Source organism: Pseudomonas sp. HMSC066A08 (genome assembly GCF_001813025.1).
GTDB lineage: Bacteria > Pseudomonadota > Gammaproteobacteria > Pseudomonadales > Pseudomonadaceae > Pseudomonas > Pseudomonas aeruginosa.
Genome location: NZ_KV811305.1, coordinates 399,236 through 449,227 on the forward strand (window position 1 = coordinate 399,236; position 49,992 = coordinate 449,227).

63 protein-coding genes, 1 tRNA gene and 2 pseudogenes are annotated in these 49,992 nt (G+C 65.1%); 33 read left to right on the top strand and 33 right to left on the bottom strand.

The features are described from left to right. On the bottom strand, positions 1 to 566 hold a 566-nt coding region (locus HMPREF2886_RS18150; protein ID WP_070747986.1), incomplete at its 3' end, for a response regulator. 125 nt (positions 567 to 691) lie between these two features. Here HMPREF2886_RS18150 and ptrA point away from each other — a divergent pair. The 3 genes from ptrA (at position 692) to queF (ending at position 2,619) form a co-directional block, all read left to right on the top strand. Beyond that, complete coding sequence (gene ptrA / locus HMPREF2886_RS18155) at positions 692 to 883, top strand: T3SS anti-activator PtrA (protein WP_033970953.1); 192 nt, start codon at positions 692 to 694, stop codon at positions 881 to 883. Positions 884 to 1,053: 170 nt separating this feature from the next. Next, positions 1,054 to 1,671, top strand: a complete 618-nt coding sequence (locus tag HMPREF2886_RS18160; RefSeq protein WP_073648596.1) for a copper-resistant cuproprotein CopI — start codon at positions 1,054 to 1,056, stop codon at positions 1,669 to 1,671. A 117-nt stretch (positions 1,672 to 1,788) separates the two neighbouring features. After that, positions 1,789 to 2,619 (top strand): NADPH-dependent 7-cyano-7-deazaguanine reductase QueF, encoded by an 831-nt coding sequence (gene queF, locus HMPREF2886_RS18165; RefSeq protein ID WP_033970949.1) that lies wholly within the window; start codon positions 1,789 to 1,791, stop codon positions 2,617 to 2,619. A 66-nt stretch (positions 2,620 to 2,685) separates the two neighbouring features. Here queF and HMPREF2886_RS18170 read toward each other — a convergent pair whose 3' ends face one another. The 3 genes from HMPREF2886_RS18170 to HMPREF2886_RS18180 all read right to left on the bottom strand — a co-directional run bounded on the left by HMPREF2886_RS18170 (position 2,686) and on the right by HMPREF2886_RS18180 (position 4,344). After that, positions 2,686 to 2,949, bottom strand: coding sequence for a DUF4404 family protein (locus tag HMPREF2886_RS18170; protein WP_003090878.1), 264 nt, complete (start codon positions 2,947 to 2,949; stop codon positions 2,686 to 2,688). A gap of 73 nt (positions 2,950 to 3,022) precedes the next feature. Further along, positions 3,023 to 3,604, bottom strand: coding sequence for a phosphonate degradation HD-domain oxygenase (locus HMPREF2886_RS18175; RefSeq protein ID WP_003090877.1), 582 nt, complete (start codon positions 3,602 to 3,604; stop codon positions 3,023 to 3,025). Next, the gene (locus tag HMPREF2886_RS18180) at positions 3,601 to 4,344 is read right to left on the bottom strand and encodes an HAD superfamily inactivated hydrolase PcrP (protein WP_042164879.1); all 744 of its coding nucleotides are present in this window, start codon (positions 4,342 to 4,344) and stop codon (positions 3,601 to 3,603) included. Before HMPREF2886_RS18180 ends, HMPREF2886_RS18175 begins: the two co-directional genes overlap by 4 nt. A 133-nt stretch (positions 4,345 to 4,477) precedes the next feature. On the opposite strand from HMPREF2886_RS18180, the gene HMPREF2886_RS18185 reads away from it, so the two are divergent. Beyond that, positions 4,478 to 5,197 (top strand): UTRA domain-containing protein, encoded by a 720-nt coding sequence (locus HMPREF2886_RS18185; protein ID WP_003104061.1) that lies wholly within the window; start codon positions 4,478 to 4,480, stop codon positions 5,195 to 5,197. Between the two features lies 1 nt (position 5,198). On the opposite strand, the gene HMPREF2886_RS18190 is transcribed toward HMPREF2886_RS18185, so the two are convergent. Then, complete coding sequence (locus HMPREF2886_RS18190; RefSeq protein WP_003119889.1) at positions 5,199 to 5,603, bottom strand: acyl-CoA thioesterase; 405 nt, start codon at positions 5,601 to 5,603, stop codon at positions 5,199 to 5,201. Between the two features lie 102 nt (positions 5,604 to 5,705). On the opposite strand from HMPREF2886_RS18190, the gene HMPREF2886_RS18195 reads away from it, so the two are divergent. Then, positions 5,706 to 6,410 (top strand): MlaA family lipoprotein, encoded by a 705-nt coding sequence (locus HMPREF2886_RS18195; protein WP_003114777.1) that lies wholly within the window; start codon positions 5,706 to 5,708, stop codon positions 6,408 to 6,410. Between the two features lie 57 nt (positions 6,411 to 6,467). On the opposite strand, the gene pilZ is transcribed toward HMPREF2886_RS18195, so the two are convergent. Then, complete coding sequence (gene pilZ, locus HMPREF2886_RS18200; protein ID WP_003104055.1) at positions 6,468 to 6,767, bottom strand: cyclic di-GMP-binding protein PilZ; 300 nt, start codon at positions 6,765 to 6,767, stop codon at positions 6,468 to 6,470. Positions 6,768 to 7,013: 246 nt separating this feature from the next. On the opposite strand from pilZ, the gene rssB reads away from it, so the two are divergent. Both rssB and rssC read left to right on the top strand, forming a co-directional pair. After that, positions 7,014 to 8,198 carry a two-component system response regulator RssB gene (gene rssB, locus HMPREF2886_RS18205; protein WP_070747988.1) on the top strand — a complete coding sequence of 395 codons (1,185 nt, stop codon included), beginning with the start codon at positions 7,014 to 7,016 and terminating at the stop codon, positions 8,196 to 8,198. Beyond that, positions 8,195 to 8,677, top strand: coding sequence for an anti-sigma factor antagonist RssC (gene rssC, locus HMPREF2886_RS18210; protein WP_003104052.1), 483 nt, complete (start codon positions 8,195 to 8,197; stop codon positions 8,675 to 8,677). The genes rssB and rssC overlap by 4 nt, the downstream gene beginning before the upstream one ends. Positions 8,678 to 8,764: 87 nt before the next feature. Here the strand turns inward: rssC and tal are convergent, their stop codons facing one another. From tal to HMPREF2886_RS18235, 4 genes are all read right to left on the bottom strand, one after another. Further along, positions 8,765 to 9,688 carry a transaldolase gene (tal, locus tag HMPREF2886_RS18215; RefSeq protein WP_042164877.1) on the bottom strand — a complete coding sequence of 308 codons (924 nt, stop codon included), beginning with the start codon at positions 9,686 to 9,688 and terminating at the stop codon, positions 8,765 to 8,767. A gap of 79 nt (positions 9,689 to 9,767) precedes the next feature. Further along, a complete protein-coding gene (gene dusA, locus HMPREF2886_RS18220) occupies positions 9,768 to 10,766 on the bottom strand; it encodes a tRNA dihydrouridine(20/20a) synthase DusA (RefSeq protein WP_070747990.1) in 999 nt (332 codons plus the stop codon). 590 nt (positions 10,767 to 11,356) lie between these two features. Beyond that, entirely contained in the window at positions 11,357 to 11,950 is a 594-nt protein-coding gene (locus HMPREF2886_RS18230; protein ID WP_070747994.1) for a cysteine hydrolase family protein, read from the bottom strand. Positions 11,951 to 11,977: 27 nt separating this feature from the next. Further along, on the bottom strand, positions 11,978 to 13,192 hold the full coding sequence (locus HMPREF2886_RS18235; protein ID WP_070747996.1) for an MFS transporter: 1,215 nt from the start codon (positions 13,190 to 13,192) through the stop codon (positions 11,978 to 11,980). A gap of 104 nt (positions 13,193 to 13,296) precedes the next feature. Between HMPREF2886_RS18235 and HMPREF2886_RS18240 the strand changes: the two genes are divergently transcribed. The 4 genes from HMPREF2886_RS18240 (at position 13,297) to HMPREF2886_RS18255 (ending at position 16,312) form a co-directional block, all read left to right on the top strand. Continuing rightward, positions 13,297 to 13,953 (top strand): GntR family transcriptional regulator, encoded by a 657-nt coding sequence (locus HMPREF2886_RS18240; RefSeq protein ID WP_057388322.1) that lies wholly within the window; start codon positions 13,297 to 13,299, stop codon positions 13,951 to 13,953. Between the two features lie 266 nt (positions 13,954 to 14,219). Then, positions 14,220 to 15,254, top strand: a complete 1,035-nt coding sequence (locus HMPREF2886_RS18245) for a hypothetical protein (RefSeq protein WP_070747998.1) — start codon at positions 14,220 to 14,222, stop codon at positions 15,252 to 15,254. Between the two features lie 173 nt (positions 15,255 to 15,427). After that, entirely contained in the window at positions 15,428 to 15,928 is a 501-nt protein-coding gene (locus HMPREF2886_RS18250) for a hypothetical protein (protein WP_169878672.1), read from the top strand. Positions 15,929 to 16,021: 93 nt separating this feature from the next. Next, positions 16,022 to 16,312: a hypothetical protein gene (locus HMPREF2886_RS18255; protein ID WP_024916990.1), complete on the top strand. Its 291-nt coding sequence runs from the start codon at positions 16,022 to 16,024 to the stop codon at positions 16,310 to 16,312. 88 nt (positions 16,313 to 16,400) lie between these two features. Here HMPREF2886_RS18255 and HMPREF2886_RS18260 read toward each other — a convergent pair. Together HMPREF2886_RS18260 and HMPREF2886_RS18265 are read right to left on the bottom strand one after the other, a co-directional pair. Continuing rightward, positions 16,401 to 16,885, bottom strand: a pseudogene (locus tag HMPREF2886_RS18260) (hypothetical protein). Between the two features lie 436 nt (positions 16,886 to 17,321). Further along, on the bottom strand, positions 17,322 to 18,401 hold the full coding sequence (locus HMPREF2886_RS18265; protein ID WP_033978881.1) for a hypothetical protein: 1,080 nt from the start codon (positions 18,399 to 18,401) through the stop codon (positions 17,322 to 17,324). Positions 18,402 to 18,644: 243 nt separating this feature from the next. Between HMPREF2886_RS18265 and mcpN the strand changes: the two genes are divergently transcribed. Then, positions 18,645 to 20,240 (top strand): nitrate chemoreceptor McpN, encoded by a 1,596-nt coding sequence (mcpN, locus tag HMPREF2886_RS18270; RefSeq protein ID WP_042164876.1) that lies wholly within the window; start codon positions 18,645 to 18,647, stop codon positions 20,238 to 20,240. A 21-nt stretch (positions 20,241 to 20,261) separates the two neighbouring features. Here the strand turns inward: mcpN and HMPREF2886_RS18275 are convergent, their stop codons facing one another. The 7 genes from HMPREF2886_RS18275 to HMPREF2886_RS18305 all read right to left on the bottom strand — a co-directional run bounded on the left by HMPREF2886_RS18275 (position 20,262) and on the right by HMPREF2886_RS18305 (position 26,738). Next, complete coding sequence (locus HMPREF2886_RS18275; protein ID WP_070748000.1) at positions 20,262 to 21,500, bottom strand: M20/M25/M40 family metallo-hydrolase; 1,239 nt, start codon at positions 21,498 to 21,500, stop codon at positions 20,262 to 20,264. Between the two features lie 66 nt (positions 21,501 to 21,566). Beyond that, positions 21,567 to 22,034: a GAF domain-containing protein gene (locus HMPREF2886_RS18280; protein ID WP_033978883.1), complete on the bottom strand. Its 468-nt coding sequence runs from the start codon at positions 22,032 to 22,034 to the stop codon at positions 21,567 to 21,569. 114 nt (positions 22,035 to 22,148) lie between these two features. Then, positions 22,149 to 22,367, bottom strand: coding sequence for a helix-turn-helix domain-containing protein (locus HMPREF2886_RS18285; protein ID WP_003108924.1), 219 nt, complete (start codon positions 22,365 to 22,367; stop codon positions 22,149 to 22,151). Positions 22,368 to 22,375: 8 nt separating this feature from the next. Further along, entirely contained in the window at positions 22,376 to 22,933 is a 558-nt protein-coding gene (locus HMPREF2886_RS18290; RefSeq protein WP_033974146.1) for a DUF2975 domain-containing protein, read from the bottom strand. Between the two features lie 173 nt (positions 22,934 to 23,106). Further along, positions 23,107 to 24,906, bottom strand: a complete 1,800-nt coding sequence (gene mep72 / locus HMPREF2886_RS18295) for a metalloendopeptidase Mep72 (RefSeq protein WP_033978884.1) — start codon at positions 24,904 to 24,906, stop codon at positions 23,107 to 23,109. A 77-nt stretch (positions 24,907 to 24,983) separates the two neighbouring features. Continuing rightward, positions 24,984 to 25,661, bottom strand: a complete 678-nt coding sequence (locus HMPREF2886_RS18300; RefSeq protein WP_070748003.1) for a biofilm-associated metzincin protease inhibitor BamI — start codon at positions 25,659 to 25,661, stop codon at positions 24,984 to 24,986. 141 nt (positions 25,662 to 25,802) lie between these two features. Next, positions 25,803 to 26,738 (bottom strand): helix-turn-helix transcriptional regulator, encoded by a 936-nt coding sequence (locus HMPREF2886_RS18305; RefSeq protein WP_042165720.1) that lies wholly within the window; start codon positions 26,736 to 26,738, stop codon positions 25,803 to 25,805. A gap of 134 nt (positions 26,739 to 26,872) precedes the next feature. Between HMPREF2886_RS18305 and HMPREF2886_RS18310 the strand changes: the two genes are divergently transcribed. Next, complete coding sequence (locus HMPREF2886_RS18310; RefSeq protein WP_033974141.1) at positions 26,873 to 27,448, top strand: flavodoxin family protein; 576 nt, start codon at positions 26,873 to 26,875, stop codon at positions 27,446 to 27,448. A 46-nt stretch (positions 27,449 to 27,494) separates the two neighbouring features. Then, the gene (locus tag HMPREF2886_RS18315; protein WP_070748005.1) at positions 27,495 to 28,268 is read left to right on the top strand and encodes a coniferyl-alcohol dehydrogenase; all 774 of its coding nucleotides are present in this window, start codon (positions 27,495 to 27,497) and stop codon (positions 28,266 to 28,268) included. A 13-nt stretch (positions 28,269 to 28,281) separates the two neighbouring features. Here the strand turns inward: HMPREF2886_RS18315 and HMPREF2886_RS18320 are convergent, their stop codons facing one another. Then, positions 28,282 to 28,623, bottom strand: a complete 342-nt coding sequence (locus HMPREF2886_RS18320) for a PA2781 family protein (protein WP_003119898.1) — start codon at positions 28,621 to 28,623, stop codon at positions 28,282 to 28,284. After that, positions 28,620 to 28,964: a helix-turn-helix domain-containing protein gene (locus HMPREF2886_RS18325; RefSeq protein WP_003115217.1), complete on the bottom strand. Its 345-nt coding sequence runs from the start codon at positions 28,962 to 28,964 to the stop codon at positions 28,620 to 28,622. The genes HMPREF2886_RS18320 and HMPREF2886_RS18325 overlap by 4 nt, the downstream gene beginning before the upstream one ends. A 406-nt stretch (positions 28,965 to 29,370) precedes the next feature. On the opposite strand from HMPREF2886_RS18325, the gene HMPREF2886_RS18330 reads away from it, so the two are divergent. The 3 genes from HMPREF2886_RS18330 to HMPREF2886_RS18340 all read left to right on the top strand — a co-directional run bounded on the left by HMPREF2886_RS18330 (position 29,371) and on the right by HMPREF2886_RS18340 (position 31,769). Beyond that, a complete protein-coding gene (locus HMPREF2886_RS18330; RefSeq protein WP_039026879.1) occupies positions 29,371 to 29,769 on the top strand; it encodes a PA2779 family protein in 399 nt (132 codons plus the stop codon). Positions 29,770 to 29,801: 32 nt separating this feature from the next. After that, complete coding sequence (locus tag HMPREF2886_RS18335; protein WP_083318571.1) at positions 29,802 to 30,731, top strand: PA2778 family cysteine peptidase; 930 nt, start codon at positions 29,802 to 29,804, stop codon at positions 30,729 to 30,731. Between the two features lie 81 nt (positions 30,732 to 30,812). Beyond that, positions 30,813 to 31,769: a formate/nitrite transporter family protein gene (locus HMPREF2886_RS18340; RefSeq protein ID WP_033974133.1), complete on the top strand. Its 957-nt coding sequence runs from the start codon at positions 30,813 to 30,815 to the stop codon at positions 31,767 to 31,769. Between the two features lie 50 nt (positions 31,770 to 31,819). Here HMPREF2886_RS18340 and HMPREF2886_RS18345 read toward each other — a convergent pair whose 3' ends face one another. Continuing rightward, positions 31,820 to 33,103, bottom strand: a complete 1,284-nt coding sequence (locus HMPREF2886_RS18345) for an NAD(P)/FAD-dependent oxidoreductase (RefSeq protein WP_058173584.1) — start codon at positions 33,101 to 33,103, stop codon at positions 31,820 to 31,822. A 183-nt stretch (positions 33,104 to 33,286) separates the two neighbouring features. Here HMPREF2886_RS18345 and HMPREF2886_RS18350 point away from each other — a divergent pair. The 4 genes and pseudogenes from HMPREF2886_RS18350 (at position 33,287) to HMPREF2886_RS18360 (ending at position 34,787) form a co-directional block, all read left to right on the top strand. Further along, positions 33,287 to 33,363, top strand: a tRNA-Val gene (locus HMPREF2886_RS18350). A gap of 191 nt (positions 33,364 to 33,554) precedes the next feature. Beyond that, positions 33,555 to 33,992: a type VI secretion system immunity protein Tsi4 gene (tsi4, locus tag HMPREF2886_RS18355; protein ID WP_070748009.1), complete on the top strand. Its 438-nt coding sequence runs from the start codon at positions 33,555 to 33,557 to the stop codon at positions 33,990 to 33,992. Positions 33,993 to 33,996: 4 nt separating this feature from the next. Continuing rightward, positions 33,997 to 34,212: pseudogene (locus tag HMPREF2886_RS35035) on the top strand (hypothetical protein); the annotation flags it as partial. 53 nt (positions 34,213 to 34,265) lie between these two features. Next, on the top strand, positions 34,266 to 34,787 hold the full coding sequence (locus HMPREF2886_RS18360) for a hypothetical protein (protein WP_003122551.1): 522 nt from the start codon (positions 34,266 to 34,268) through the stop codon (positions 34,785 to 34,787). Between the two features lie 19 nt (positions 34,788 to 34,806). Here HMPREF2886_RS18360 and HMPREF2886_RS18365 read toward each other — a convergent pair whose 3' ends face one another. Further along, positions 34,807 to 34,977, bottom strand: a complete 171-nt coding sequence (locus tag HMPREF2886_RS18365) for a hypothetical protein (protein ID WP_003090834.1) — start codon at positions 34,975 to 34,977, stop codon at positions 34,807 to 34,809. A 155-nt stretch (positions 34,978 to 35,132) separates the two neighbouring features. On the opposite strand from HMPREF2886_RS18365, the gene HMPREF2886_RS18370 reads away from it, so the two are divergent. Continuing rightward, the gene (locus tag HMPREF2886_RS18370) at positions 35,133 to 35,357 is read left to right on the top strand and encodes a hypothetical protein (RefSeq protein WP_033974125.1); all 225 of its coding nucleotides are present in this window, start codon (positions 35,133 to 35,135) and stop codon (positions 35,355 to 35,357) included. A gap of 33 nt (positions 35,358 to 35,390) precedes the next feature. Here the strand turns inward: HMPREF2886_RS18370 and HMPREF2886_RS18375 are convergent, their stop codons facing one another. Continuing rightward, positions 35,391 to 36,224 carry a 5'-nucleotidase, lipoprotein e(P4) family gene (locus HMPREF2886_RS18375; RefSeq protein ID WP_070748011.1) on the bottom strand — a complete coding sequence of 278 codons (834 nt, stop codon included), beginning with the start codon at positions 36,222 to 36,224 and terminating at the stop codon, positions 35,391 to 35,393. Between the two features lie 370 nt (positions 36,225 to 36,594). Between HMPREF2886_RS18375 and HMPREF2886_RS18380 the strand changes: the two genes are divergently transcribed. The 3 genes from HMPREF2886_RS18380 (at position 36,595) to HMPREF2886_RS18390 (ending at position 38,132) form a co-directional block, all read left to right on the top strand. Then, the gene (locus HMPREF2886_RS18380) at positions 36,595 to 36,834 is read left to right on the top strand and encodes a hypothetical protein (RefSeq protein WP_033974120.1); all 240 of its coding nucleotides are present in this window, start codon (positions 36,595 to 36,597) and stop codon (positions 36,832 to 36,834) included. A gap of 86 nt (positions 36,835 to 36,920) precedes the next feature. Then, on the top strand, positions 36,921 to 37,700 hold the full coding sequence (locus HMPREF2886_RS18385) for a PhzF family phenazine biosynthesis protein (protein WP_033974117.1): 780 nt from the start codon (positions 36,921 to 36,923) through the stop codon (positions 37,698 to 37,700). 21 nt (positions 37,701 to 37,721) lie between these two features. Further along, on the top strand, positions 37,722 to 38,132 hold the full coding sequence (locus HMPREF2886_RS18390; RefSeq protein WP_033974114.1) for a nucleotide triphosphate diphosphatase NUDT15: 411 nt from the start codon (positions 37,722 to 37,724) through the stop codon (positions 38,130 to 38,132). 149 nt (positions 38,133 to 38,281) lie between these two features. On the opposite strand, the gene HMPREF2886_RS18395 is transcribed toward HMPREF2886_RS18390, so the two are convergent. Next, positions 38,282 to 38,764 (bottom strand): DUF6632 domain-containing protein, encoded by a 483-nt coding sequence (locus tag HMPREF2886_RS18395; protein WP_070748013.1) that lies wholly within the window; start codon positions 38,762 to 38,764, stop codon positions 38,282 to 38,284. A gap of 5 nt (positions 38,765 to 38,769) precedes the next feature. Next, positions 38,770 to 39,738 carry an enoyl-CoA hydratase/isomerase family protein gene (locus HMPREF2886_RS18400; RefSeq protein ID WP_033974112.1) on the bottom strand — a complete coding sequence of 323 codons (969 nt, stop codon included), beginning with the start codon at positions 39,736 to 39,738 and terminating at the stop codon, positions 38,770 to 38,772. An 87-nt stretch (positions 39,739 to 39,825) separates the two neighbouring features. Here HMPREF2886_RS18400 and HMPREF2886_RS18405 point away from each other — a divergent pair, with 87 nt between their 5' ends. Further along, entirely contained in the window at positions 39,826 to 40,407 is a 582-nt protein-coding gene (locus HMPREF2886_RS18405; RefSeq protein WP_033974110.1) for a TetR/AcrR family transcriptional regulator, read from the top strand. A gap of 341 nt (positions 40,408 to 40,748) precedes the next feature. Further along, the gene (locus HMPREF2886_RS18410) at positions 40,749 to 41,648 is read left to right on the top strand and encodes a Dyp-type peroxidase (RefSeq protein WP_073648925.1); all 900 of its coding nucleotides are present in this window, start codon (positions 40,749 to 40,751) and stop codon (positions 41,646 to 41,648) included. Positions 41,649 to 41,695: 47 nt separating this feature from the next. Here the strand turns inward: HMPREF2886_RS18410 and HMPREF2886_RS18415 are convergent, their stop codons facing one another. Beyond that, positions 41,696 to 42,391, bottom strand: coding sequence for an alpha/beta hydrolase (locus HMPREF2886_RS18415; protein ID WP_033973330.1), 696 nt, complete (start codon positions 42,389 to 42,391; stop codon positions 41,696 to 41,698). Positions 42,392 to 42,739: 348 nt separating this feature from the next. Here HMPREF2886_RS18415 and HMPREF2886_RS18420 point away from each other — a divergent pair, with 348 nt between their 5' ends. Continuing rightward, on the top strand, positions 42,740 to 42,931 hold the full coding sequence (locus tag HMPREF2886_RS18420) for a hypothetical protein (protein WP_230393106.1): 192 nt from the start codon (positions 42,740 to 42,742) through the stop codon (positions 42,929 to 42,931). Between the two features lie 14 nt (positions 42,932 to 42,945). Here the strand turns inward: HMPREF2886_RS18420 and HMPREF2886_RS18425 are convergent, their stop codons facing one another. After that, on the bottom strand, positions 42,946 to 43,134 hold the full coding sequence (locus HMPREF2886_RS18425; RefSeq protein WP_003090821.1) for a hypothetical protein: 189 nt from the start codon (positions 43,132 to 43,134) through the stop codon (positions 42,946 to 42,948). 269 nt (positions 43,135 to 43,403) lie between these two features. On the opposite strand from HMPREF2886_RS18425, the gene HMPREF2886_RS18430 reads away from it, so the two are divergent. Then, the gene (locus HMPREF2886_RS18430) at positions 43,404 to 43,613 is read left to right on the top strand and encodes a hypothetical protein (protein WP_070748015.1); all 210 of its coding nucleotides are present in this window, start codon (positions 43,404 to 43,406) and stop codon (positions 43,611 to 43,613) included. A 111-nt stretch (positions 43,614 to 43,724) separates the two neighbouring features. Further along, the gene (locus HMPREF2886_RS18435) at positions 43,725 to 44,069 is read left to right on the top strand and encodes a cupin domain-containing protein (RefSeq protein WP_070748017.1); all 345 of its coding nucleotides are present in this window, start codon (positions 43,725 to 43,727) and stop codon (positions 44,067 to 44,069) included. A gap of 42 nt (positions 44,070 to 44,111) precedes the next feature. Here HMPREF2886_RS18435 and HMPREF2886_RS18440 read toward each other — a convergent pair whose 3' ends face one another. Continuing rightward, a complete protein-coding gene (locus tag HMPREF2886_RS18440; RefSeq protein ID WP_033973327.1) occupies positions 44,112 to 44,483 on the bottom strand; it encodes a hypothetical protein in 372 nt (123 codons plus the stop codon). Between the two features lie 156 nt (positions 44,484 to 44,639). Then, positions 44,640 to 45,917, bottom strand: a complete 1,278-nt coding sequence (locus HMPREF2886_RS18445; RefSeq protein ID WP_003099122.1) for an OprD family porin — start codon at positions 45,915 to 45,917, stop codon at positions 44,640 to 44,642. A 364-nt stretch (positions 45,918 to 46,281) separates the two neighbouring features. On the opposite strand from HMPREF2886_RS18445, the gene HMPREF2886_RS18450 reads away from it, so the two are divergent. Continuing rightward, complete coding sequence (locus HMPREF2886_RS18450) at positions 46,282 to 46,596, top strand: hypothetical protein (RefSeq protein WP_039026872.1); 315 nt, start codon at positions 46,282 to 46,284, stop codon at positions 46,594 to 46,596. A 210-nt stretch (positions 46,597 to 46,806) separates the two neighbouring features. Here the strand turns inward: HMPREF2886_RS18450 and HMPREF2886_RS18455 are convergent, their stop codons facing one another. After that, entirely contained in the window at positions 46,807 to 47,694 is an 888-nt protein-coding gene (locus HMPREF2886_RS18455) for a LysR family transcriptional regulator (protein ID WP_003099119.1), read from the bottom strand. Between the two features lie 102 nt (positions 47,695 to 47,796). On the opposite strand from HMPREF2886_RS18455, the gene HMPREF2886_RS18460 reads away from it, so the two are divergent. Both HMPREF2886_RS18460 and HMPREF2886_RS18465 read left to right on the top strand, forming a co-directional pair. Further along, positions 47,797 to 48,240 (top strand): PACE efflux transporter, encoded by a 444-nt coding sequence (locus HMPREF2886_RS18460; RefSeq protein ID WP_033973324.1) that lies wholly within the window; start codon positions 47,797 to 47,799, stop codon positions 48,238 to 48,240. A 186-nt stretch (positions 48,241 to 48,426) separates the two neighbouring features. Further along, positions 48,427 to 48,813 (top strand): 3-isopropylmalate dehydratase large subunit, encoded by a 387-nt coding sequence (locus HMPREF2886_RS18465; RefSeq protein WP_039026871.1) that lies wholly within the window; start codon positions 48,427 to 48,429, stop codon positions 48,811 to 48,813. 51 nt (positions 48,814 to 48,864) lie between these two features. Here the strand turns inward: HMPREF2886_RS18465 and eco are convergent, their stop codons facing one another. Then, positions 48,865 to 49,335, bottom strand: a complete 471-nt coding sequence (gene eco, locus HMPREF2886_RS18470; protein ID WP_039026870.1) for a serine protease inhibitor ecotin — start codon at positions 49,333 to 49,335, stop codon at positions 48,865 to 48,867. Positions 49,336 to 49,684: 349 nt separating this feature from the next. Next, positions 49,685 to 49,915, bottom strand: a complete 231-nt coding sequence (locus HMPREF2886_RS18475; RefSeq protein WP_070748019.1) for a DUF2789 domain-containing protein — start codon at positions 49,913 to 49,915, stop codon at positions 49,685 to 49,687. Between the last annotated feature and the right edge of the window lie 77 nt (positions 49,916 to 49,992).

Genomic DNA, 49,992 nt, shown 5'->3' on the forward strand with positions numbered 1-49,992 from the left:
TTGGTGTCGCTGTCGAAGTTCATGTCCCAGACCTGCGAGGCGATCAGCGACTTGGGCAGCACCTCGCCGCTGCGCCGTAGCAGCAGTTCGAGCAGGGCGAACTCCTTGGCGGTGAGGTCGATCCGCTTGCCCTGGCGTTGCACCCGGCGGCGCAGCAAGTCGAGTTCGAGGTCGGCCAGTTGCAGGGTGGTCTCCTGCAACTGCTGGCTGCCCCGGCGCAGCAGGGTGCGCACCCGGGCGAGCAGTTCGACGAAGGCGAAGGGCTTCACCAGGTAATCGTCGGCGCCTTGTTCGAGACCTCGCACGCGGTCCTCGACGGCATCGCGGGCGGTCAGGAACAACACCGGTACGGTCATCCCGGCGTCGCGCACGCTGCGCAGGATCTGCCAGCCGTCACGGCCGGGCAGCATGACGTCGAGGATCAGCAGGTCGTAGTCGCCGCCCAGGGCCAGTTGCTCGCCCTCGTTGCCATCGTCGCTCAGGTCGACGGCGAAGCCTGCCTCGGCGAGCCCCTGGCGCAGGTACTGGCCGATGCGCGGTTCGTCTTCGACGATCAGCAGTTTCATGTTCATCCCTCGTTACATTTGCCGGCCATGCCGACCTGTTTCTGACAGCATCGTAATCAGTGGGTAACGGGGGCGACAGTGGCCCCCGCGCAGACTACATGGGAACTCATTCGAGGAGACTTCCCATGCGTACCTTCACTGCCTCCACCCTCGCTTTCCTGCTGGTCCTCGCCCCGACCGTTCCAGCCATGGCCGACAGCGGCGGCGACATCGTCTTCGAGCGCATGCAGGCCCAGGCCGCCAAGGCTCGTGCCGCGCACCAGGAGAAACTGGCGAAGCAGGCCGAAGCGATGAAGAAGGACAAGGAAAACTGCTGAGCGCCAGTTCTTCCACCCCGGCTCCACACGGGATGACGGAGGGCTCCGATCCCGTCTTCACCCGCCACCGGTTCCCTGGTTTCCGGTCGGCGGGTTTTTTATGCCCGTCGGTGGCGCTGGGCGATCTTAGCCTTCGCGGTCCGCAACGGCGGCAAGCTGACAAAGATGTAATGCTCCCGACAGCCAGCCGGCAGGCGCAGCGACACAGGATAGGCGACATCAACCCGATGGAGATTCCCCGTATGTTTCCGCGCCGCCTGCTTCCCGCTTCCCTGATCGTTCTCGGCGTGCTTTTCGGCGCCAGCGCCCAGGCTTCGCCGGCCCACGGCCAGGCCTTCGGCAAGCCGGCCCAGGCCGCGCAGGCCAGCCGCAGCATCGAGGTGGTGCTCGGCGACATGTACTTCAAGCCGCGGGCGATCGAGGTCAAGGCCGGCGAGACGGTCCGCTTCGTGCTGAAGAACGAAGGCAAGCTGTTGCACGAGTTCAACCTGGGCGACGCGGCGATGCATGCCGAGCACCAGAAGGAGATGCTGGAGATGCAGCAGTCCGGGATGCTCACCCCGACCGGCATGGCGTCGATGGACCATAGTCAGATGGGCCACGGCATGGGCGGCATGGACCATGGCCGGATGATGAAGCACGACGATCCCAACAGCGTGCTGGTCGAGCCGGGCAAGAGCGCCGAGCTGACCTGGACCTTCGCCAAGGCCACCCGGCTGGAGTTCGCCTGCAACATCCCCGGCCACTACCAGGCCGGAATGGTCGGCCAACTGACCGTGCAGCCCTGAGCCGGCGGACGGCCGGCGTGAAGATGCCGGCCGATCCGTATACACTTGCCGCCGCCCGCCAGTGCGGCGCGGCGCGCGGGGAAGGGCCCTGCGCGATTCATCCAGCAGGTTTCCCACATGCACCATCCCGCCGAACATTCGCCGCTGGGCAAGACCAGCGAATACGTCTCCAGCTACACGCCGTCGCTGCTTTTTCCCATTTCACGCACGGCGAAATGGGCCGAGCTTGGCCTGAGCGCCGAGACCCTGCCTTATCGCGGCGTGGATATCTGGAACTGCTACGAGCTGTCCTGGCTGACCCCGGCCGGCAAGCCGGTGGTGGCGATCGGCGAGTTCTCGATCCCGGCGGGCTCGCCGAACATCATCGAGTCGAAGTCGTTCAAGCTCTACCTCAATTCCCTCAACCAGTCCGCCTTCGATAGTCGCGAGGCGCTTCGCGCGGTACTGGAGAAAGACCTCTCGGCCGCTGCCGGGGCGCCCGTGGGCGTGCGCCTGCGCAGCCTCGACGAGGTTGCCGAGGAGGGCATCGGGCGCCTGCCGGGGCGCTGCATCGACGAGCTGGACATCGCCGTCGACGGCTACGAGCAGCCGCGCCCGGAACTGCTGCGCTGCGACGCCGGGCGGATCGTCGAGGAGCAGCTCTACAGCCATCTGCTCAAGTCCAACTGCCCGGTCACCGGCCAGCCCGACTGGGGCACCCTGGTGGTCGACTACCGGGGCCCGGCGCTGGACCCGGCCAGCCTGCTGGCCTACCTGGTTTCCTTCCGCCAGCACCAGGACTTCCACGAACAGTGCGTCGAACGCATCTTCCTCGACCTGCAGCGCCTGCTGCGTCCCCAGGCGCTCAGCGTCTACGCGCGCTACGTACGCCGTGGCGGCCTGGATATCAATCCCTACCGCAGCCTGGCGGAGGTCGCACCGGACAACCGACGCCTGGTGCGCCAGTAACGCCTCGCAACACGCGGATACGAAAAAGCCCCGGCCGTGCCGGGGCTTTTCATTTCGGCAAGTCGTTCAGATACCCATGTTGGCCAGGCTCTGCACGATGGAGCGGAGCGTGCCGGCGAGGGTTGGGTGGCTGACCTCGAAGCGCTCGACGGCGAGGTTGACCCCATCGACCAGGCTGCCTTCGTTGAGGGCGTCCTCGTTGGCCAGTTTCAGTTCGATATCCCTGATCAGGAGTTCCAGTTCGGCGCGCTGCTCTTCGTTCAGCGGCGGTTGTTGCTCCAGTTGCTCGCGCAGGGCGGACAGTTCGCGCAGCAGACTCTCTTTCGGCATGGTATTTCCCTCGACGTACAAGTCTTCGGTGGACCTCCGGCGGGCGCCGAAAGGTCCGTCCATGCCGAACAGATTAACCTGTCGGGCGCAGATGTGCGCGATCCGGATCAATCCGCAGCAGGCGTTCCAGCAGCGGGAAGAAGTGCGTCAGTTCGGGGGTGCGCATGGCCGGGTCCTTGGCCAGGTCGTCGAGGCGGCGCAGGGTCAGGCCGTCCTGGGCATAGGGCGCCTTGATATAGGCCGCGGCGGCACGCTCGTCGAACGGCCCGCCTTGCAGTACCAGGCTGTGCCGGGAGGCCGGCGACAGGCTGGCGTGATAGCTCGGGTCCACCGCGCAGAGGAAGCGCTTGGCCGATACGTGCAGGCGCACCGGCTGCCAGACCGACTCTGGGAACAGCTCGCGCAGCAGGCGTGCGCCGAACTCCTCGTGGCGCAGGTCCTCCTCGTCGATCTGCGCCGGGTCTTCGTAGAGGTGGCCGATATCGTGCAGCAGGGCGGCGACTACAAGGCTGTCCGAGCAGCCGGCGCGCTCGGCCAGGGTCGCACACTGCAGCGCGTGCTCGGCCTGGCTGACTGCCTCGCCATAGGGCTCGGCGCCATGGCTGGCGAAGCGTTCGGCCAGTTCGTCGAGAAAGCGGTGACGGGCGCGGCTCATGGTTTTTCTCCTTTCAGGCGGCGGACGGCGAGGTCGTGCAGACAGGGTTGCAGCTCGCCCAGGTGATCGATCACGGAATGCACGCCCAGGCGGTACAGTTCCAGGGTGGCGTCGGCGCGCAAGCGGTCGCGCTCGGTGTGCCCGAGAGCGTCCCAGTCGGCCGGCGAGAGGCCGCACGACGGCCCGCTGGCGGCCAGGCCGATGGTCCATAGCCCGGCATTGAGTCCGGCCTGGAGTTGACGCGGTTGGGCGCTGACCAGCACGCAGCCGTCGAGGCGCTCGATGCCCAGCCGGGCGAGGGCCTGCCAGCAGCCATCGGGGGCCGGCCAGGGGCGCGCGCCGGCGAGGGGGATCAGGGCGTCCGCCCGGCCGAGCGGCGCGGCAAGGCGCTGGCAGACCGATTCCGGTAGCTCGTCCTGCCAGGCGTAGGGAATCCGTTGTTCGTCCAGGCTCTCCAGCAGGGCCACGGCACCGGCGATGGCTTCGGCCTGTTCCCCGGCGGCTTCGTCGAGGGCCTGCTCCAGGCGCTGGCGTTCGCTCTTGTTCGGCTTGCGCTGCAACAGGAAGCTTTGTGCCTCGGTGAAAGGCAGCAGACTGGCATCGCGGAGGTGCTCGGCAGGGCTATGCGGATGGCTGCGCAGCAGCGCCAGGGACAGGGTCCGGGCGCCGAAATCCACCAGGCCGCCGGAGAGTCCGAAGAGCAGGGCGGTGAAGCGCGGGAGTTGGTCGGAGCTGGGCATGCGAAAGGCGTCTGGCAAATGGTCTAGGCCAGACTAGAGGGGTTTTGTGACGCCGCCGTGACGTTTTCGTGGCAGTGGCGATAGGCCGACGGGCTACCGTTATAATCGGCCGTTCTGAATCAGCGAGGCCGTCATGCCGGTCGATCAATCTCGTCAGTACCTGCGCATCCGCGACCAGCTCGCCGCGGATATCGCCCAGGGTGTGCTGCAGGTGAAACTTCCCTCCGAGCGGGAGTTGGCCGAGCGCTTCCTGTGTACCCGCATCACCCTTCGCGAAGCCCTGCAGCAATTGGAAACCGAAGGCCTGGTCTATCGCGAGAACCGCCGCGGCTGGTTCGTCGCGCCGCCGCGGATCCGCTACAACCCGACCCGTACCACCGGCTTCATGGAATACGTCAGCGCCCAGGGACGCCAGCCGCGTACCGAGACGCTGCACGCCGAGCGGCGTGCAGCCGGCGCCTGGCTGGCCAAGCGGATGGGGCTGGAGGACAGCGCGCCGGTGTATTTCCTGCAACGGCGCCGCTGGGTGGACGAACGTCCGGTGCTGATCGAGCTGATCGCCCTGGATGCCGGGTGGTGCCCAGGCCTGCTGGACCACGACCTCGATACTTCGCTGATGAGCCTGCTGCGCGAGCGTTTCGGCCTGCAGCCGACGCGCTGCCAACTGGCGATGCACCCGACCGCGCTGAACGCGGCCCAGGCCGAGCCGCTGCAACTGGCTCCGGGTTCGCCGGCGCTGTACCTGGAGCGACTGAGTTACGCGGAGGGGCAGAGGGTGGTCGAGTTCGACCAGGAATTCTGGCGTCCGGACGCCCTGGAGATCGTGCTCGACGCGGCCTATCCGGGCGCCTGAGTCAGGCGATCGCGGCGCGTATGCTGTCCGGCACGGGCGTCGAACGGTTTTCCGCGTGGCGCACCCAGACCAGCTTGCAGTGGCCTTCGCCATAGGTGCCTTGCGGATCTTCCAGGGTGCGCAGGCGATGTTCCAGTACCAGGCTGCTGGTGCCCAGCTTGCCGGCGTACAACTCCACCACCACGGTGGCCGGATGCACCACCGGCTTCAGGTAGGTGTGCAGGCTTTGCAGCACGACCGGCCCCTCGGCAGCGCCTTCCAGGTCGATGCCGAGGGTTTCGAACCAGGCTACCCGGGCTTCTTCCAGGTACTGGAAATAGAGGGTGTTGTTGACGTGCCCGTAGCTGTCCATGTCGCCCCAGCGCACCGGGATATGGGCCGTGTGTAGCAATTGTCTGTCAGCCATCTCGTAACTCTTCTAGTCTCAAAATCGATGCGAGCCTATATACTGCGCGCACGCTGAAGCCGCGCTGGCGGCCAAGACTAGTCATGCAAAGGAGATACAGCAATGCGCGCCCGCGGCGTGAACTGGATCGAACGTAGTGCCCGAATCCTGGCTTGCGCCAGCCTCGCATTGGCACCCACGCTGTCCCTGGCGGCCAGTGAAGAAGACCCTTGGGAAAGCATCAACCGCCCCATCTTCACCTTCAACGACACCCTGGACACCTATGCGCTGAAACCGCTGGCCCAGGGTTACCAGAAGGTCACCCCGAACTTCGTTCAGGACGGCGTGCACAACTTCTTCAACAACCTCGGCGACGTGAAGAACCTGGCCAACAACCTGTTGCAGGCCAAGTTCCACAATGCCGGCGTGGACACCAGCCGCCTGCTGTTCAACAGCACCTTCGGCCTGGCCGGGTTGATCGACGTGGCGACCCCGATGGGCCTGCAGCGCAACGATGAGGACTTCGGCCAGACCCTGGGTTATTGGGGGGTCGGCAGCGGCCCGTACGTGATGCTGCCGTTCCTCGGCCCGAGCACGCTGCGCGATGCCCCGGCGAAGATCCCGGACATCTATGTCAGTCCCTACCACTACATGGACGACGTACGTGCGCGCAACGTGATGTTCGGCATCAACACCGTCGACACCCGTGCCAACCTGCTGAAGTCGGAAAAACTGATCAGCGGCGACAAGTACATCTTCATCCGCAACGCCTACCTGCAGAACCGCGAGTTCAAGGTCAAGGACGGCGAGGTGGAGGACGACTTCTAAGTCGGCCCGCTTCGCGCGACACCTGGAAAGGCGGCCCTTGGGTCGCCTTTCGTCGTTTCAGTGGATCGCGACGATGCTCAGCCCCAGGCTATGCCGCCCCGGGCCGAGGCGTTCGCAGCGCACCACGCGGGCTTCCAGTTCCAGGCCGGTGAGGGTCTCGTGGGTGGAGGGGATGCTCACCCGCAGGTGGTCACCCGGAGCCAGCTCGCTTTGTGCTTCCAGCAGCAGCCCGCTGGCGGACAGGTCCCGGCACAGGGCCACCGACTCGCGGCCTTCGCAGCGGATGGTGACCGGGGTGTCGAGCTTCATGCGGATGAAGTCGCGCTTCTCGCTGTAGTTGTGCTCGATGGGCTGCATGGGCTGATCCTCATGGTCGGGGCGATGGGAGGGCGACTGGCAATCCTGGCGATTATCGTCAAAGTTTATACCGTGCGGACGGGATCGGACGGACAAAGGCGGATTTTCCGGCAAAGGTCAACGGCTTGAACTGCTCAACGGATGGGAGTACCGTCTGCGCCTTGTCGAACCCCGTAGCCGCGCTGTTGTCACTTACAATAAGCGCCTAGGACCCACTGTTTCCGGCGCCGTTTGCCTGGATGACCCATGCATAAAGTCAGTGCCACGCTGCTGATCATCGATGACGACGAGGTGGTGCGCGAAAGCCTCGCCGCCTACTTGGAAGACAGCAACTTCAAGGTGTTGCAGGCCTTCAACGGTCTGCAGGGCCTGCAGATCTTCGAAAGCGAACAGCCGGACCTGGTCATTTGCGATTTGCGCATGCCGCAGATCGACGGCCTCGAACTGATCCGCCGCATCCGCCAGACCGCTTCGGAAACGCCGATCATCGTGCTTTCCGGAGCCGGCGTGATGAGTGATGCGGTGGAAGCCTTGCGCCTGGGCGCCGCCGACTACCTGATCAAGCCCCTGGAAGACCTCGCGGTGCTCGAGCATTCGGTGCGCCGGGCCTTGGATCGCGCCTACCTGCGGGTCGAGAACCAGCGCTACCGCGACAAGCTGGAAGCCGCCAACCGCGAGTTGCAGGCCAGCCTGAACCTGCTCCAGGAAGACCAGAACGCCGGCCGCCAGGTGCAGATGAACATGCTTCCGGTGACGCCGTGGAGCATCGAGGGGCTGGAGTTTTCCCACCGGATCATTCCGTCGCTGTATCTCTCCGGCGATTTCGTCGACTACTTCCGGGTCGACGAGCGGCGCGTGGCGTTCTACCTGGCCGACGTTTCCGGCCATGGCGCTTCCTCGGCCTTCGTCACGGTGCTGCTGAAGTTCATGACCACGCGCCTGCTCTATGAGTCGCGGCGCAACGGCACGCTCCCGGAGTTCAAGCCGTCCGAGGTGCTGGCGCACATCAACCGCGGCCTGATCAACACCAAGTTGGGCAAGCATGTGACCATGCTCGGCGGGGTCATCGACCTGGAGAAGAACAGCCTGACCTACAGCATCGGCGGCCACCTGCCGCTTCCTGTGTTGTTCGTCGAAGGGCAGGCGAGCTACCTGGAGGGCCGTGGCCTGCCGGTGGGCCTGTTCGACGATGCGACCTATGACGACCGGGTCATGGAGTTGCCGCCTTCCTTCAGTCTCTCGCTGTTTTCCGATGGCATCCTCGATGTGTTGCCAGGAGCTACGCTGAAGGAGAAAGAGGCTTCGCTACCGGAACAGGTGGCAGCCGCCGGAGGCACCCTCGACGGGCTGCGCCAGGTCTTCGGGCTGGCCAACCTGGCGGAGATGCCGGATGATATCGCCTTGCTGGTGTTGAGCAGGAACCTTGCATGAGTACCGGTAAAATCCAGTTTGCCGAACAGAACGGCTCCTTCGTTCTGAAATTCGTCGGTGAGGTCCGCCTCACCCTGTGCTCGGCCCTGGATTCCACCATCGAAAAGATCTTCGCTGCGCTGAACTTTTCGGCGATCATCATCGATCTTACGGAAACCCAGAGCATCGATAGCACCACACTCGGCCTGCTGGCCAAGCTGTCCATCCTGTCGCGGCAGAAAATCGGCCTGTTGCCCACGCTGGTGACCACCAATCCGGACATTACCCGTCTGTTGCAGTCGATGGGCTTCGATCAGGTGTTCAATATCGTCGATCGTCCGATTCCGTGCCCGGAATGCCTGTCCGACCTGCCGCCGCAGGACCAGTCGGAAGATGTGGTGCGCGACAAGGTCCTGGAGGCGCACCGCATCCTGATGGGCCTCAACGAATCCAACCGCGAAGCCTTCCACGACCTGGTCAGCGCCCTGGAGCGCCATTAACCGGTCGATCCCTTCCCGAATTCCTGCTGAATCCTCCGCTGCGCCGGAACGGGACGCCCTGCATGCGCGTCCCGCCGGCAGCGGCGATCAGTGGCGGGTCGCCAACTGGTATTCGAGCTTTTCCTGGTCGCGTGCGAACAGGCGGATGCCTTCGGCCAGCTTTTCGGTGGCCATGGCGTCCTCGTTCATCTGCCAACGGAAAGCGCTCTCGTCGAGCACCTGGCGCGGCTCGCCTTCGCCCGGCAGCAGCAGGCGTGGCAGCTCGCCCTGGGCGTCAGCCAGTTGTTGCAGCAGGTCGGGACTGATGGTCAGGCGGTCGCAGCCGGCCAGTTGCTCGATCTGGCCGAGATTGCGGAAGCTGGCGCCCATCACCACCGTCTTGTAGCCGTTGGCCTTGTAGTAGCGATAGATGCGCGAGACCGACTGCACGCCGGGATCCTCGGCGCCGACGTAGTCGCGGTTCTCGCTCTTCCTGTACCAGTCGTAGATGCGCCCGACGAACGGCGAGATGAGGAACACCCCGGCGTCGGCGCAGGCCACCGCCTGGGCGAAGGAGAACAGCAGGGTCAGGTTGGTCTGGATGCCCTCGCGTTCCAGAATCTCGGCGGCGCGGATTCCTTCCCAGGTGGAGGCGATCTTGATCAGCACCCGCTCGCGGTCGATGCCCTGTTCGTCGTACAGCTCGATCAGGCGGTGGGCGCGGGCGAGGGTGGCCTCGCTGTCGAACGACAGGCGCGCGTCGACTTCGGTGGAAATACGTCCGGGAATGACTCCGAGGATGTCCTTGCCGACTGCCACGGCGAAGCGGTCGCAAGCCAGTCCGGCGTCGCCGCCGCTACCCGCGGTAGCCTGTCGAAGGTGCTCGGCGTAGCGCGGCAGGGCGGCGGCCTTGAGCAGCAGCGACGGGTTGGTGGTGGCGTCCACCGGCTTCAGGCGGGCAATGGCATCGAAGTCGCCGGTGTCGGCGACCACCGTGGTGTATTGCTTGAGTTGTTCCAGCTTCGAAGTCATGGCGAGGTCTTGTCAGGTGGGTTCTTGGGAAGAAGAATTCCCCGACCTTACCCGAGCCGCAGGCGCGGCTCAATGGGAGCTATCGCCCCGCCAGAAGTTCCAGCGCCTGGTCGAAAACCCGCAGCGGATCGGCGGCCTTGTGCACGTCCACCGAGAGCAATTGGCGGAATCGCCGGGAGCCCGGGAAGCCCTGGGCCAGGCCGAGGATATGGCGGGTCACGTGATGCATCGCGCCGCCTTCGGCCTGGTGTCGCTCGATGTACGGACGCAGACGGAGCAAGGCCTCGCTGCGACTGAGCGGCGGCGCTTCGCTGCCGAACAACTGGCTGTCCACCGCGGTCAGCAGGTAGGGGTTGTGGTAGGCCTCGCGACCGAGCATCACGCCGTCGAAGGTCTGCAGGTGCTCGCGGCAAGCCTCTAAGGTCTTGATGCCGCCGTTGAGGACGATCTCCAGGTCCGGGAAGTCCTTCTTCAATTGCGCCGCGACCTCGTAGCGCAGCGGTGGCACCTCGCGGTTCTCCTTGGGCGAGAGCCCTTCGAGGATGGCGATCCGTGCATGCACGGTGAAGCTCCGGCAGCCAGCCTCGCGCACCTGGCCGACGAAATCGCAGAGCTCGGCATAACTGTCGCGCCCGTTGATGCCGATGCGATGCTTCACCGTCACCGCTATCTCCACCGCATCCAGCATCGCCTTCACGCAATCCGCCACCAGCGCCGGATGCCCCATCAGGCAGGCGCCGATCATGTTGTGCTGGACCCGGTCGCTGGGGCAACCGACGTTGAGGTTGACCTCGTCGTAGCCGGCCTCTTCCGCCAACCGCGCGCAGGCCGCCAGTTCCGCCGGCACGCTGCCGCCCAGTTGCAGCGCCAGTGGGTGCTCGCATTCGTCGTAGCGGAGGAAGCGCTGGCGATCGCCGTGCAGCAACGCGCCGGTAGTGACCATCTCGGTGTAGAGCAGGGCGTGACGGGACAACTGGCGCAGGAAGAAGCGGCAGTGGCGATCGGTCCAGTCCATCATCGGCGCAACGGAGAAGCGGCGGGAGAGGGTGGCGGGGGTGGTGGTCGGTTCTGGGCGCATCGGGACTTCGATAGGAGGAGCGGAGCAGGGCGGGGATTTTATCAGGGATGGGGCCTTTGCCATATCGTCGGCAATGAGCAGTTCCACCCGCCCAGCGTCGGTGTCCGAGAACCGAGGCCTTCCAACACGGCTCGTAGGCTGTCATCAGTACTTCGATTCGGATGATGTCTCCATCAGCCTCTCGACCTGGGCCGCCACCGTTTTTCAGTCACTGGCCAGAATCTCCACCCCTGCTACATCTTTCGTGGGGATGGACTCGATCGCCATTTTTTGGGGCGCCGCCAGGCAGATGGTTGCCAGGCCCGAGGAGCTAGTCGTTACCCTCCACTGGGCCTCTCTACATGCGTTCGACGATAGTATCGAACTCCCGGATCTTGAAAGCCTTTTGGCAGGGAGGCGGGTTCCAGCCCAAAGGAGCGTTCCCGGTGAGGGGCCTTGACGCTACTGATGGTCAGCTTCGATAGCCCCGAGGAGTCGCCGAGCACATCGCCGATGCTTTTTTATCGGAGTGGGATCGAGCGAGGGAAGTTGCCAAGGATCTGGGCGGCGGTACTCGGGAACGACCGGTGCTTCTGTATGGTTGGCGCACTCTACATGCGTAGAGTTTTCACCACTTCATCGATTTCGGTGATCGCGGCGTGGTCGGAAATGACTCTGGCCATGAGGTAGTCATGCAACTCTGCATCGCCATCGACACAGCCGTCTCTGAGCACAACCAACTGGTAGTCCAGATCGAACGCTTGGCGAACCGTCGTCAGCACTACGCCTGACGTAGTGGCTCCAGCGATGAGCAACGTTTCAATATCATGCGCCCAGAGAAGCTCGTCCAGTTCCGTACCCGTGAAGGCGCCGACGCGACTCTTCGTAATGACCGGTTCGCTTTCGATCGGCTGCAAGGCGGCGGTGATCGCCATCCCGGGGCTTCCCGGTTCGATCAGGCCACTTTCACGTAGCTCGCGGAAGAGCCTGTTGCGCCTGCCCATTGGCGGACCATCGGGCGGGCAGCCCACCGTTACATGAACTACCAGCATATCGGTTTGCCGTACCCTGGAAAGAAATCTGGAGGTGCGGGCCACTACCTCGGCTGCGCGAGGTGCGGGCACGAAGTTGTTCAGCACGAACTCCTGGAAGTCCATCAGCAGCAGGGCGGAATTAAAGGGAGATTCAAACACGGGCTCAGTCATGACGACCTCTGGGTGGTGGAAAACCGTCTAGCGGGTGGAGTGCCCAAGGGTTCGCCAGTTGAATAGCGCTCCTGCCAGCATCAACAGGCTGGTTACCAGGAAAACGCTGCGCATCCCGAACTGGCCACCGACGAACCCTCCGATTACCGGCCCGATTACCTGGCCGGCGAATTGCGCGGAGAGCGACCAGCCCATTGCCGAGCCGACGAATCGCTCCGGGACGCTATGGCGGATTACAGCGGCCATGCACGGAAGCAGGCCGCCAAGCGCCATGCCCATCAGGAAGCGCAGGGCGATGAGTTGCCACCCCGCATATACGAAAGCCTGGGGAATCAGCAGGACGGCCGCGACGCTCAGCGCGGCTATCATGATGACGCCGTAGCCAATCCGGTCGGCCACCTTACCCAGATAGGTCGCGGAGATGATGCTTCCGAGCGCTGCCGCCGACATGGCCAGACCCGCCACAGACGTCACCCGCCTCGAGTCCTCGAGCAGCGTTTCGATATAGACGGTGATAATCGGTTCGACCGACATGTTGGCAATCATCAGCAGCAGGCCTGTCGCCAGCATGGCGAGGATCACCGCCTTGTTGGGCATATTCGACCAACCGACCTTGTGAGGTTCTTCGACGGCGGGGACGGAGGGGCGTGCAGTCTCGCGCAACATGAAGGTCGTGAAGACAAACGCAATGAAGATCAATCCACTGGCGCCCCAGAATGTGGCTCGTATGCCGATCAGAGGAGGCAGGAAGCCGCCTACCAGCGGCCCTAACAGATTGCCGGCCATCACGCCCGAGGAAAGAAGCCCCAATGCCCAGGCCGAACGGGATTTCGGAGCTTGCACCGCGATCAGGATCGTTGCCCCCGACGAGTACCCGCCGGCGATTCCCGCCAACAAGCGCAAGCCGATGAATTGCCAGATATCGGAGGCCAGCCCCATCAGCAACATGGTGATCGCCATTCCCAGGCTGGCTCGGACCAGCATGGGCTTACGACCGTAGCGGTCGCCAAGCATCCCCCAAAGCGGTGCTACCAACCCGGCGGTGACGAAAGTGGCGGCGTAGGCGATACCCGACCACTGCACGATTGCGGCGTGGCCCGATACCCCGAGTTGACCTATGTAGACCGGGAGGAACGGCAGGATAAGTGTCATGGCGAAGACGGTGGTGAAGGCTCCGAACAAGCACACGGCGAGGTTGCGTTGCCAGCATTCGATAGCGGGTTCGTTCATGTTGCCTTGCATCAGCAGACTCCGATCAGAGACACTCGTTACCACACAGTCATTTTGGTATACCAACTTGGTATACATTGACGTTGGCCAATGGATCTGTCAATCGGAGGCACCTAATGACGGTCATTCAGCAGGCTGAAGAGCGGCTGCGCCGCTTGATTCTGGATATGGAGATCGGCCCTGGAGAGCGCCTGACGGAGCGCTGGCTCGAAGGGCAGACAGGGGCCTCGCGAAGCTCTATCCGCACGGCACTGGTTCGCCTCGAGGCTGAAGGTCTCGTTGCGAGGGAGGGCCGGGGATGGCTGGTGCCGCCCATCGATCTTCAGGAAATAGAACAATTGTTCGTTTACCGGGAGATGCTTGAGGTAACGGCGGTTCGCCTCGGTGGAAAAGAGGCGGAAGAAAGCTATCTCCGGGAGGGGGAGGCCATACTGGATGCGGTGCCGACAAATGCCTCGGCAGAAGAGACCGAGTCTGCCGGACGCCAATTCCACCTTTGGATTGCCGGTTTGGCCCGCAATGAATTCATCAGTCGGGGGCTCGGCGAGGCCCTGACGCGCCTCCAGCGTGTCAGATGGTTGGAGAGCCAACCGGAACATCACGGCTGGGCCGAGCATCGCGCCATCATCGCTGCCTTGAGGGCATGCGATATCGAACGCGCCGCGGGGATGGTCGAATCGCACGTTCGGGAAACAAGGGACCGGTTGCTGGAAACTCTCCGAAAAGACCGGCGCAGTCTCAGGGCACGCGGAATCACCATTCTTCCTGAGTGATGCCGGCCGGGCAGGGCGATTCGGTCTCGTATCCCGAGGAGGCGCCTGCCAGGCGGCGCCGATTCCGACGCCTGGAGGTCTGCAGCCGGTTGTGGGGATTCTGATCGGGAGGAGCCGACCCAACGAGGGCCGGCGGGCCGTGGCAGCTCCTGGCCCTGCCGGTGCGCCCCTGCCGACCTAGTTCATTTGAAATATTGCGATCCTGGCATGGGCCAGTAAGATGGGCCGTCCGACGACCCGCACCAGCCTCTATCAAGGATCGATGCATGAGACTGCCCCGCCCGCGTTTCGCCCTTTCCGCCGCCTTGCTGCTTTGCCTTTCCGGTTGCGTGTCGGAACTCGATTCGGGCGCCTATGGCAGCATGGACGATCCGCGCAACGCGCAGATGCTGGACCTGGTGGACCAGGCGTTGAAGGGGAACATGGCCGTGGTGCTGGTGGCCGATGTGATGCCGCACAAGTCCTTGAGCGATGCGCTGACCATGACCCAGTGGACGCCTACGGCGATCTGGGAGTACGAGAAGGATCCGAAGGTGACCTTCGGCCGCAAGTTCCAGACCAACGCGCTGCAGCGGAAGCCCGACGAGACCTATCTGTTCAAGGCCTTCGAGGTGCATATCCTGCCGCCCGGCAAGTATCTGCTGACCGGCGGCGACGACTACCAGATCCATGGCTTGCTCGACCAGGTCGGCGCCCGTAGCGGTCCGCCCGGCTCGGGCCAAGGCGCCAATGGCACCGCGTACCTGTCCCCCGAGCTGTATCGCGAGTACTACCGGGAAGAAGTCTGGAAGGATGCCACCTATGGCAGCGAGATCAAGACCGAGAAGGTCTGCACCGCCGTGCATATGGCCTCGGGCGCCTGCGTGAGCTGGGGCGAGCAGCAATACACGCAGACGACCCAGGGCTCCCAGGCCGGCTATTACCAGCAGACCGACTCCCGCGACGTGCCCTCGATCAAGGTCCAGGCGCGCCTGCCGGTCGACAAGGCGCTGGCCAGCTTCACCGTGCAGGGCGGGCAATTGCTGCTGGCCCCGCGTATGCACCTGAAGACCCCCGGCTACAGGTACCGGCAGTCGAAGTGCCGGGCGATCGATCCGAAGAAGATCGAATGCCCATTGGAAAACCTGACCGTCTACACCTGGCCGGCGCCGATGGACTTCAGCCAGTCCCTGATCGCCCAGCGGGCCCTGAGCGACAAACACCGGCAACTGCTGTCCAGGCTCCAGCCCCTGCAGATCACGCCGCTGCGCAAGCAGGGTATGGAAGACCCGGTCTGGGGCGTGCCGCTGTCATTGAAATAGCGGGTGTTCGCTCAGGGATGCCGGGTGCCGCCCCTATCCACGATCGGCAGGGAAGCGTTTCCCCACAAGGAAGGTGACATGAACGTATATCGCAAGGTTCCCGCAGTGCCGCGACTTGGCTGTGCGCCGCGCTGCTGGCCGCATCCGGCCATGCCTGGGCCGAAGACTGGTGGGTGGTACACAAGGGCGACGACCCTGCCGAGCTTGACGTGTTCCTGGCCGATGCCGATTCGCTGGCACCGGTGCCGGGTATCGAAAACGCCTGGCAGTTGCAGATCGCCATGCTGTTCGACTCCTTCCATCTGCTCAGCGCGCACCAGTACCGCTGCGATACGCGAGAGGTGAAGGTGGTCAACGCCAAGACCTTCTCCGACAACGGGCAACCCACGAACCTCCAGTTCACCTTCGCCAAGGGCTGGACCCCGCTGCCCAACGAAAGCCATGAGGCTGTCCTCCAGTTCATCTGCGCGCCGCAGGAGCGCGAACGCAACGGCATGCGCTCCGCCGGCAGGGGCGTGCCATTGCAGGCGGTGATCACCGCCGTCGGCATGGTCGAGATGGAGCGCGCCCAGGCCAATCTCGCCGAGGCCCGGCGCAAGCTCGAAGAGGCCAAGAGCGATCGCGTCATGGGCGAGCTCGATCGTCTGCTCGGCAACGAGCCCCGGAAGCCCTGAGCCGCTCTGACCGAAGCAGGAGGGGGCGAGGCGGATCGGGCCGTTTTCCGGAGCGATCGGCGTAGGTCCGGAAGGCGCGCCGGGAGGGTATCGATGAAGTGGTATAGCCGCATCAGCCTGGGACTCAGCCTCGCGGTCGCGAGCGCTTTCCTGGTGGCGTACTGGCGATCGCTCGACAGCCATAGCTATCCCAATATGAATGCGCCCGGGCTGTTCGCCTACCTGCTGGTCTTTCCTGCCTGCGCGCTGTTCCTGCATTCCACTGCGTTGGCATTCGTGCTCCAGCATCGAAAGCTGGGGAGCGCTCGCGAAAGAGCGCTGCAATGGACGATCAATCTGGCGCTGTGGATGGCGCCGCTTTGTTTCATATTTTCCAGTCTTTAATCAGGCACTCGCGGGTGTGTAGCTCGAGTAAGCGGACTGCTTTGACATCTCCTGCTGCGGCGGAATACAGGTGCGTCCTTTGAGGCGCTCAGCGCTTCGGCGCAAAGACCATCTTCACCGGCGCATCGTGCTTCAGGCGCGAGCCGTTCGGTTGGTTCCCGGGCTCGAAGCTAGGGTGCCAGGCCCTGAGTTCCGTATCGGACAGCCACTCCAGTTGCAATTCGTCCGTGGATGATGCGCGCAGGTCGAATTGCGCCAGCGACAGCACGACTGAATGGCACTTTTCCGATTTCCCGGTTTCGAGGAGGGAAACCTGTATTTCCTCGCCCCAGGTTATCGAACCTTTCTCGGGGCATTTCCGAACTTCGACGTGGTATTCGCCGTTCGGCGAAGGCAGGTCGGAAATGAGCCTGTCGGGACCGCAGGCGGCGAGGAGTACGCTCAGTATCAGCAGGGGGCTTTTTTTCATCCATGACCTCGATATCTCGGAAAGGAATTCCTCTTCTTTCCTGGCGGAAAATGGGCAGGAAGCGTGCCTGCCCATCCTACGCGCAGACTGCTCGATCTGCCCATGGGCGGTCCACAGCTTCGTGCACGAGCGATATCAGATGGCGCTGAGCGATTTCAGGATCAGATAGGTGCAGATGAGCACCCCTGCCATGGACAACAGGCCCAGGGCGACAATGCTGAGTTTCATTGGGTTTCCTCGTTGAAACTGCAATGGGCTGCTGTATCAAGGAGGGGAGAGGCAGCAGGCGGGGGGAAAGCCCCGGAGGGATGAGCGGCCCCCGGGGCTTTGGTGACCACCATAGGAGAAAGTCACATTGATAAGGCTAGCCCTGTTTCGCTGTGCGGCAAGCGAAGCGGCATCGCTTTTTCCCGCATGATTGGGAAGATGCCTAGCCATACCGCAGTCATTTCCAAGGAGGGTCCATGCGCCTCGTCCATTTCCTGATTGCCCTTCCCGCCGCGCTGCCGGCTGAGCCTCAGATAACCGCGCGGCGCGGGTTCAGCGTTCGTCGCCGATCTCCAGTTCGATGAAGTCGATGACCCCTGCCGCGCGGTTGTCGAGGCGCTCAAGTTCCTGGCCGTCCAGCGTCTGCAACAGCGAGGCGCCGTGTTCCAGGCGCTCGCCGGAGGCATGCGAAGCGGCTTCGCGGGTAGGACTGAACAGCCAGGCGTGCGGATGTTGCGCGCGCCAGGCGGCGCGGGGCGAAAAGCTGACCTCGGTGCCCGCCGGATAGTGCCAGGCGCCCAGTTGCAAGGCCTCGGCGAGGACCGTACCGCCGAGACCGTACAGGCGGCGGTCGCGGTCGAAGGCCAGGGCGCCGCCGCTCAGCGCGATGCCGCGCACCGACACCCGTTGCCCGGTTTCCGGCATTACCCGCCAGCGCTCGGCGTCGCGGTAGCCGTCGGTGTAGACCATGCCGTCGCTGGCGAACAATCGCGCACCGGCGGGGAAGTCGATGTCGTCGGCGCGGTTGCCGGTCGCAAGGCTACAGCCTTCGAAGGCGGCGGGACGCCCGTCGCGCTCGCTGGCGAAGGCGATTTCCTGGCTGGCGTCGCAACGCCAGCCTTCGATCTCGGCGACTCCCTCGCCACGCAGGCGCAGCGAAGTGGGATGGACGCCGGTGGTTTTCCATGGGTTCTGCGGGTCGTCGTGCTCGCTCTGCAGCCAGCGTTGCAGGTGGCGGGTGGCGACGCCGCGGATCGTCACTGGCGTGGGGAATTCGGCTTCGCGGAAGCTTTCCGGCTGGTGCTTGAGTTCCAGCTTCAGCCGGGTGCCGGCAGGCATCTCGATGCCTCCGAGACGGGAGGGGCGTTCGAGCACGGCGCTGTGCGCGGCTTCCTCGCGCGCGCGTTCGCGCGCGTACTGCCAGAGACCGATCTCCAGCCAGGCGCGCAGTCCCAACGGGATCAGCAGGAGCAGCATCAGCAGGCCGCGGCTCGGCCAGCGGCGGCGCAAGCGCTGGCGCGCGCGCGGGCTGAAGGCCAGGAGCGATAGCCAGACCAGCAGCCAGATGCCGGCGATGAACGACGACAGGTAGATGAGCGGGACGATCAGGGGAAGAGGGGCGACGGGGATCACGCGGGCGTCCTTGCGGGTTGGGTTCCATGACGTCTCCGGCGCGGCGTGCCGGGGACCTGCCAGAGTTTACAGGGCGCGTCCCGATGCCGCAGCGGCAAACTGTCTTCAGGCCTTGCCAGCCGGGGGCCACGCCCTGGAGAGGGAGGCGCTCGGGGAGGGGGGCGGCGAAGTGCCGATTCAAGCCCAGGCGCGACGGGCCGATGGGGTGGTTATCGGTTTCTGCAGTCCAGTGGGGAAAAACCAATGAACGAAAGCGTCGCCAGGGTGTTCGATCGGATTCTACGGGGGCTCGGGTTGAAGACCCTGAACGCCCAGTTCCTGCTGTCCTATGCACTGATGTTCGGCCTGGCCGCCTGCGCCTCGGTGGCGTTGTACCTGAGCATGTCGATCTCGCCGGAAACCATCAACGTGGCCGGCGCGCAGCGCATGCTCAGCCAGAAGATGGCCCGCGAGGCGCTGCAATTGCGACTCGGCGCCGGCGACCCAAAGGCCCTGGCCGCGACCATCGCCCAGTACGAACGTTCGGCCGCCGACCTGGATGCGGGCAATGCCGAGCGCAACGTGAGCCGGATGGGCGCGCCGGAGATCGCCGCCCAGCGGCAGAAGGTGGCGCAGATCTGGGGCCGTTACCGGGCCATGCTCGACCAGGTGGCACAGCCTGCCAGCCAGGTCGACTTGCACGGCTTCTCGCAGTATTCCGCCGAGCTGTTGGGCGAGCTGAACAACCTGGTCTCGCTGATGAGCGCGCGCGCCGACAGTGTCCAGCACACCCAGATGTGGATCGCCTTCGGTTGCCTGTTGGCGATCCTGGTGCTGGTGGTGCTCGGCCGGCAGTTCGGCCTGGCGCCGCTGATGCGGCAGTTGCGTGGGTTGGAGGTGGCGCTGACCGAGGTCGGTGCGGCGAACTTCACCCATGTCCTGGCGGCGGGCCATGCGGACAACGAGATCGGCCGCATCGTCGCTGGCTACGAGCGGATGCGCCAGGACGTCAGCGGTTTGCTGGCGAACGTCAAGCGCAGCGCGGCAGAGACCGACAAGGACGTGGCCGAGGCCCTGGAGCAGGCGCTCGGCGCCGGCGACCAGGTGGCGCGCCAGCACCAGGACCTGGACCAGGTGGCCACCGCGATGAACGAGATGAGCGCCACCGTGGCCGAGGTCGCCCGCCACGCCAACCATGCGGCGCATTCCACCCGCGACGCTGCGGCCCTGGCCCACGAGGGACGGCGTCTGGTGGAGCACGCCAGCAGCCAGACCGGTGCGTTGGCGGAGGAACTGGAACAGACCGCCCTGGCGCTGAACACCCTGCACCAGCATGCCGGCAGTGTCGGCCAGGTGCTTACGGTGATCAGCAGCATCGCCGAGCAGACCAACCTGCTGGCACTCAATGCCGCCATCGAGGCGGCACGGGCCGGGGAGGCCGGGCGTGGCTTCGCCGTGGTGGCGGACGAGGTGCGTTCGCTGGCCAACCGTACCCAGCAGTCGACCCAGGAGATCCAGGGGTTGATCGAACAGTTGCAGGACGGCGCCAACGATGCGGTCGCCGCCATGCGCGGTAGCGCCAGCCATGCCCAGAGCAACCTCGTCGAGGCCGACAGCGCGGCCCAGGCGCTGGGGCGCATCGTCGCCACGGTGGAAGAGCTGGACGGCCTCAACCAGCAGATCGCGACCGCCGCCGAGGAACAGAGCCAGGTGGCCCAGGACATCGATCGCAACATCACCAACGTCTCCGGACTCTCCGAGCAGGCCCACGAAGGGACCGCCGCAGTGCTTTCGGCCAACCAGAGGGTCAAGGAGCACATGGCTGGCTTGCGCGTGGTGCTCGGTCGCTTCCGTACCTGAGGTCGGCTGCGGGCGTCGGCGCTAGTCGGCGGACAGCTCGCGGATCAGTGCCACCGTCAGGTACAGGCGCGGGGCGATACTGGACAGTTCGAGGTATTCCGCCTCGCTGTGCAGGCCGGCGCCGACCACGCCGAGGGTTTCCAGCACCGCCGGCTTGTCGCTGCCGGGCACGTAGGCGTAGCCGGCGTCCGTGCCGAAGCGCATGGCGATCGGCTCGATGCGCTTGCCGATTCGGCCATAGAGCGTCTGCGCGGTTTCCGCCAGACGCTGCGAGGCGGGGTTCTTCACCAGAGGCGGACGACCCTTGTCGAGACGCAGACTGACTTCGGTATCGGCGACCAGGCGTTCGCCGGTCAGCTTCCGGGCGTCGGCCAGAACCCGCTCGCTCTCGGCCGGGTCCGAGTAGCGCATGTCGGCTTCCGCCGAAGCCTCGGCGGGAATGATGTTGCGCTTCTCGCCGCCCCTGGCGAGAGTCCAGTTCACCGTGGTGCCTTTCGCCGGATCGCCGAGATCCTTGAGACGCAGCAGCTGGTACGACAGTTCGAGAATGGCGTTGCGGCCTTGCTCGGGTGCCGAGCCGGCATGGGACGAGCGACCCTTCACCTCGAGCAGCAGGCCGTCGATGCCATTGGTGGCTACCGTCACTGCGTCCCGGTCCGGCGGCTCGTAGGAGAAGACGTAGTCCTGCTGCCGGGCCAGCTCGGCGATCAGTTGCTTCGAGCCGGCGGAGCCGGTTTCTTCGTCGGGATTGAACAGCACGGTGATCCGTCCGTAGTCCCTGAAGCCTTGCTGCCTGAGCAGCGCCAGGGCATGCAGCACCATCGCCACGCAGCCTTTGGCGTCGGCTACGCCGGGTCCGTAGGCGCGCTCCGCGTCTTCGCGGAACGGACGCTTCGCCGCGCTGCCGGCGGCGAACACGGTGTCGTAGTGAATCATCAGCAGGAAGCGCTTGCTGCCGGTGCCATCGAGGGTCGCCACCAGGTTGTCGCCGGCCGAGGGCGTCGCCGGTGCGCTGCGGACTTGCGCGCCGAGCGCCTGCAGACGTTCGGCGAGCAGCGCGGACAACCGGCCGAGGCCTTCGGCCTGGCCGGTACCGCTGTCCACCGCGACCAGTTGCCGGAGCGTGTCGAGGTAGGCCGGACGTTCGGCTTCGGCCTGGCGCAGCAGCTCGGCGGCTGGCGTGTCGGCAGCGAAGGCGGCGGGCGAAAGCAGGAAGGCGAGGGCGAACGGCAAGAGGCGGGGCAGGCGGCGGGCGTACACGGAAGGTCCTCGTCTGGCGGGCGGAGGCGGCGCGGTTGTGCGTCGCGTTATCCGATTGACCTTAGGTCATGAGACGGTTTCCGCCAGCAGCGCCTCGACCTTGCGCCGCAATTCTTCCAGCAGGGCCCGTTCCTCGGCCGAATAGTCGCGCGGTCGGCTGTCGAGTACGCAGACGGTGCCGTACGGGGTGCCGTCGGGCGCATGAACCGGATAGCCAAGGTAGTTGCTCAGGCCGAACTCGACTTCATCCTCATTGCCGGCCCATTCCGTCTCCTGGCGCGAGTCGCGCACGTGCAACGGGGCGTCGCGGTCGACCACGCGTTCGCAGTAGAGGGGGGTGGCGCCCTCTTCATGGACGCTCTTGCGGCCTTCCGCGCCGATCGGGTAGGTGTCCTCCAGTCGCCCGGCGGAGGCCTCGACGCGCATGTGCCTGGGGAGCGAGCGCATGATCAGTACCGACGGCACGTCGAGCCGGCGGGCCAGTGCGTCGATATCCCGGCGCAGGGACTCGAATCGTTCGGAGGATTTCGCCATGCCCGGCCTCGCCCATGTCTGGTGGATGAACGGCGACTGTAGCGGCGAAAGGGGGCTTGGCCTAAATACCCTTTGGTGCGCTCCCCCTCGCTCGAGCGCATAAGCGCCCGGCTGTCACTCCTCGGTCGGGCCGGGCAGGTACTCCAGCAGGTCTCCCGGCTGGCACGCCAGGTAGGCGCAGATGGCCTCCAGGGTAGCGAGGCGAATGCCCTTTACCTTGCCCTGCTTGAGCAGCGACAGGTTCTGTTCAGTGATGCCGATGGCCTGGGCCAGGTCCTTGGACCTGGCCTTGCGCAGGGCGAGCATGACATCCAGCCTGATTTCGATGGGCATGGGGGACCTCAGACGAACTGGCGGTTTTCCTCGGCGAGCAGGGCGGCCTTGCGCTGGATGCGCGCGATCACCATCACCGAGGCGGCGGCGAACAGGCTGACCAGTTCCGCCGAACCGAAGCTGAGACTGACGATGCGTTGCCCCTGGGGTTGGAGGAAGGTGACCCAGACCGTCAGCAGCGGTTCCAGCAGGAAGTTCGCCAGCACCCAGCAAGCCAGGCACAGGCCGACCTTGCCGAGCAGCGCCGCGGCGTCTTCGCAGAAATACTCGCCGCGCCCGTAGTGCTGGAACAGCCTTCGCAGCGCTTGCAGTCCGCTGGCCAGGACCAGCAGCGGCAGGCTCGACAGGAGGATGCCGCCGATTGCCTGCCAGAGCGGCATGTCCCGCGCCACAACGCCGAGATTGCCGGCGACACCGGTGGCGGTGAGGGCGAAGCCGAGGCCGTGCTCGCTGGCGAGGTTGGGGAAGATCCAGCACGCGGCGTTGAGCAACAGCATGCCGGCGATCAACAGCAGGGTCAGGGTAGCCATCAGGCGGCTGTAGCCGGCCAGGCGGTCGCTTGTCATCGGGGATACTCCTGGGAAGGTGGGCAGGCCCCTCGAAAACGAGGGAAACTGGAGTGATCATAACTTAATAATAAATTATCGTAAAACGATAATTTAATGCTCACTGCATCCGGGCCTGGAGCATTCCGCAAAATCCCCTCCGTGCCCGCCGGGGGCGCGGAGGGGGAGGCGTCCTAGTTCTGCAGCAACTGGACATTGTCGATGAACATCGACTCCTGCTGGTTACCGCTGAGGATCATCAGTTCAGCACGCTTGATCGGCCCCTTCGGCAATTGCACCTGCCCGCGCAGGCTGGCCCAGCGGCCATTCTCGACCACCTTGTGGCCCAGGGGCAGGTATTCGCCGGGCCGACCCTGGCTTTCCAGGTAGAGGTAGGCATAGGTCATGGCCTGCGAGCCGCGACCGTCGCCGACCCGCACGTCCGCGCTGAACGCGTAGGTCCGGCCTGCTTCCAGGTTGCCCAGCAGGCTGGTGCTCGCGCCGGTGCCGGCGTAGCGCCGCTGGTAGGCTTCCAGGGCCAGCCGTCCGGCGCTGGCGACGCGCGTGGCGCGGGCGCTGGCATGCACGCCGCTCCAGCCGCCGATGCCGCTCTCGAAGTCGTAGGCGATGCGTTTCGGCGCCGGCGGTACGCTCGGCGGCGCGGCCTGCGCTTCCTGCAGGTTCATCTCGTCGACCAGCAGGCTGGCGCCGCTGTCGCTCCAGACCGCCACGTACAGGTTGCGCTGGTCGGCGGCGGGACGGTAGTCGAAGGTCTTCTCCAGACGACTGAACTCATTGCCGCTGACCGATAGTTCGACGCTCTGCGCCGGGTTGTAGGCCAGGGCGCCATCGGCGCGTTCGCTGAGCAGCGCCATGCGCACGGTTTCACGGGTATTGGCGGCCTTGAGCATGACCTTGCCGCTCAGCCGGTAGCCGCTGCCGGCGCGCAGGGGGGCAATGGGGCGGACCAGCAGGTCGAAGCCACGCACGTCGACCAGCAAGGCATTGTCGCGGCAGCCCTTGGCGACGTTCACCAGGCTCAGTTGGGCGTTGCCGGACCATGCGCGCCAACCTTCCATGCTGGTGAACTCGCCATCGCCGAGCAGGCCGCCGAGCTTGGCTTTCGCGCACCATGGCAGGTCCGGCGGGGTCGGCGTGTCGCCGCCGGAGCCCGGGTTGACCGTGCCGGGTACCTTGGTCGGGCGAAAGTCGGCGATCTGCGTGGCCATGCTGTTCAGCGCGCGTACGGCGTCGGCGTGCTCTTCGCGGCCGCAGGGCTGGTTGGCGCATTCGGCTTTGACCAGGCGCGGGTTGGCGAAGAACGGCGCCTGCTTGTTGGTGCCGAAGGCGTGCGGATAGGCCATCACGGTGGCGAAGCGCCCCTGCACGCCGTAGCCGCGGCTCCATTCGTAGGTGCCGCTGTGGGCGTAGCGCGGATCGTAGTAGCTGGACTCCAGGTCCTGCTCGTAGGAGTGGCGCAGGCCCATGTTGTGGCCCGCCTCATGGGCGAAGGTGTTGAGCCCGCAGTCGACCCCGGTGAGGTTGTAGGCGATGTCCTTGGCGTTGCCGTGGAAGCGCCCGCTGTTCTTTTCGCCCGAGCCCATGTAGCCGATGCCGCAGGTGATGTAGCCATTGCCGCTGTTCTGCGAGCGGTTGACCAGGCTGACCAGGTCGGCGCCGTACTGCTCGCGCAGGCGCTGCACCTGCGGGTCACGCATGAAGCGATCGAGGTTGGCGCCGGTCACCGTCGGGTAGTCGGCCCAGTCCAGGCGCTGCTTGTGCACCAGGCGCAGGCGCAGATCGACGCCGCTCTTCTCGTAGGCGGTGTTGGCGAACTCGATGTAGCTGGCGATCCGCGCATCGATGTCGCGTCCGTTTCCGGTCTGGGTCGCCGCGGGGGTGTAGAGGACCATGATGTCGACGGTCTTCGGCGCGGCCTGGGCGGCAGAGGCCACCGCCAGGGCGAGGGTGGAGCAGAGCAGGGATTTCTTCATGGGTTGCCTGTATTCGGACAATAGGAAGCCATGGCGCCCCGAGGGCACCGCTGGGAAAACACGCTGGGAAGGTGGGCTCAGCCCTGGGCGGGCGGCGGCATCGGTGGCAGCTCGGCGAGCGGCGCGTCGACATGATCGCCGTGCGGGTCGCTACGCGCGGCGATGTCGTTCTCGTCGATCACGCGGGTCTTGCCGCTGCGGTTGTCGACGATGATCGAGTAGCTGCCGTCGAGGGTGGCGACATTGATGTGGGTTTCCAGGCTACCGCGCACCACGGTCAGGCTTTCCGCCTCGTCGCCGTCCACCAGGCCGCCGCGCCAGACCGGCAGGCCGGCGCTGTTATGGGTGCTGGCGAGGCGCGCCTGCAAGGGCCGCTCGCGACCCGGCAGGCTCATTTCCAGCACCTGGCCGAGCGCCAGCGTGTCGAGCAGGGCGGGTTCGACCTGCGCCAGGTATTCGGGAATGCCCTGGGCGCCTTCGCGGCTGCGCAGTTCGCCTTGCCAGAGCGTCACCCGCTCGCGTGGTGCGGGCGCCGCGACGGGGGCCGGGGCGAGCATGCGGGTAGCGTCCGCCGCCGTCGCCGTCGCCGTCGCCGTCGCCGCGAGCGCCGCTGCCGGGGCGGCGACGGCCTGGGCGGCGGGGGACTGGCGGACCTGCGGCGGTGCTTCGGGCGGAGCCGGGTCGAGCAGCCAGCCGCCGATCAGCGCACCGCCGATGGCGGCGGCCGAGGCTGCGTAGATCCATGTCTTGGCCACGTTGTTTCTCCTCTGAGTGAACGTGGCGCGGAGTCTAGGAAGAAGCCTCTCCCGGCGTGGCGGCAACCGTTCACATTTGCGCCAGGCCGCGCGCCGGCATAACGAAACTGCGAATCAGGCCGGAGCGCTGCGGGCGCCAGGTCACGTGCGCTCTGTGCGCTGTGGCAAGGCTGGCGTTCGGCCGCCACGCTGTGCGCGGCGGAAGGCTCCGGGCACCTGGCCGACCTCGCGCTTGAAGAACTTGACGAAATTGCTCGGCTCGTCGAAGCCGATGCGCTCGGCGATGGCGGCGACCGTTTCGTCTGTATGCGCGAGCAGGCGCCTGGCCTCCAGCGCGATCCGCGCCGACAGGTAGGCTTTCGCGGTGATCCCGGCGGCCGCCTGGCTGGCCCGGCTCAGGCTGCGTTCGGAAATCCCCAGCAGACGCGCGTACTCGCCGATCCGGTGATGACGCGGGAAGTGCTTCTCCACCGCTTCCCGAAAGCGTGCGAAACGTTGCAGATCGACGCCACTGGCGAGCGAGACCGGCTGTCGGCGGCGGGCGGCCAGTTCCAGGCGCAGGAGCAGTACCTGCAACTGGTGGCGCAGCAGGCTGTGGCGCAGCGCGCGGCTGTGCGGTAGGCGGGCGTCGCGGGCCATCTGCCGGAGCGCCCGCAGGCAACTGCGCTGTTCGTCGATGGCGGGGGTGAGGACGGCGGGCAGGGCTTCGGCGCAGGCGCCGGCCTCCAGGTCGTCGGCCATGCCGGCGCGATCCCGCGGAGCGACGAACTCAGGACGGAACATCAGCAGCCAGCCGGACCAGTCGGAGTCGCCGTCGAAACGATGCACCTGGCCGGGCTGGATGACCAGCCAGGCGCCGGCTTCCGCGGTGTGGGGGCGGAAGTCGATCCAATGGCCGCAGCGTCCGCGGACGACCGCCAGCAGCAGGTGGAAATCGGTGCGTTGCAGGGTTTTCAGGTGCGCCGGGGTGGTGCGCCGGCGCAGTTCGTCGAGGTCGACGATTTCCAGGTCCAGGCCGTACTCGCCCGGCGGCGCATATCGCACCTGCTCGACGGCGGGGGAAAGGGAACGCTGCACGGGGTTGTCCACTTTCGACCATTCAGGGGCCTGAATATACCTCGTTCGCCGCGCGCCGAGACCGGACAATCCCGGCGGACGGCGCGCCCATCCGGGGCTCGCCGGAACCGTCTAGGATATTTCGGGAGATGACCATGAGTGCGATCGCGATCGTGTATTTCAGTGGCTACGGGCATACCGCCCGGCTGGCGGAAGCGGTACGGGAGGGGGCGCAGTCGGTACCCGGCAGCCGCGTCAGCGTGCATGCCATCGATCCGCAGGGCGAATTGCCCGAGTCGGCCTGGAAAGCGCTGGAGGAGGCCGATGCCATCGTCTACGGCAGCCCCACCTACATGGGCGGCCCGGCCTGGCAGTTCAAGAAGTTCGCCGATGCCACCTCCAAGCCCTGGTTCGTCCAGCGCTGGAAGAACAAGGTGGCTGCCGGTTTCACCAATTCCGCCTCGGTGAACGGCGACAAGTACGCCACCATCGCCTATTTCTTTACCCTGTCCCAGCAACACGGCCAGGTCTGGGTCGGCACCGGCCTGTTGCCGGCGAACACCCGCGACAAGGGGCCCGAGGACGTGAACTGGACCGGAGGGTTCGCCGGGGCATTGGCGATCTCTCCGTCCGACGTGGGGGCGGACGAGGCGCCGCGCAATGGCGACCTGGAGACTGCGCGGCTGCTCGGGGCGCGGGTCGCGGAATTCGGCGCGCGCCTGGCGGCCTGACGTACATGGCCGGCGTGCCGGCCCTTCGTTTCGTGGGAGGTATCCGATGTTGCAAGACAAGCGTTTCCTGGTGACCGGCGTCAGCTCCGGGATCGGCGAAGCCACCGCCGTGCAGTTGCGTGCTGCGGGCGCCCAGGTGATCGGGGTGGACGTCCGGCCGCCGAGGGTCGCGCTGGAGGGTTTCTTCAGCGCCGACCTGGGTAGCCGCGACGCCATCGACGCGCTGGTGCGGAAAGTGCCGCAAGGGCTCGACGGGCTGGCCAACATCGCCGGCCTGCCGCCGACACAACCGGTGGAGGCGGTGCTGCGGGTCAACCTGGTGGGATTGAAGTACCTGACGCTGAAGATGCTGCCGCAGCTGGCGGACGGCGCCGCGATCGTCAACCTGGCTTCGCTCGCCGGAGTCGGCTGGGCGGATGCGTTGCCGACGATACGCGCCGCGGACGACCTGGATTTCGACGGTGTCGCCGAGTTCGCCCGTCGCCAGGGGATCGATGCGCAGCGCAGCTATTTCTTCAGCAAGGAAGCCTTGCTGGTGTGGACCTTGCAGAACCGCTGGACCTGGCGCGAGCGGGGGATCCGCATGAACGCGGTGAGTCCGGGACCGGTGGATACGCCGATCCTCGGCGACTTCCTGCGGACCCTGGGCGAGCGCGCCGAAGAAGACATGCGTACCATCGGCCGGCCGGGACGGGCGGAAGATATCGCGCCGGTGGTGAGCTTCCTGCTCGACGACGCCTCGCGCTGGCTATGGGGTGTCAACATCCCGGCCGACGGTGGCATGTTCGCTCATCTCCAGGCAACCCGGTACGGCCTCTAGCCGCGCCGGGGCCTCAGCCTCGCGCCAGTTGCAGGAGACGGGCGCGCTCCTGCATCAGCGGCCGGCAACTGCGGATGCCTTCGACGATGCTGTAGAGGCTTTCGATCTGCTGCTGGCTGAGGCTGTTGTTCTGGGCCCAGCCGAGCAACTGCAGCCAGGTCCAGCGGGCGATGGTCTCGCTCTGCGTCTCGGCCTTCCTGCGGTCGTCCCCGTCGCTCTGTCCGACCAGGGTCTCCACCAGCCCCGAGGCGCACAACGGCAGCAGCTCCCGGTACTGCTCCGGGTGCGTGTCGCGTAGGCGACGCAGGGCCATTATGGCGGTGGTTATCGAGTCTGAATCCAAGCTTTTGTTCACAGTTCACTCCTTGTGCGTACAGGCTGGCGGCTGGTTGATCCCTGGGCCGCGAGCAACTGTTCGATGAAACGCGTCAGCTCTTTCTTGAACTCGGGTGTCAGGCTGGACACCTTGAGGATGAGCTCGGCCAGCTCGTCCTCGGGGCAATAGAGGTAGGCCATGGGGACCTGGAGGACCATGGCCAGCTGTTCGGAAGTCCGCATGTTGGGGGAGTGCCGTTCGCGTTCGTATTGGTTCATCCGTGCGCTGGCGGAAAACTCGTCCATTCCCACCAGCATGCCCAACTGCTTCTGCGAGTATCCCGCTCTGATTCTTGCGGCTTTTAGCCGGGTACCTAGCATCCATACAACTCCCGTCCCGTTGGCCCGCTCGCTCAAGGTTGGGCAAATCTGGACAAGATGGAAGCTCAGGAATCCTTAGTTTTCGCCGTGCCGGAGGCTCTGTCGTCCGGGGCGGCGCGCGGTTTCGACGCCGTGTACGAGGCTGCGGCGGGGATATGCGTCGATGTCGTCGAGATCGCGCATGCTCCGGTTTTCTCGCGGCGAGCCGGAGTATATGCGAATTGCATAAAGGCAGACGCCGTTTCGTCGCCTGGGGGCGCGGGTCGTCGTCTCGCCAGAGGGGCGGGCCTCGGCGCCGAGGCGGCGGAAAACGGCGATCGGGACGATACTCGGGAAAGGTGGGCGTTGCGGAACCAAGCCTCGCCTTCCAGGACTAATAGCCGGGTTTCACGCAGAGGTCATTCCCATGAGAACAACAACAAGCATCCGCCGTGTCGCTGTCGTCCTGGCAGCGCTGCACCTGCTCACCTTCGCCGAGGTTCCGCTCGCCCAGGCAGCGATGATCGGTACTGCGGAAGTCATGCAGCAACAACAGCACAACCTCGATCGCCAGCAACTGCTGAAGATGCTCGACGACCAGGGTGTACAGAAGAAACTGGAGGCCATGGGCGTGCCCCGCGACCAGGTGGCGAGTCGCATCAACAGCCTGACCAACGCCGAGCTGGCGCAGTTCAACCAGCAGCTGGATCAGGCGCCGGCGGGCGGCATCATCGGTATCATCGTGTTGTTCCTGGTGATCTTCATCATCACCGACATGCTTTGCGCCACGGATATCTTCAGCTTCATCAAATGCATCAATCGGTGAGGCGGCTGGCAGGGGCACTGCTGGTCTCCGCAATGCTCGGCGGCTGCGCGCAGCCGCCGAGGCTGCCGCCGGAAAGCGCGGCGCTGCCCGCACGGGTGGAGCTGCGCGAAGTGCCGTTCTTCCCCCAGGAAGCCTACCAATGCGGTCCCGCCGCGCTGGCCACGATGCTCGGCCAGCGCGGCCTGGCGTTGACGCCGGGGCAATTGAAGGACGAGGTGTTCATTCCCGGTCGCGAGGGCAGCCTGCAATTGGAGATGGTCGCCGCGGCGCGCCGCCACGGCATGCTGGTCTATCCGCTGCAAGGCGGACTGGAGAGCGTGCTCGAGGAAGTCGCGGCGGGCAACCCGGTGCTGGTGCTACAGAACCAGGCTTTCTCCTGGTGGCCGCGCTGGCACTTCGCGGTGGTGGTCGGCTTCGATCGGCAGCGCCGCGAACTGGTGCTGCGCTCGGGCATCACCCGGCGCTGGGTTACCGACTTCACCAGCTTCGAATCGACCTGGAGGCGTTCGGGGCGCTGGGCGGTGCTGACCCTGCCGGGTTACCGCCTGCCGGCCACGGCAGCGGCGGTCCCGTGGCTCAAGGCCGCCAGTGACAGCGAGGAAACCGGCCACCCCGAGGTTGCCCGGCGCGCCTACGAAGAAGCCGTGCGACGCTGGCCTGAGGACGCCTTCGCCTGGTTCGCCCTGGGCAATAGTCGCTACGCCGCAGGCGATTCCGCCGCTGCCGAACAGGCCATGCTCACCAGCGTCGAGCGTCGCGCGGATTTCGCCGCGGGTTGGTTCAACCTGTCCCAGTTGCTGGCGGAAGGCGGTTGCGCGGCGCCGGCGCGCCAGGCGCAGGCCTGCGCGCGGGCATTGCAGCCTGGGGAAGCCCGTTTCGCCGCGGCCTTGCCGCAGGCCGTCGCACCCGCGGCTCGGTGCGCCGAGCTGCCGGCCTGTCCCGTTGGCGCGCCGCCCCGCTGAGGCGGCCGAGCCGAAGGTTGTCGGAACCCCGTTCCAGCGAGACGGTTCTATACCTGGAAGGACCCCACTCAGGTGCAGAACATGGCCAACGACAAGCGGACTTCGACCCCCACCCCCCGGCAACCGCCCAAGGGCGGTGCGGCGGGCAAGCGCCAGGGGCATGCGGCGGAGGGCTCGCGCAAGCCGCGTGCGCGCGACGAGGAGCGGAAAGAGAAACCGGCCGACGGACGTTCGGCCACGGCGCTGACCGCCAACGAGCGGCGGGAGATCGACGACAAGCAGCCACCGCGCGCCGCTGTCCTGCACGAGGTGATTCGCGTCCAGGGCGAACACGAGCTGCAGCGCACGGTGGCGGCACTCTGGTGGTCGGCGGTGGCCGCGGGGCTGACCATCGGCCTCTCGTTGATGGGCATGGGCCTGTTCCGCGCTGCCTTGCCCGAGCAGGAATGGGCGATCATCGTCAGCAGCTTCGGCTATCCCATGGGCTTCCTGGCAGTGATCCTCGCCCGCCAGCAACTGTTCACCGAAAACACCCTGACCGCCGTGTTGCCGGTGATGACCGAGCCGACCCTGGAAAAGGCCTGGCAACTGTTGCGTCTCTGGAGCGTGGTGCTGTTCGGCAATATCGTCGGTACGCTGCTGTTCGCCTGGGCGGTGCTGCATCTGCCGATCTTCAATGAAGCGGCCGACGCGGCGTTCCTCGAGATCGGCCGCGAGGTGATGCACAACGACCTGGCGCAGATGTTCGCCAAGGGCATCGTTTCCGGCTGGATGATCGCCACCATGGTCTGGCTGATCCCGGCGGCGGAGGGCGCGAAGATCTGGATCATCGCGATGGTCACCTACCTGATGGCGCTGGGCAGCTTCACCCACATCGTGGTGGGCTCGGCGGAGGTAGGCTACCTGGCGTTCGCCGGGGAAATCGGCTGGTCCGAGTTCCTGCTGAAGTTCGCCCTGCCTACCCTGGGCGGCAACATCGTCGGCGGTAGCCTGATCTTCGCCCTGATCAGCCATGCGCAGATCCGTAGCGAAGGTTGAGGCGCGGATGGAAAAAACGGCACCCCGGGGTGCCGTTCTGTCGACGCCGATTAGACTCCGAGCCTGTCGCGCAGGCTGTAGTACCAGGCGCCGATGGCGGTGAACGGTACGCGGAACAGCTTGCCGCCGGGGAAGGGGTAGTGCGGCAGGCCGGCGAAAGCGTCGAAGCGCTCGGCCTGGCCGCGCAGGGCTTCGGCCAGGACCTTGCCGGCGACGTGGGTGTAGGTCACGCCGTGGCCGCTGCAACCCTGGGAATAGTAGATGTTGTCGCCGATGCGGCCGACCTGGGGCAGGCGCGAGAGGGTCAGCAGGAAGTTGCCGGTCCAGGCGAAGTCGATCTTCACGTCCTTCAGTTGCGGGAAGGTCTTGAGCATCTTCGGCCGGATGATCGCCTCGATGTCCGCCGGATCGCGAGCGCCATAGATCACGCCGCCACCGTAGATCAGGCGTTTGTCGCCGGAGAGGCGATAGTAGTCGAGCAGGTAATTGCAGTCTTCCACGCAGTAGTCCTGCGGCAGCAGGCTGTGGGCCAGCTTCTCGCTCAGCGGCTCGGTGGTGATCACCTGAGTGCCGCAGGGCATCGACTTGGCTGCCAGTTCCGGGACCAGGCCGTTGAGGTAGGCGTTACCGGCGACCACGATGAACTTCGCCTTCACCTTGCCTTGCGGGGTATGCACCACCGGGTTGGCGCCGCGCTCGATGCGGGTCGCCGGGCTCTGCTCGTAGATTTTGCCGCCGAGCGACTCCAGCGCCGCGGCTTCGCCGAGGGCGAGGTTCAGCGGATGGATGTGGCCGCCGCTCATATCGAGCATGCCGCCTATATAGTTGTCGGTCGCCACCACCTCGCGGATGCGCTTGGCGTCCATGATCTCCAGCTGGTTGTGGCCGTAGCGTTCCCACAACTGTTTCTGCGCGCGCAGGTGATCCATCTGCTTCTCGGTGAAGGCGGCGAACACCCCGCCGTCCTTCAGGTCGCATTGGATACCGTAGCGGGCCACGCGCTCGCGGATGATGCGCCCGCCTTCGAAGGCCATCTCGCCGAGCAACTGCGCTTCGCGCTTGCCGACGGTGCGCTCGATCACGTCGATGTCGCGGCTGTAGCTGTTGACGATCTGGCCGCCGTTGCGCCCGGAAGCGCCGAAGCCGACCTTGGCGGCTTCCAGTACGGTGACCTTGAAACCATTCTCCAACAGGAACAGGGCGGTGGAGAGGCCGGTATAGCCGGCACCGATCACGCAGACGTCGGTTTCGACCTCGCCCTGGAGTTCCGGGCGGGGCGGCGCGGGATTGGCCGACGCGGCGTAATAGGAGGAGGGGTAGGGGGTGTGCGGCATCTTGCACCTCTGTTTTTTATTTTTTACGGATGCCCGGATGCTACCCGAGTCGAAATCGGCCGGCTAGCCTCCGTGCAAAATTTTCAACGGACCCCCTGAAAATAAAAATTCCACTTTTTCAGAGAGTTAGCGAAAAAAAAGCTTGACGGTGTTTTTGGGGTCTGTAGAATGCGCGCCATCAGCAGGCACGTAGCTCAGTTGGTTAGAGCACCACCTTGACATGGTGGGGGTCGTTGGTTCGAATCCAATCGTGCCTACCAAACAAATCCCGCACTGCTGGCGGGGCAAGAAAGGCGATCCGAAAGGGTCGCCTTTTTTCGTTTGCGCCCCGAAAAAGGCCGCTCGGCCCGTGCCCGCCTGGGCTCGCGCTTCATCGCATAGCCGGGATTGACAGTGGGGGCGGTCTTTTCCGACCCTAGCGCCTTCACGGATGATTCAGGCGACAAGGCTCATGACGACCTCTTCCGGTTCGCGTATCGGCGGACTTCTTCACGCTTCCCTTTTTTCCCTGCTCGGACTTGGCCTCCTGCTCGCCGGCGGTTTCAAGTCCGTCGAGCGGTACCATTTCCTGCGTACTGCGCAGGAAGCCCAGGGGACGGTCAGCGCCTTGAATGCCGGCGGTTCGCATCCGCAGATCGATTTCACCAGCGTTTCCGGCGAGCGGATTTCCTATCCCCAGGGTGGCTTCATCTTCGGCTACCAGGTGGGCGAGCCGGTTCGCGTCCTCTACGAGGCCGGGCGACCGGCGGCCAGCGCGATAGTCGACGATGCCGGCGCGCTCTGGGGAACCGGCGCTTTCCTCTGCGGCTTCGGCGCACTCTTCGGTATTGTCGGGCTCAGGGGATTGCTGGGCCTGCGTTCTTCCCAACCGACCCCAAAAGGACATTGAAGTCATGTCGCAACTTCCCATTCCCTTACCCCTCAACGAGAGTCGCTGGCGCTACGTGACGGCCAGCGGCTGAGGCGTGACCGTGGCCTTCCTGGCGGGCAGCGGCGGCTCCATCACGTTGCTCTCGCCGGAGGGTGAGAGCGTGTCCTTCCGCTATGGCGGGGTGGGGTGCGGTCGATCGTCCGGAGCGGGGAACGGTCGTCGGAGATTCCGAACCGGTGTGGATCGATTCTTTCCAAACAAGCCCATCCACTCGTTCGAGGTGTCGTGCTTGTGTCCAGGTTGATCATGCCCGGAGGGCCGTTGTCGCAAGAATCCGATGTCCGGATCTTCTGTTCACCCAAGGAGCGGCTGGACTTCTACCGGCGGGAAATCCACTACGAGACGGGCCAGCTATCCAGTCGGACCAACGCCTACCTGACGGCGCAGTCATTCCTGGTCATCGCCTATGCCTCGTCGATGGCCAACCTGAACCCGGCCTGGGGCGAGCTGTTCACCCTGGTGGTGCCGGCGCTCCTGGCCCTGCTCGGGATCGTCAATTCCCTGCATGCCTGGCCGGGCATCCAGGCATCCTCGGAGATCATCTGCCACTGGCAGTTCAAGCAGTCCTGCCTGCTGCACAGCGATCCGGAAATCGGCCTGGCCTATGATGATTCGCCATTGTTCAGTGAACGCGAGGTCAACCGCGGCAGCTTCGAGAAAACCTTGCTGTTTTCGCGACGCGTGCCGTTCCTGTTCGCCGGCTTCTGGTGTGCGCTGGGCGTGTTTTCGCTCTGGCTGCAACTGGCCGGCTAGCGGCGCCGCGCTGCCGGTCTCAGTGGCTGGGCGGTAGGCACAGGTCGATCCCCAGCAGGCGGGCGCCCAGGCCGCGCAACAGATAGGTCTCGATGTGACTGCCGTCCGCGCAGTCGAGCTGGTAGCCGAGGGCCAGACCGGCGGAAAGGAGGACGAAGAAGAACAGGCCGATGTGCTGGAGTTTGCTCATGATGCTTGGGTCGGTGACAGGAGGCAGGGGCGATTCTAGTGCAATTCGACGAGCGCCCGGAGTGGGTGCGTCCTTTTGCCGGCTCGCTGCGAACGTTGACGTGACGGGCGGGCGCATTTATAAGTCCGCCACCTCCAGCGAGACGATGGTCGAACATGCGCGACGAAGACGACATCCACGAGCCCGAGCACGACCACCTGCTGGACAACGAATACCTGGAGGACGAGTTCGACGCGGCGTCCGCCGAAGACTACCCCGATGGCGGCGAGGAGAGCGAAGCCGGGCCAGCCTGGCAACCCTGCGCTTGCTGCGAGGACGTGCTGGTAGCGAGGGACGCGGACGGGCACTACGTTTGCGCGGAGTGCGCGGCGCTCGACTGACGGCGGACCTTCCCTGGTGCTCCGCGTGGGGTTTCAGTCGCCGCCCTTCCAGGCGCCCTGGCTCGCCGCGGCGCGGAAGCGGGCGCGGTTGGCCGGCGTGTCGGCGGGTTCCGATTCACCGAAGATGGCTTTCATCCAATGGCCGTCGGTGGGATTGGGGAAGATCACGTACTTCTCGCCGAATGCCTTGCGGTCCTCGTCGAGCAGCCGGTTGCGCTGCGTCACGTCGTCGACGTAGTAGCGACGCTGGAAGTCGTTCAGGTTGTCGCCGAGCATCAGCAACACGTCGTACTGCGCGGCGATGGCTTTCTGCGCCGGCGCCTTGTTCGAGCTGTCGCGCAGGATGGTCACATGCTCTGCGTCGGCGAACGGCATGCGCAGGGCGCGCATGTTGCCCAGGGCATACTCCAGGGTCTTTTCGCCCTGGTCGCGGCTGGACACGTAGAAGATTTCCACGCCTCGGGACCTGGCGTATTCGAGGAACTCCAGGGCGCCGGGGGTCAGGCTCGGGCCGTTGGCTGCGACCCAGCGGTCCCAGACGGCGTCGTCGAAGAACTCCTTGTCCTGGCTGAGCAAGAAGCTCCAGTAGCTGTTGCTGCCGAGCAGGGTATCGTCGAGGTCGCTGACGATCGCCGGTTTCCTCGCCCCAGGCTGGCGCGCGGCCAGCGCCCGGTCCAGTCGATCGCGGGCAACGTTGAAGCCCTGGTAGTAGAGGGCGCGGTATTCGGCGGCGGTCTGCCGCCAGGCGACTGCGGCGGTGAGCAGGTTCGAGGCTGGCGTTGTGGCGGGCATCTGCTCCTGGGCGTGGAGCAGGGAGCTGGCCAGCAGCAGGGTGGCGGCGATTATTGTTGTTCTGGTTCGTGGCATGGATGGGTCCTGGGTAGTATGTCCGCGCGGGAATGGCGGTGTGTTTTCATACTTCAAGGCGTGCGGTACCACAATCGCGATGGCGCAATGACGTAACCGATTGACGCGTTGTCCGGGAAACGGCTGCGGCGGGCAAAAAAAATCCCGGCCGCGTGGAGCAGGCCGGGAAAGGATCCAGGGATGTACAGCGCCCTCAGCTTATGTCGGCGGCGGTTTCGATGAAGCTGCCGGATCTGGTAGGCGCGATTTTCGCGTCGATGTGTGACCCGCTTCGCCGACTATCCTGGCAAGTGGGGTCGCGAACCAATAGGATTTGCGGGTTTTATTCAATCTGGGTGAATGCGTGCAGGAAATCTACTCTGAAGAACAGATGCGCAAGGCGCTGGGCCTTGCCGAAACGCGACCGAAAAAGGTCCGGACCGAGGCCAGCCAGCCGGTCCGCTACACCATCGTCGAACTGAGCGTGCGCAAGGGCGGGGCGGGATTGCCGCTGCGTTTCGAATATCGCTCGCGCTCCATCAGCAAGGTCACCGCGCAACTGGAAGCGGAGAAGGAAGCCAAGCGCCAGGGTTACCAGGTCTGGGCGCTGCTGGATATCCGTCAGATCTGAGCGAGGCGCCTGCGCGGGGCGCGGCATTGTCCTGGTCTCGGTCCGGCTGCTAAGGTGCGCAGCCCATCGATACAGGAGTCCGGAACATGGAACTGACGATCTTCCAGGTCGACGCATTCGCCGACGGTCCCTTCCAGGGCAATCCGGCCGCGGTCTGCCCCCTCGATGCCTGGCTGGACGACGAGCGCCTGCAGGCCATCGCGGAAGAGAACAATCTTTCGGAAACCGCCTTTGTCGTCGGCCGCGACGGCGACTATCGATTGCGCTGGTTCACGCCGCAGGTCGAGGTGGACCTGTGCGGCCACGCGACCCTGGCGACGGCCTGGGTACTGATCCACAAGCTCGACGACGCTTCCCCGGTACTGCGTTTCGCTACCCGTAGCGGTGAGCTGAGCGTGCGGCGCGAGGGCGACTCGCTGGCGATGGACTTCCCGGCCAAGCGTCCGGAGCCTTGCGCGACACCGGACGGACTGCTGGAGGCGCTGGGTATTGCCGAGGCGGAAGTGCTGAAGACCGACGATTACCTCGTGGTGGTCGACGACGAAAAGACGATCGCCGCCCTGGCGCCTGACTTCGCCCTGCTGAAGGGCTTGCCGTGCCGCGGGGTGGCGGTGACCGCGCGCAGCCAGCGCTTCGATTTCGTCTCGCGCTGGTTCGGGCCCAACGTCGGCGTCAACGAAGACCCGGTGACCGGTTCCGCGCATACTTCCCTGGCGCCGTACTGGGCGCAACGCCTGGGCAAGACCCGGCTGAACGCCGAGCAGGGCGGGGCGCGCAAGGGGCGCCTGGAATGCGAAGTGCGCGGCGAGCGGGTGGTCATCTCCGGCAAGGCGGCGTTGTACATGAGCGGTACGCTCCATCTCTGATCCCGAAGCAGGAGTGCGACGATGCCGGCACCGCAGGTAGGCGTGGGCGTCCTGATCTTGCGGGACGGCAAGGTGTTGCTGGGGCGCCGCAAGGGCAGCCACGGCGCTGGCTGTTGGTCGGCGCCCGGTGGCCATCTCGAGTTCGGCGAGGCGGTAGAGGACTGCGCCCTGCGCGAAGCCCTGGAAGAGACTGGCCTGGTGCTGAGCGAACTACGCCACGGCCCGTTCAGCAATGACGTCTTCGAGGGGCGCCACTACCTCACCGCGTTCATCCTGGCCGGTTGCGCGGAGGATGCCGAGGCGCGCCTCATGGAGCCGGACAAGTGCGACGGCTGGGCCTGGTTCGACTGGGCCGATCTGCCGGAGCCGCTGTTCGCGCCCCTGGCGAGCCTGCGCCGGCGGGGCTATTCGCCCTTCGACCCGAAGCGCTGAGCGACAGGCAAAAAAAATCCCGACCGCGGGGGAGCTGGTCGGGAAATACCCTTGGGGTTCGCACACACCGTGAGCATAGGCCAGTCCGCAACGGCATCAAGAGGAGCCTGTTCGAACTGCTAGGCTCCTTTGAGGCCGTTCCGCCGTCGTCACCTCCGCTCGACAGCGAGCGAAGGGATTGCCCGCTTGCGTTGCGGTATCCAGAACAGCGTCAGCGGCAGCAGCGAGACCCAGCCCAGGAGGACATCGCCGGCCAGGTGGATGTGTTCGCCGGGCATCAACAGTCCCTGCAGGAACATCAGGCCGAAGTGCGCGGCATTGGCCGCCACGGTGAAGTCGATGAACAGCCGGTGGCGGAAGGGCTGGCTGGCGGCGCGCCAGAGGAATGCGCCCCAGACCAGGTAGATCGTCGAGATCATCAGCTCATAGTGCTGTCCGCCGCCTTGCTGGTCGCCCCAGCGAACCAGGCGGAGCAGCAGGCGCCCGGCGTCGGAGTCGAGCAGCGACTGGTCGAGCCGCAGGAGCAGCGTGGCCAGGGCCAGGCCGAAGAACAGCAGGAAGCCGCCGGCCATCAGGCGAATGCTCAGGGTCAGCCAGGGCGTGGCGGAAACCGGGGAAGGGGAGGCCGTCATGCAGATCACCTGTAGGCCATGTCGATGGCGTTGCCTTCGGTCAGATCGTCGAAATCCGCACGGCGGAAAGGGCGCTCTTCCCGGACGATGGTGCGCACCCGTTCGATGTATTCGCGCATGGCGCGGCGGGTATTGCCCTGGGAGGCGGCGGAGAGGAAGCCGGCCTTTTCGCTGGCCATGCCCTCCGTCCAGTCGCGGGACGCCGCCTGGTAGATCGAGCGCTTGATCAAGCGCACCGCTTGCGGTGAGCGCCGGGACAGGCGTTGCGCCAGCGCGTCGGCGGCTTCCAGTAGCTCCTCCGCTGGCGCCAGCCCGTTGACCAGGCCCAGCGCAAGGGCCTGGCGCGGCTCCAGCAGTTGTCCTTCCAGGCACAGCTCCAGGGCCCTGGCCACGCCCAGGCTGCGCGCCAGCATCTGGGTGCCGCCGCCTCCCGGTATCAGGCCGATGAGTACTTCCGGCTGGCCGAGGAAGCGTTCCACCTGGTCGTCCTCGGCCATCAGGCGCAGGTCGCAGGCCAGCGCCAGCTCGCAGCCGCCGCCCAGGGCCAGGCCGTTGATCGCGGCGATGAACACCTTGTCCATGCGGCGCATGTGCGCGGTCACCTCATGGAACAGGTTCATGTCGGCGACGCCTGCCAGCAGGGTGCGCCGCAGCAGCTTCCTCGCCCCAGGCAAGTGGCGCAGGAGGCTTTCGCTTTCCAGCAGCAGGCGTGTCAGCCAGGCCGGCATGGAAAAGGTGATGGGGGCGACGGCGCGCTCGATCTCGTCGACGTCGAAGTGGGTCAGGAAGACCCCGTCCGCCGCTCCGGAAAGGATGACGGCACCGATGTCCTGGCGTTGCTCGAGGTCCTCCAGCAGGTCGGCCAGCTCCTGCATCACCGCCGTGGTGAGGAAGTTCGCCGGGGGATTGTCGAGCAGGACTTGCAGGACGCGTCCTCGTTGTTCTACGCGCAGGTGTCGCGGTGCTAGAGTCATTGCGGCTTCCTCATTGGATAACGAGCGTTATATAACGATCATTATCCAATGTGACGACATCGTCTCCCCAACCAACGGATAGTCGGCATGCGCTACAAACCGGAACAGAAACAGGCCACCCGCGCCCTGCTGTTGAGCAAGGCCGCTCCGCTGGTGAAGCGCCAGGGCTTCGCCAGCACCGGCCTGGACACCTTGATGAAGGCGGCTGGTCTTACCACCGGGGCGTTCTACTCGCAATTCTCCAGCAAGGCGGAGTTGCTCGAAGCGATCCTGCAGCGCGAGCTGAGCGCCCAGCAGGATGCCTTTCCGCTGGACAGCCTGGAGCAACTGGCCGGCGCCACCCGTCTCTATCTCAGTCGCGGTCATGCGCAGCATGCCGACATGGGCTGCCCGATCCCGGCGCTGGCCGCCGAGGTGGGCCGGGCAGGGCCCGAGGTGCGGGAAACCTTCGAACGCGCCCTGGAACAGCGGCAACGGCGGCTGGCCGAACTGATGGGCGACGAGAACCGGGCCTGGGTGCTCACCTGCCTGTCGGTCGGCGCGGTGCTTCTCGCGCGTGCCCAGGCGAGCGAGGTGGCGCGCGACAAGGTCCTGGATGCGGCGCTGGAGCATGCGCTGGGCTTGCTTTCGGCGAGCGGAGCGGCTTCGCCGCAAGCGGACCGGGACTGATTGCACAACTGCAATGTTCGGCGTCTAGCGTCAGGCTCTCCCTCCGACAGGTAAGCCCATGAACGCCCATCATCTCGAACTCGCCAAGGCCCTGCTGGTGTTTGCCCTTGCCGTCGCCGGCCTGGTGGTCGGACTCATGCCAATGGAGTTCTGAGCGACGCAGGTCCGACTTCGCGCTTTTCCCTCGTCTTCGAGTGGTCTCTGGCGTTGCACCGGTTTAGGATGCGCGGGTATTTCGGAGCCGCTTCGCTTGGCGTCGCCCGCCGCTGCGCTCCGAGACCGAGCATTGCTCGAACCAGAACGAGATCGAAGGTGCATCGCCACGAGCGGCGCACGGCCTGATGATAGATGGAGGCAACATGAGTGCGGCTCAGCCAGGCATTCTCACCCCGATTCCGGTGGTGGGTCGCTACCTGTTTTTCAGCATTTCCCAACCCGAGCAGGTGGCCGCGACCTTGGCCCGCCTGGCCGCGGCCACCGATGGTTACCAACTGGTGGTGGGTATCGGCCATTCGCTGATGCTCAGCCTTGGCAAGACCGTCGAGGGCATGAAGGACTATCCGGTGCTCGCCGCGCCCGGCATCGACCTGCCGTCCACGCCCTCCGCGCTGTGGTGCTGGCTGCGCGGCGAGGATCGCGGCGAGGTGACGCTGCGCTCGCACGCGCTGGAACGGTCGCTGGCACCGGCCTTCCAGCGGACCGGCGCGGTGGATGCATTCCTCTACGGCGAGGACCGCGACCTGTCCGGCTACAAGGACGGCACCGAGAATCCCAAGGGCGACGCGGCGCTCGAGGCCGCGCTGGTCTCCGGGCGCGGTGCGGGCCTGGATGGCGGCAGTTTCGTTGCTGTCCAGCAGTGGCTGCATGACTTCGACCGGATGCAGGCGATTCCCGGCGAGGAGATGGACAACATCATCGGCCGTCGCAAGTCCGACGACGAAGAACTGGAAGACGCGCCGGCCTACGCACACGTCAAACGCACCGAGCAGGAAAGCTTCGAGCCCGCCGCGTTCCTCCTGCGGCGCGGCGCGCCCTGGTCCGACGAGCACCGCGCGGGGCTGTTGTTCGCAGCCTTCGGCCACTCGTTCGAGGCCTTCGAGGTCCAGTGGCTGCGGATGATCGGCGTGGAAGACGGGGTGCTCGATGGCCTGTTCCGTTTCACCCGGCCGATCAGCGGCAGCTACTTCTGGTGTCCGCCCATGGCCGACGGCCGCCTCGACCTGTCCGCCCTCGGTCTCTGAGCCCGCCGCGGCAGCAGGCCGGGCCTGCTGCCGCGTCCTGCGCGGCGCTAGTGGGCGGTGGCCACCGCGGCCTCGTCGATCAGCGCCGCTACTTCCTTCGCTCGCGAGGCCAGCGACGCGTGGCTGGCATCGAGGGTGACGATCTTCCTCGGTGCGATCCGCGCGGCCATCCGCTCCTGGTTCTCCGGCGCAATCATGCGATCGGCGCTGGAAATCTGGTACCAGGAGGGCTTGCTCTTCCACGCCGGGCTGCCGATGGCATCGCCGAAAGTGCTGGCCAGCGGAGCCTTCTGGGTGATGCCCATGACCAGTCCTTCGTCCGCAGTGAGATCCTGGCAGAAGCTTTCGTGGAACCTGTCCGCCTTCACCCAGAGATAGCCATCGCTGTCCGGCGCCAGGTTCGCTGCGGCCAGGGGCAAGTGCTCCTGGGTGATGCCACCGGGACTTTCGCCGCTGTCGGGGGCGAAGGCGGCGATATAGACCAGCCCGACCACATTCGGCTGGTTGCCGGCCTCGGTGATCACCGCGCCGCCATAGGAATGTCCGACCAGCAGGACCGGCCCCTGTTGCTGCGCGATCATCTTGCGCGTCCGCTCGGCATCGTCCGCCAGCGAGGTCAACGGTAGTTCGACGGCATGCAGGTTGTCGTGGCCGAGGCGTTTCAGTTCGAGAATGACCTTGCTCCAGTGGGCGGCGCCGCCCCAGAAACCGTGGACAAGGATGATCGCAGGCAGGTTGCTCATCGTGTTGCTCCCTTGTGGGTGAGGGTTGCTGGCATGAGGCATTGCCCGGCGAGCATACGAGGTCGCGATGGGCGGGCGATAGCGGGAGGCGAGGACGTTCGTCGAAAAGAACAACTCCTTGTTCCGGTAGGCGACGTGTTATCGGCGCGGCGGTATGTTGCAAGTCCGGACCCGACCGATCGGGTTGTCGCGACGGGCATGGAGGGGTGATCGGTCGGTCGGGTTCGCGTCTTTTCGGTGCCCCCGAATCTGAAAAAATCTTGCTTCTCGCCATACCGGGGGAGCGGGGCGGGTAGATTTTCCTCCGAATCCTTCACTTTCTACCCGGTCATGGAAAAAGCTCTGAAATTGGCGTCATGCCTCTACGGCCTGCTGATCCTGTTCAGCCTGGCGATGGTCGCCTTCCTCAGCCAGTTTCCGTTTCTCCTCAGCTCGGGAGCGGAAAACCTCTCGATGTCGATCCTGCCGCTGCTGATCCCGCTGATGGTCGGGTTGGTCGTCTGCGAGGCGGTGCGGGCGGTGGTGCCGAAGAAGCGCTAGGCGCGGCGCCGGGATCAGCGGCCGAGAATGCGCTGGCGGCGCAGCCGGTACTGCTCGTAGGGAAGGCCCTGGCGGTTCAGCTCTTCCAACTGGCGTTCGCTGGCGCTGCGGGAAAACGATTCCTCGACTATCGAGTCCGGCGTGACAGGCTGTGCGCAGGCGCTGACCAGCAGCACACCCAGGACCAGGGCAATGCGTGGCATGCGATCTCCATGGACTACGGCAGGAGGGAAAAAAAGGCCATTACCAAGCGGGGGGAGGGTTGGTAATGGCCTGCACAAGGGACATTTGCCAGGCCTTGGGGATCTGGCGAAAAAGACGATATCAAGGGGGAATTTGATTAGCCAGCTAACAAAATGGAATGAAGTTTTGCGGCAGGCGTAACAATTCTGTCCGAATCGTCATTCTTGCGTCACCGCCGGGACAGAGCGGTTTCGGCAGACTGCGGGGGAGTCGCCGAAGGAGATACGTCGTGGACGATACGCTCAGGTTCGCCTCGCGCTTGTGCAAGTTCATCGTCGCCGCCAGCTTCCTGCTCGTGGCGGTCGCCAGCCTTTGCCTGTGGTGGACGGGCCAGGCCTACGAATACGCGGCGCTGGCGTTCTTTCTGTTCGCCGTACCCATGCTGCTGCTGATCATGGTCTGCGACCTGCTGGCAGCGCTGAATGGCAGGCGTCGCTGAGCGCCCGGGCTGCCTAGCGCTTTCAGCTAGGCGGATGTCGAACCCAGACAACCGGCGCCCCGCGCGTGGCCCTATGGTGAGGCATTCATCCACTGCCTTCCTGGAGCGACCATGTCAGATTTCATCACCGTACTGCGCAATACCTGTCCCGTACCCGTGCTGGACGCCACCAAGTGGAAGCGGATCGACGGCGATCCGCATACCGTCAACCTCAACGCATACGCCTCGGCGGATGGCAGCAAGCTGATGGGCACCTGGATCTGCACGCCGGGCAAGTGGGAGGTGAACTACGAACGCTGGGAGTTCTGCCACTTCCTCGACGGCTACTGCATCATCACCCCGGAAGGCGAGCAACCGGTGCACCTGAGGGCGGGCGACGTGTTCGTCATCGAACCGGGCCTGCGTGGTACCTGGGAGGTAGTGGAGACGGTGCGCAAGTACTTCGTCTTCGCCTGACGGCATTGCCGGACGCCCGGCATGCCTGCCGGGCGTCGCGCCTCAGTCCTGGTGGACGATGCGGCGGATGGTGCCGCCGCAGGACTGGTAGCAACTGCGGTACTCGTCCTGGCAGTCGTCGCCGAAATCGAAGTTGCGCTGTGGGTAGGGGCAGGACTTGCGCTTCTTCTTGTCGCTGTTCTGCATGCAGTAGTTGTAGGCCGTGCTCTGCGCCTGGTAGAGCGCGTCGTCCTGGCGCTGCTGCAGCTTGGCGAGGGTCTTGCACTGGCGCTTCTCGGCGTTGCACTGGCTCACGCAGTGCAGGCCGGCATCGCTGGTCGGCGGAATGTAGGAGTAACTGACGCTAGGGCCGCAACCGCCGAGCAGCAGGGCAAGACCGAGGAGGGGGAGCAGAAGGTGTTTCCGGAACGGCATTGTCGATATCGATAAGCAATGGCAAGCGAGAGCGAATGCTATCACCGGCTTTCCGATGCTGTACGGCGCCACCCGATAAGGTTGAACTGGCGCACGAAACGCAAAAAAGAAAACCCCGGGACTGGCCCGGGGTTCTCGTCGCACTCGCGGGTTCGATCAGAACACGCTGAACGGGTACTCGACGAAGGCACGGATTTCGTTGCCGTCGTCGTTGTACGAGCGAGCGTCGTTGGAGACACGCAGGAACGAGCTGCGCAGACGCAGGGTGAGGTCCTTGGCCGGACCGCTCTGCACCACGTACTGGACCTGGTTGAAGATCTCGCGCTCCTTGCCGTTGCTGGTTTCGGCGGTCTTGATGTTGTCGCCGCGCACGTAGGCTACGCGATAGGTCAGGCCGGGCACGCCGTACTTGGCGAAGTCCAGGGCGTAGCTGACCTGCCAGGAACGCTCGTCCTCGGCGTTGAAGTCCGACCAGTAGGAGTTGGCCAGCCAGATGGTGGTGCCGCCGTCGCCGATGCCGCCGGCGTTCTGGTACCAGCCGTAGTTGTAGCCGGTGTCGCCGGTGTTGCGCTGGTGGGCGATCATGAAGGTGTGGGCGTCGATGGTGTAGGACGCCGCCAGGCTCCAGATCTTGTTGTCGCGGTTACCGTTGAAGTTCTGGTCGGCGAAGTCGCTGTCCAGCTTGGTGCGATAGCCGTTGAAGTCGAAGTTCAGCGACTGATCGGCCTGCAGCGGGATGGTGTAGTTCAGGTTGATGTACTGCTTCTTCAGTACGTCCTCGACGTCGGAAGCGTACAGCGAGGCGTTGAAGTGATCGGTGAAGGCGTACTTGCCGCCGAACACGTTGATGCTCTTCAGGCCGCCGCTGTCGCGCCCTTCGGCGCTCTTGCGGGATTCCGCGGTGAAGCGACCGGCGTTCAGCTCCAGGCCCTCGATCTCCTTGGAGGTGATCAGGGTGCCGCTGTAGCTTTCCGGGAGCAGGCGCGAGTTGTCGTAGCTGAGCACCGGCAGGCTGGGCATCTGGTCGCCGTACTTGAGCACGGTGTTGGAGATGCGGAACTTCACCGCCGCGCCGCCCTTGGACAGATCGTCCGCCGCGGAGCCGCTGTCGCCTTGCTTGAAGAAGTCGATACCGGCGGCGCCGCTACGACCCTTGCCGCCGTCCAGGCGTACCGCGTACAGGCCGAACGCGTCGACACCGACGCCCACCGTCCCCTGGGTGAAGCCGGAGGTGAAGGTGGCAGTCGCGGCCTGGCCCCACTCGGCCTTGTCCTGCCGGCCATGCTTGTAGTCACGGCTGATGTAGCCATTGCGGAAGAACAGATCGAGGTGGCTGTCCTCGACAAACCCCTTTGCTGCTTCTTGGTCATTGGCCATCGCCTGGCTTGCAGTCGCGATGCCCAGTGCCAGCAGGCAAATCCTTTTCTTCAACATCTTATTGTTCCTGGTTGTTGGCTTGATGTGCGCTGAAATTGAAGGAAGCGCAAGGTTCGAAGTGCACGGGAGTCATTTGTCCCATTTACCGTGCGTGGCGGTTCTGGTTTCTTGTTTCTCCCGTTGGCGGCGCAACAATACCAGAACATTGTTCGATCCAAGAAAGCTTCGAGTCATTTGCTAATAACCAAAGTGCAAGGAAAGCCCCTTCCATAGGCTCTGAATCGGGCGTTGCCGGATCGCTTCGTCATGCGCCTGCAATATCAACCTTATCGATAAGTACCATGCCGCGAAGTCGCTGCAGTTCTCGCTTTGGGCGGTGATACCGTCGAATCGTGAACGGATCGACAAAGAGGGACGTGACATGAAGATTCTTATCGCTGTATTCGCCGCCCTGGCCCTGTCCGCCTGTGCCTCGCCTCCCGCTTCGAACGCCCCGGCGCTGGCCGCCAGCACCACCAAGGCTCCCTACGATTACGCGATGTGTGTCTTGCCCAAGTGGCAACGCCAGGCACCCGGCGTAGCGCTGGTGGAGGAAGGCCGCGGCTATCGCCTGGCGGACGCCGGTCAGTGGCTGGAGGTGCAGCCGGCGAGAGCGGGCAGCCTGGTGCGAATCCATGACCAGCAACCCTGGGTCACCCGCGGGGCCTTCATCGATGCGGCCAGGACCTGTTCCTGAACCCTGAGGAAGAGGGAAGAGCTCCGGCCCCCCTAGCATGAAGTGTCCGGAGCTCTACGGCCGCAAACGGAGGATGGCCGCAGAACGATCATCTGCCTATGGCCGGCACTGCGCTTGATCGAGATCAAGTACTGGAGGCCGGGACGCCGGCCTATGCGGCGATTCGCGTGACGGGTCTCGTTTTTTCTGTGAAGTGCATTGCATAACGTTTCAATCGGGACGGGTGGCCAGCATGCCAACCAGTTCCTGAGCGGCCTTGCGCAATGGCTGGTTTTTCAGCCAGATAGCGTGGACAGGCAGTTTCAGCTCGTTCTTGGTGTTCCTGAAGTCCAGGCGTACCAGCCTTCCCGTTGCCAGCAGCGGCGCGACCCGGGACAACGGGAAATTGCCCCAGCCGATCCCCGCTTCGACCATTTCCAGCGCCGTGCCCAGGCTGTCGGTGCGCCAGCAGGCGCCGGCAATCAGCGGACGGGTGTCGGCCAATGGCAAGTCGCAACTGGCCACCAGGATCTGCCGCACGTTCACCAGCTCTTCCAGGTACAGCGCCTGCCCCGGCTTCTGCAGGGCGGGATGGCGCGGCGAGATGGTCGCGACCAGCGATTCCGCGCCGACATACTGGAAGCGCTCCTGCGGGTTCACGCTGATGCCGGCGAATCCGAAGCACAGGCTGATTCGGCCGCCATGGAGCAGGGCGAGGGCATCGTCCTGCGCCGCGCTGAGCACCTCGACATCGAGCAGCGGGTAGCGCTCGGAAAGGGTGCGGAGGGCGCCGAACAGCCGCCCGCTGTCGATGTCCGCAACCACGCCGAGCGACAGGCGGCTTTCCAATCCCTGGGAGAGTTCCAGCGCATGCACCTGCAACTGGGCGAGTTGCTCGGCGATCATCCGCGCTTGCGGCGCCAGGGCCCTGGCCAGCGCCGTAGGACGGGCTTCGCGGTGGGTTCGCTCGAAAAGGGCGAAACCCAGTTCCGCCTCCAGGTTGGCGATGCCCATGCTCACCGCCGAAGGCACTCGACCCAAGGCACGGGCGGCGCCGGAAAAGGAGCCGCGGTCGAGGACGGCGAGGAACAGCTCGATGGTGTCGCTGGAAAAGTTCATGGCAATTCTCCTGTCAGTAGATCTGAAAGCTGCTGACTTTTTCTGTCAAGAAAATTGATCCAACCTTGCCCGCCTTTCCGCTATCAGGCCCGAGAGGTCCATGTGCAAGGCATCAAGCGCAAACTGGTCTACGTGACCGCCTACGAAATGATCGGGATGAGTATCTCGACCCTGGGGCTGGCCCTGCTTGCCGGTTCCACACCCACTACCACCGGCCCCCTGGCGGTGGTGATCACCACCGTCGCGGTCACCTGGAACTTCATCTACAACTGCCTGTTCGAGTTCTGGGAGCGGCGCCAGGCCGTGCGCGGACGCAGCGTCGCACGGCGGGTGGCACACGCCATCGGTTTCCAGCTGACCCTGGTGGTCTACCTGATCCCGCTGATCGCCTGGTGGATGGGGATTTCCCTGCTGGAGGCGTTCTGGCTGGACCTGGCGCTGATCGTCCTGATCCCGTGCTACACCTTCCTCTTCAACTGGGCCTTCGATCGCCTGTTCGGCCTCCCGGCTTCCGCGTTGCCGGCCGGTGAGGCGGCCTCCGTCTGAAGATTTTTTTTCTCCAGCGCCATTCACGCTCGCCTTGGCCGGGGCAAATCGCCTACCTTAGACGGACGTGCGCTGTGGGGCCGGTTCAGGGAGGAAGTGCGACCGCAAGCCATGAAGGTCCGCCCCGGCGAGGATGGGGTACGGCATTTCGATGAACGGATTGGGGTCACTATGCGGATTTTGGGGATGCTACTGGGGGCCGTCTTGCTGGCGGGTTGTTCGACATCGACGCCCTCGCTCGACGAGACGGATCAGGTACCGAAGGAGCGTTTGTACAACTACCAGTTCCGTGACGACGGCGACGCCTTCCTGGTGGTTTCCCGGGACCGCGAGTTCCTCGGCAGCGTCTGCAATACCCGCTTGATCATCGATAGCCGCCTGGCCGCCGAGATCCAGGCCGGCGAGAGTGCGCGCTTCCGCCTTCCGGCGGGGCTGCGGGTGGTATCCGTGCAGGGCGATGGGATCTGCCGCGGCGGGGCGCCCAAGCAGGTGGTGCATGTGCAGAACGGGCAGACCACGCATTACCGGATCACCGTGGACTCCGGCCTGAACATCGGCCTGGTGCCGGGCTGAAGCCGGCGCGACGAAAAAGCCGCCCACGGGCGGCTTTTTCGTTCGCGGCGTTTATTCGCTGACCGCTTTCTCGACCTTTTCGGACGCCGACCAGATCCGATAGCGGACCTCCACGTCCTTCGGCGCATAGACCACGATCGGCAGCTTGCTGTTGTAGCGCAGCAGGAAGCCTTCGCCGACCACCGGGATGAAGCGCTGCTCCTTCTTCTGGCCGGGGCAGGCCATCATCGTGCTCATCGGCCCGCTGACCTTGTCCAGGCGGTAGTAGGAGTAACCCCAGCCTTCCAGGGTATGTTCTTCCAACTCGCCGCCCAGGCGCTGCTGGTTGCAGTCGGCCTCGAGGGTCTTGCCGGCGATGATCTCGACCTTGAATGCGTCTTCCGTGTCCTGTTTCGGCAGGTGGATGACCTGGCGAGTGGAGCCGGCATCTGCCTTCGGGTAGGGAACCTTTTCATCCAGTTTGGCGGCCAGGGCGGTGCTGGAAAGAGCGGCAACGCCGGCGGCGATCAGTAGTGCTTTCATGTCCTTGAGGTTCTCCTTACGTGGTAACGCGAGCAGGGTAAGACACCGAGGCACGGGTGAAAAGTTCAGCGCGGGACGTAACGGAATGTTCCATGTCCTGGATCAGCCGGCCGGGCCACGACCGAATCGCGGGCAAAAAAAAGACCATCTGCGGGGGGAGGGGCGATGGTCTTCAAAGGAGCGTCGGGGACTTGGGGTTCTCCCGACGCCGCTACGATCTCACGCCGCTCCGCTGGGGAAAAATGCTTTGGGCTGATAGTGGCTATCGATGCCGATGACTTGAAATTCCCTGCTAACTCATAGCAAGTTCCGCGAGATAGAGCCTTCAGTGGAACAGTTTGCGGTTTTTTCAGCGGGTCAGTTGCAAGGCCAATTCATCGACCTGCTCGGCCCAGTCGGAGTCCTCGGCCAGGGCTTCGCGCAGGAAGCTGGCCTGGGCAGCGTTCCAGAATGGCGCATCGGGTAGCGCCGTGCCCTCCTCGAGGTGGTGCCGGGCGAGAAAGGCGACGATGTCGTCCCGCCCTGCAGGGAGCCCCAGCTGGCGAAACAGATTGGAAAAGGTGTGCGGGCTGGTGTCCATGACGGTTCCTCCTGGATTCGCTGTTTTTCCACTATAGCCGGCGGAACGGCAGGGCCGCCGTGGGTGCCGGGGTGGGT

What these genes read in the sequence shown, in the direction of transcription:
- HMPREF2886_RS18290 (WP_033974146.1), bottom strand. Translation starts at nt 22,933, where the DNA reads ATGACAAGCGACCGCCTGGCCGGCTACAGCCGCCTGATGGCTACCCTG.
- HMPREF2886_RS18395 (WP_070748013.1), bottom strand. Translation starts at nt 38,764, where the DNA reads ATGACGGCCTCCCCTTCCCCGGTTTCCGCCACGCCCTGGCTGACCCTG.
- HMPREF2886_RS18285 (WP_003108924.1), bottom strand. Translation starts at nt 22,367, where the DNA reads ATGCCCATCGAAATCAGGCTGGATGTCATGCTCGCCCTGCGCAAGGCC.
- HMPREF2886_RS18450 (WP_039026872.1), top strand. Translation starts at nt 46,282, where the DNA reads ATGAAGATTCTTATCGCTGTATTCGCCGCCCTGGCCCTGTCCGCCTGT.
- HMPREF2886_RS18235 (WP_070747996.1), bottom strand. Translation starts at nt 13,192, where the DNA reads ATGCAAGGCAACATGAACGAACCCGCTATCGAATGCTGGCAACGCAAC.
- HMPREF2886_RS18400 (WP_033974112.1), bottom strand. Translation starts at nt 39,738, where the DNA reads ATGACTCTAGCACCGCGACACCTGCGCGTAGAACAACGAGGACGCGTC.
- HMPREF2886_RS18245 (WP_070747998.1), top strand. Translation starts at nt 14,220, where the DNA reads ATGAGACTGCCCCGCCCGCGTTTCGCCCTTTCCGCCGCCTTGCTGCTT.
- HMPREF2886_RS18425 (WP_003090821.1), bottom strand. Translation starts at nt 43,134, where the DNA reads ATGCCACGCATTGCCCTGGTCCTGGGTGTGCTGCTGGTCAGCGCCTGC.
- HMPREF2886_RS18375 (WP_070748011.1), bottom strand. Translation starts at nt 36,224, where the DNA reads ATGCCACGAACCAGAACAACAATAATCGCCGCCACCCTGCTGCTGGCC.
- tal (WP_042164877.1), bottom strand. Translation starts at nt 9,688, where the DNA reads ATGACTTCGAAGCTGGAACAACTCAAGCAATACACCACGGTGGTCGCC.
- HMPREF2886_RS18310 (WP_033974141.1), top strand. Translation starts at nt 26,873, where the DNA reads ATGAGTGCGATCGCGATCGTGTATTTCAGTGGCTACGGGCATACCGCC.
- HMPREF2886_RS18365 (WP_003090834.1), bottom strand. Translation starts at nt 34,977, where the DNA reads ATGAGCAAACTCCAGCACATCGGCCTGTTCTTCTTCGTCCTCCTTTCC.
- tsi4 (WP_070748009.1), top strand. Translation starts at nt 33,555, where the DNA reads ATGACGACCTCTTCCGGTTCGCGTATCGGCGGACTTCTTCACGCTTCC.
- HMPREF2886_RS18255 (WP_024916990.1), top strand. Translation starts at nt 16,022, where the DNA reads ATGAAGTGGTATAGCCGCATCAGCCTGGGACTCAGCCTCGCGGTCGCG.
- HMPREF2886_RS18335 (WP_083318571.1), top strand. Translation starts at nt 29,802, where the DNA reads ATGCTCGGCGGCTGCGCGCAGCCGCCGAGGCTGCCGCCGGAAAGCGCG.
- mep72 (WP_033978884.1), bottom strand. Translation starts at nt 24,906, where the DNA reads ATGAAGAAATCCCTGCTCTGCTCCACCCTCGCCCTGGCGGTGGCCTCT.
- mcpN (WP_042164876.1), top strand. Translation starts at nt 18,645, where the DNA reads ATGAACGAAAGCGTCGCCAGGGTGTTCGATCGGATTCTACGGGGGCTC.
- HMPREF2886_RS18185 (WP_003104061.1), top strand. Translation starts at nt 4,478, where the DNA reads ATGCCGGTCGATCAATCTCGTCAGTACCTGCGCATCCGCGACCAGCTC.
- HMPREF2886_RS18240 (WP_057388322.1), top strand. Translation starts at nt 13,297, where the DNA reads ATGACGGTCATTCAGCAGGCTGAAGAGCGGCTGCGCCGCTTGATTCTG.
- eco (WP_039026870.1), bottom strand. Translation starts at nt 49,335, where the DNA reads ATGAAAGCACTACTGATCGCCGCCGGCGTTGCCGCTCTTTCCAGCACC.
- HMPREF2886_RS18280 (WP_033978883.1), bottom strand. Translation starts at nt 22,034, where the DNA reads ATGGCGAAATCCTCCGAACGATTCGAGTCCCTGCGCCGGGATATCGAC.
- HMPREF2886_RS18415 (WP_033973330.1), bottom strand. Translation starts at nt 42,391, where the DNA reads ATGAGCAACCTGCCTGCGATCATCCTTGTCCACGGTTTCTGGGGCGGC.
- HMPREF2886_RS18385 (WP_033974117.1), top strand. Translation starts at nt 36,921, where the DNA reads ATGGAACTGACGATCTTCCAGGTCGACGCATTCGCCGACGGTCCCTTC.
- HMPREF2886_RS18380 (WP_033974120.1), top strand. Translation starts at nt 36,595, where the DNA reads ATGCGCAAGGCGCTGGGCCTTGCCGAAACGCGACCGAAAAAGGTCCGG.
- HMPREF2886_RS18405 (WP_033974110.1), top strand. Translation starts at nt 39,826, where the DNA reads ATGCGCTACAAACCGGAACAGAAACAGGCCACCCGCGCCCTGCTGTTG.
- queF (WP_033970949.1), top strand. Translation starts at nt 1,789, where the DNA reads ATGCACCATCCCGCCGAACATTCGCCGCTGGGCAAGACCAGCGAATAC.
- ptrA (WP_033970953.1), top strand. Translation starts at nt 692, where the DNA reads ATGCGTACCTTCACTGCCTCCACCCTCGCTTTCCTGCTGGTCCTCGCC.
- dusA (WP_070747990.1), bottom strand. Translation starts at nt 10,766, where the DNA reads ATGCGCCCAGAACCGACCACCACCCCCGCCACCCTCTCCCGCCGCTTC.
- HMPREF2886_RS18315 (WP_070748005.1), top strand. Translation starts at nt 27,495, where the DNA reads ATGTTGCAAGACAAGCGTTTCCTGGTGACCGGCGTCAGCTCCGGGATC.
- HMPREF2886_RS18440 (WP_033973327.1), bottom strand. Translation starts at nt 44,483, where the DNA reads ATGCCGTTCCGGAAACACCTTCTGCTCCCCCTCCTCGGTCTTGCCCTG.
- HMPREF2886_RS18160 (WP_073648596.1), top strand. Translation starts at nt 1,054, where the DNA reads ATGCTCCCGACAGCCAGCCGGCAGGCGCAGCGACACAGGATAGGCGAC.
- HMPREF2886_RS18340 (WP_033974133.1), top strand. Translation starts at nt 30,813, where the DNA reads ATGGCCAACGACAAGCGGACTTCGACCCCCACCCCCCGGCAACCGCCC.
- pilZ (WP_003104055.1), bottom strand. Translation starts at nt 6,767, where the DNA reads ATGCAGCCCATCGAGCACAACTACAGCGAGAAGCGCGACTTCATCCGC.
- HMPREF2886_RS18465 (WP_039026871.1), top strand. Translation starts at nt 48,427, where the DNA reads ATGCTACTGGGGGCCGTCTTGCTGGCGGGTTGTTCGACATCGACGCCC.
- HMPREF2886_RS18230 (WP_070747994.1), bottom strand. Translation starts at nt 11,950, where the DNA reads ATGACTGAGCCCGTGTTTGAATCTCCCTTTAATTCCGCCCTGCTGCTG.
- HMPREF2886_RS18445 (WP_003099122.1), bottom strand. Translation starts at nt 45,917, where the DNA reads ATGTTGAAGAAAAGGATTTGCCTGCTGGCACTGGGCATCGCGACTGCA.
- rssC (WP_003104052.1), top strand. Translation starts at nt 8,195, where the DNA reads ATGAGTACCGGTAAAATCCAGTTTGCCGAACAGAACGGCTCCTTCGTT.
- HMPREF2886_RS18330 (WP_039026879.1), top strand. Translation starts at nt 29,371, where the DNA reads ATGAGAACAACAACAAGCATCCGCCGTGTCGCTGTCGTCCTGGCAGCG.
- HMPREF2886_RS18475 (WP_070748019.1), bottom strand. Translation starts at nt 49,915, where the DNA reads ATGGACACCAGCCCGCACACCTTTTCCAATCTGTTTCGCCAGCTGGGG.
- HMPREF2886_RS18410 (WP_073648925.1), top strand. Translation starts at nt 40,749, where the DNA reads ATGATAGATGGAGGCAACATGAGTGCGGCTCAGCCAGGCATTCTCACC.
- HMPREF2886_RS18345 (WP_058173584.1), bottom strand. Translation starts at nt 33,103, where the DNA reads ATGCCGCACACCCCCTACCCCTCCTCCTATTACGCCGCGTCGGCCAAT.
- HMPREF2886_RS18195 (WP_003114777.1), top strand. Translation starts at nt 5,706, where the DNA reads ATGCGCGCCCGCGGCGTGAACTGGATCGAACGTAGTGCCCGAATCCTG.
- HMPREF2886_RS18170 (WP_003090878.1), bottom strand. Translation starts at nt 2,949, where the DNA reads ATGCCGAAAGAGAGTCTGCTGCGCGAACTGTCCGCCCTGCGCGAGCAA.
- HMPREF2886_RS18325 (WP_003115217.1), bottom strand. Translation starts at nt 28,964, where the DNA reads ATGCTAGGTACCCGGCTAAAAGCCGCAAGAATCAGAGCGGGATACTCG.
- HMPREF2886_RS18390 (WP_033974114.1), top strand. Translation starts at nt 37,722, where the DNA reads ATGCCGGCACCGCAGGTAGGCGTGGGCGTCCTGATCTTGCGGGACGGC.
- HMPREF2886_RS18455 (WP_003099119.1), bottom strand. Translation starts at nt 47,694, where the DNA reads ATGAACTTTTCCAGCGACACCATCGAGCTGTTCCTCGCCGTCCTCGAC.
- HMPREF2886_RS18190 (WP_003119889.1), bottom strand. Translation starts at nt 5,603, where the DNA reads ATGGCTGACAGACAATTGCTACACACGGCCCATATCCCGGTGCGCTGG.
- HMPREF2886_RS18175 (WP_003090877.1), bottom strand. Translation starts at nt 3,604, where the DNA reads ATGAGCCGCGCCCGTCACCGCTTTCTCGACGAACTGGCCGAACGCTTC.
- HMPREF2886_RS18370 (WP_033974125.1), top strand. Translation starts at nt 35,133, where the DNA reads ATGCGCGACGAAGACGACATCCACGAGCCCGAGCACGACCACCTGCTG.
- HMPREF2886_RS18435 (WP_070748017.1), top strand. Translation starts at nt 43,725, where the DNA reads ATGTCAGATTTCATCACCGTACTGCGCAATACCTGTCCCGTACCCGTG.
- HMPREF2886_RS18180 (WP_042164879.1), bottom strand. Translation starts at nt 4,344, where the DNA reads ATGCCCAGCTCCGACCAACTCCCGCGCTTCACCGCCCTGCTCTTCGGA.
- rssB (WP_070747988.1), top strand. Translation starts at nt 7,014, where the DNA reads ATGCATAAAGTCAGTGCCACGCTGCTGATCATCGATGACGACGAGGTG.